Raw genomic sequence first — 57,671 nt, forward strand, 5'->3', positions numbered from 1 at the left:
TTCCGGCGACTGCCGCAGTGGCGTCACGTCGAGCGTCAGCTTCCTGTCCATGCCGTCCAGATCCTTCCTCGCTCGTGAATAGGGGTCGGTTGCGTCGAGCAGACGCAATGCGTTCTCGGCACCACGCCTGCGCGCCCGCTTGGGATTAATGGCGAAGGCTCACGGGCAGCGCTGCCAGATTGCGAAGCGTCGCGGAGCGCATGTATCTGGGCTCACCTGCCAAGGTCAATGCCGACGGCCGCTCGTTCAGGAAGTCGATGAGCTCATACAGCCAGTCCGTTGCGAGTTGTGCGCCGGCACAGATGTGCGGACCCCATCCGAATCCCAGATGTTGGTTGGGTGAACGGTCGAGAATGAGCTCATCCGGCTGGGCGAAGTACTCCGGATCCCGGTTGGCAGCGGCGAAAAGGGTCACGACGGCCTCACCCTGCTCGATCGTGGTGTCGCCGATCTTCGTTCGCTCGGTCGCCACCCGGCTCGTGCCCTGGGCCGGGCTGCAGAAGCGGATCAGCTCCGCCACCCCCGTAGCCATCAGACTGCGATCGCGCAGCTGATCGAGCACGTGTGGATGCTGCAGCAGAGTCAGGACGACGGCTCCGGTCGAGGCATAGACCGTGCTGTAACTGGCGTTGAAAACCGCACTCACCGTGTTCCGGACGTATGTGTCCGGCATCGTTTTCGTGTGCGGACTCTCCCGCAGGCTCGCGATCATTCCCGGAAGCCGGGTGTTCACGAACCACGCCTTCATCATCGCGTGAAGTTCGAGTCCCACTTCCTCCCCGGGCTCGGTGTGGCTCGGCTCGAGCCCGCTGTCCATCCGCCGGGTCAGCCCTTCGAAGATCCTCACGTAGGTTTCCAGCGCCGGCGGTTCCACGCCGACCAGGTCACAGGTGATCTGCAGCGCGAGTGGGGCCGCGACCTCACTCATGAGGTCGAACTCGTCGCGATCGCGGAGCCGTTCGAAATGCCCATCGAGATCGGGTCGGGCACGGCGGCAGATGTCCCGGGTGTCCGGCGCCCGCATGGCGTTGATGATCAGAGCACGCAACCTCGCCTGCTCCGGCGGGTCCTGGTATTGGATGTTCATTCGTTCATCGGGAACGTCGGCCCCGACTCGGCGCAAGTCCCGAGCCCACAACTCGTGGTTGCGCAACACCTCTCGGCAATCGCGGTATCGAGTGAGCACCCAGGACTGCATCTGCTCGTGCCAGAACACCGGCGCACGGGCGCGCAGCTCGGCATAGACCGGATACGGGTCGACGATCGTTTCCCAGTCCAATGGGTTGTAGCTGATGGATGTCGTCATTGGCCTTCGTTCCTGTCTTAGGTCACGGCGGATCACGTGTGAAGCGAGGTCGGGCCCGGCGTCACCCGGGCCCGACCTGCTCGAACTAGAGGCAGTGGTCGTAGCGCATGGCAACCCCTCCTTTCCGGTGGGAAATATCGGCCGCGGACTCGCGCGGCCGGGGCACAGAAAGCCCCGGCCTAATGTGCGGCGTGGCGGCAGGAGAGGTACGGAATCGCCTTGGCGTGTTCTGCCGGAGATGCGAAGGCCGCCGCCGGGACCAGCACGACGGTGCCGGCCAGGGCCACGGAGGCCGTAGCCATGAACAACAGACGACGCATCCAGGAATACCCATTCATCTGACTCTCCCTCTACTTATACGGGGCTTTCCCTTTTGCCCGCAGAAATGGGATGAAAGCTCGGCCTCACATTCGTTATGAGTAGGAGTTGTTGTGGTGAGGCCATGGCTTCAAATAAACCCGACCGGGCAATACGGGTCACGCCACTAAAAAGCGTGACTTGACATCCTTGTGCAATCCGGATATAAGCCACGCCTCATGCTGCGAACGAGGGGCGGGCCCGGATATCGCGCGGCCAACCCCTTCGGCCTTGCCTCCAGCGAGAACGAACGTGGCCAGATCGCAGATCGCAGATCGCAGATCGCGGTACGCGGCACGCCGTCGTTCCGCAGGGCGCTCTGCCCACTCGTCGTCCCGGTTGTGCACGACGGCCTCGCCGTCAGGGCGAGCCAAGCCCGCCTCGGCCAGGCCGAGACCTTCCCTGCCCCATCAAGGCCCGCGCACGACGCGTCCGCGCCGCCTTGCCGGCACGCTGCGTGCGGCAGGTGGCGAGGGAGACCCCCTACGGCTGGAGCGGTCGGTTCCACGGCGTTGTGCAGCCACTTTGACGCGAGCCTCGAAGATCACGACCCCAGATCGGGCTATCGCGGCCAGGTCCGAAAGGCCTGCCCGATCCGCAGGCCGACGTAAGGGGCCGTGATCACTCGTACCAAAGCAGCTCCATCCGGACACCTGAGCTGGCGCAGGAGGTGGCGCACAGCAACGACGGCCCGCAGCACGGCCGTCGTCCTGGCCCCCCTACCGGCGCCGCGTCAGGCAGCCCCGACCGGCCTGGATTCCCGTAGCCGCTGCTCACTTGCCCTTCGGCCAGTCGTAGCGGCTGGGCACGTCGACCTTCACGTCTGCCGGTCCGTATACGAGCGCGATCTCGTCGTGGTCCCGGAACTCGATCGCGGCCGGGTTGCCGGGGCGCTCCTTGCCGTTCACGTAGGCGTGGAATTCGTTGGCGCCGCCGGCCTTGAGCCCGCCGATGGAGTCCGACGTGAGGGCGAGGTCCCATTCGGTCATGAACTGGCCGAGGGAGAAGGCAGCCTTGACCGGGGACTCGATGTGGATCACGCCGTTCTCCGCGTGGGTGTGCAGCGGGCTGATCTGCTGCGCCTTGTGGTCGATGCCGATGTCCGCGGGGACAACCACCGATTTGCCGTTCACGATGACGTCCAGGTGGGTGTGGATGTGCTCGACGTGACCCTCCTCGCCCAGCATCATCAGCCCAGCTGCCGCGACCCGCGCGGAAGCATCGCTTGGCGCGGCCCACGGTGGGCTGGTCGCACGGCCTGAGGCGGTCTTCATCGGAGTGGCTGGTATGCCCGCCTCGGGAGCCGTGGAACGGGACGGCCCGCCTCTCGTGGAGAGCACCGCGATCGTGAGCCCGGCGATGACCGCGGCCACCACGATGCCCACGATCATGGTGAACCGCAGTCGGCGGCGGCGTTCGGCACGCGCCGCCTGCTCACTCAGCGCGGAAGCTCGGGCACGACGGCCCTCCTGCGGATTGCTGTCAGGCGTGCGAGGCATAAGACGGGTCACTGTTCCTCGGCAGTCGGTCGTCGACCACACCATGCACGAAAGTGATAATTGGGGCGATATATACTTCAAGGCTAAGCGTCGGCGACACTCGGCGCCCCTCGGCAGCAGCCTTGACTTCGCCTTAGGGAGAAGGTCTTGGCGTCATCGCACACCGGGCACCGCACGGCGTCCGACCGACGAGTGGCAGCCCGAAGACCTGTGACGGACCAGCTGCTCTACCTGCTTACCCGCGGTGGCTGGGGAGATCCCGAAGAGCGGGGCGAGCCGGCGCATCGTGAGGTTGGTGCGGTAGTAGACGGTCACCAGCAGGACCCGCTCTGCCGGCGGCAGACACCACGGCCGCCCGCCGCTGGGACCGTTGGCTTCTGGGCGGGCCGCTGCGGTTTCAGGCGTGGTTGACCGGGAGGACGTCCGGGGAGATCGCGGCGGCGTGAGCCGCGGCGCTGGTCATCTGGCGGCGGTGGTGACGGCGGCAGAGGACCTCGTAGCCGACTTCCTCCGGCGAACGATTGACGTCGCCGACGACCACCTGCTCGCCTTCCACGACCATCTCGCCGCCCACCGTACGAGCGTTGTGCGTGGCGCGGGCACCGCACCAGCACAGGGCCTCGACCTGGAGCTGCTCCAGGCGGTCCGCCAGTTCGATCAGGCGCTGCGAGCCGGGGAAGAGTTTGGTGCGGAAGTCCGTCGTGATGCCGAAGGCGAAGACGTCCAGACCCAGGTCGTCGACGATCCGGGCCAACTGGTCGATCTGGGCAAGGGCCAGGAACTGCGCCTCGTCCACGATCACGTAGTCCGCCTTGCCGCCCTTGGAGAGCTGGGCCACCAGGTACGCGTAGAGGTCCATGCCCGCCGGCGCCTCCACCGCCTCCGTCACCAGGCCCAGACGCGAGGACAGCTTGCCCTCGCCCGCACGGTCGTCACGGGTGAAGATCACGCCCTGGAGTCCCCGCGCGTCGCGGTTATGGGCAATCTGGAGCGCCAAAGTGCTCTTTCCGCAGTCCATCGTTCCGGAGAAGAACACCAGCTCGGGCATGGGGAGTACAGGGCCTTTCGACGGTCGTGGGACGGGGGTGGGGCGGGGGGTGGGGTGGGGCGGGAGGCTTCAGGAGCGGATTTCGAGCAGCGGGACGAGCTGCTCGGCCGCCGTCATGGAGCCGTGCATTCCGGCGAGCGCCGACTCGTTGGGCTCGGCCCGGGAGGCGGTGATCGCGACATCGGCCTGGGCGGCCGCGACGACGTCGCCGATCCGGCCGAGGACCCGCTCGTCGCACTCGCCCGGCGCCCCGAACCAGCCCAGTTCCAGGGCTTCTTCGCGGCTCGCGACCCAGAACCGGTCGCCGAGCACCTCGCGCCACACGGTCAGGACGTCGGCCTCGGCGCCCGGTACGGCGTACACGTGCCGCGCCCGGCCCTCACCGCCCAGCAGGGCCACGCCGGCGCCCAGTTCCCAGTCGTCGTCGTAGTCGATCCGGGAGTCCTCGTCGAAGGGGATGTCCACCATGCCGTGGTCCGCGGTCACGTACAGCGCGGTGCGCGGCGGCAACTGCTCCGCGAGCCGCTGGACCAGCCGGTCGACGTACATCAGCTGGCCGCGCCAGGCGTCGGAGTCGACTCCGTGCCGGTGGCCGGCCCCGTCGAGCTCGCTGTAGTACGTGTACACGAGCGAGCGGTCGCCGGCCGCGAGGCGCTCGGCCGCGAGGTCCATGCGCTCCTCGCCGGTCATCCGGCCGAGGAAGGTGCCGCCGCTCAGCGCGACCTTGGTGAGCGGGGTGGTCTGGAAAGCGGGCGAGGACACCTGCGCGGTGGCCACGCCGGCCGCGTCCGCCTGCTGGAAGACCGTCGGGTAGGGCTGCCAGGGCTTGAGCGCGGTCCACGGATGCCAGCGGAGCTGGTTCATCAGTTCGCCGGTGGCCGGATTGCGCACGGTGTAGCCGGGCAGGCCGTGCCGCGCGGGCGGCAGGCCGGTGCCGACGGAGGCCAGCGAGGTGGCGGTGGTCGCCGGGAAGCCCGCGGTGATCGGGCGGCCGGTGCCGCCTCGCGAGCTGCCGAGGAGGGAGGTGAGGTACGGGGCCTCGTCCGGGTGGGCCTTGATCTGCTCCCAGCCCATGCCGTCGACCAGGAACACGCAGTTCCGGTCGGACGGGGTCAGCTCGGCGATCGAGGCCTGGAAACCGGGTACGCCCTGGCCGGCCACGAGGGTGGGCAGCAGGTCGGCGAGCGAGCCGGAGCCGTATTGCGGTACCGGGGCGCCGGCGAGGTCCAGCAGCTCCGGCTCGTCCTGCCAGTTCTGCGCGGTGGAGTACGCCATCAGCGGGCGGGGCCGGCGGACGTGGCCGCCGTGGCCTCGGACAGGGCCTGGGCGAAGAGCAGGGTCTGGCGGACCGCCTCCGGGCCGTCCCCCGCCTCGCTCACGCGCAGGCTGAGGTCGTCGGCGGTGGAGTTGCCGGTGTAGCCGTGGTCGGAGTCGCAGTTCGGGTCGCCGCAGGCGGCGGGCTCCAGGTCGATGCGCGAGACCGCGCCCCAGCCGATGGTCAGGACGACCTCGCGGGGCAGGGTGCCGGGAGTGTAGGACTCCGGGTTGGCGACGACGCGGCTGAGCACCACGGAGGAGATGCCGGACAGCTTGACCGACTCGGTGGAGGTGGTCGCGTACGGGGAGGGGGATCCGGCGTCGGCGGCCTGCTCGTCGGTGTGGCTGACGATGAAGCGGTTGCCGGTCAGGACCAGCACGGTGACGTGCCGGCGCACCTCGTTGGAGTCGAAGGTCGTCTCCTGGTGGACCAGGTACGACGAAATCGGCTCGCCGCCCACCGCGGCCTCCACGGCCTCGGCCACGAGGGCCGGGTAGTAGCCGCTGCGCTCGATCGCCGTGCGCAGCCCCTGGGTCGTCGTACCGGATTTCGCCATGAGGTCCATCCTAAGGCCCGTCCGGGGCACGTAGGCCGCCCCGGACCTCAGGAGCCGGGCAGGGTCCGGGGCCTCAGTAGCTGGGCAGGGTCCGGGGGCCGAGGTCGCCGCGGGCGGGCGGGTGGGCGACGCGGACGGCCGCGCTGAGCACGGAGAGCCCCTCGGTGGCGACGACGACGGGTTCCAGGACCACCCCGACCACCTCGGGGTGGTCGTCGACGAGGCGGGAGAGGCGCAGGAGCAGCTCCTCCAGCGCGGGGGTGTCGACGGGGGCGCTGCCGCGCCAGCCGAAGAGCAGCGGGGCCGTGCGGATGGACCGGATCAGGCCCGCCGCGTCCCGGTCGGTGGCGGGAACGAGCCGGTGCGCGGTGTCGCCGAGCAGCTCGGAGGCGACTCCGGAGAGGCCGAAGGACAGGACGGCGCCGGCGGCGGGGTCGATGACGGAGCGGACGACGGTGTCGACGCCCCGGGGCGCCATCGCCTGGACCACGGGGAGCAGCTCCTGCGGTTTGCCGAGCGCCCGGGTGAGCTCCTCGTAGGAGCGGCGCAGGTCGGCCTCGGTGGTGAGGTCGAGGCGGACGCCGCCGAGGTCGGCGCGGTGGCGCAGGTGCGGGGCGGTGGTCTTGAGGGCCACGGGGTACCCGAGGACCCGGGCAGCACGGACCGCGGCGTCGGCGCTGGGGGCGGGGAGCGTGGGCAGGACACGGATTCCGTACCGGGCGAGGAGCTCGCGAGCGTCGGGCTCCTTCAGGGTCAGCACCTCGTGCTCGGCTACCTCGGCCAGCACGCGGGAGAGCTGTCCGGCGGCCCCGCTCTCGTCGATGTCCTCGTACTCGGGTACTTGCCCGGCCACGGCGTTGGCCCGCCGCCACTGCCCGTAGCGCACGGCCTCGGCGACGGCCTTGACGGCCCGCTCGGCGGCCGGGTAGGCGGGGATGCCGACCGTCCCGGGCGCGGCGGGCGCGCCGGTGTCCGGCCGGGCCGCTCCCGTACCGAGGTCGGGGGCGCCGGGCCCTGCCGGGGCGGTGCCCGCGGCGGGTGCGCCCCCGCTGCCCGCCTCACCGGAGGCGGACGCCGGGCGGACCGCCCCGGCGGCCGCCGCGGCCGGGGCGGTCGCGGCCGAGAGGGCCTCGGCCAGGGCGCCCAGCTCGACGTGGACCACGGCCACCGGCTTGCCGGGATGCAGCGCCGCGGCCTCCCGCAGCGCGTCCGCGAGATCGTCCGCCAGCGCCTGCTCGCTCACCCACGGGATCGCCGTCACGATCACCGCGTCGCTGTCCCGCGAGGCCAGCGCCGCGGTGACGGCCGTACGGAAGTCCTCCGGCGAGGCCGCCGTCGTCAGGTCCAGCGGGGGCAGCGGCCGCAGCCCCTCCGTGAGGCAGGCGTCGTAGGTGAGCACCCCGAGCGACTCCGAGTTGCCGAGGATCGCCACCCGGGGGCCGGCCGGCACCGGCTGCGAGGCCAGCAGCAGGCCGACGTCCACGAGCTCCGTCACGGTGTCGACCCTGATCACGCCCGCCTGCCGCAGCAGCGCGGAGACCGTCGCGTCGGGCAGCCGGGTGCCGGGGACGAGGTGTCCGGCCGGGGTGTGGCGGCCGCCCTTGGCGACGACCACCGGCTTGACGGCGGCCGTGCGCCGGGCGAGCCGGGTGAACTTCCTCGGGTTGCCCAGGGTCTCCAGGTACATCAGGGCGACGTCGGTCGCCTCGTCGTCGTACCAGTACTGGAGGATGTCGTTGCCCGAGACGTCCGCCCGGTTCCCGGCGGAGACGAAGGAGGACAGGCCCTCCCCGCGCCGCAGCAGTCCGGAGAGCAGTGCGATGCCGATCGCCCCGGACTGGGTGAACAGGCCGACCCGTCCCCGCGCGGGGGCCGGCGCGGGTGCGAGCGAGGCGTTCAGCTCCACCTCCGGCGCGGTGTTGATCACCCCGAAGGCGTTCGGTCCGATCAGGCGCATCCCGTACGAGCGCACCTGCCGGACCAGTTCGCGCTGGCGGTCCAGGCCGTCGCCGCCGCTCTCGCCGTATCCGGCGGACAGCACCACCAGTCCCTGTACCCCGTGTTCGCCGCAGGCGGCCACGGCCTGCGGGACCCGCTCCGCCGGGACCGCGATCACCGCGAGGTCGACCGGGGCGCCGATGTCGCCGACCGCGCGGTAGGCCCGTACGCCGTCCAGCAGGTCCCCCTCGATGCCGGGGGCGCGGGCTTCGTTGACGGCGTAGAGGTGGCCGTGGAAGCCGCTGTCCCGCAGGTTGCGCAGGGCGGCCGCGCCCACTCCCCCGCCGGAGCGGCTGACTCCGATCACCGCCACCGATCCGGGGGCGAGCAGCCGCTGCACGGAGCGGGCCTCGGCGCGCTGTTCGCGGGCGCGCTGGACGGCGAGGGACTCGGCGGTGGGTTCGAGGTCGAGGGTGAGGTGGACGGAGCCGTCCTCGAAGCTGCGCTTCTGCTGGTAGCCGACGTCCGTGAACACTTTGATCATCTTGGTGTTGGCGGGCAGCACTTCGGCGGCGAAGCGGCGGATTCCGCGCTCGCGGGCCACCGCGCCGATGTGTTCGAGCAGGGCGGAGGCGACGCCGCGTCCCTGGTGGGCGTCCTGGACGAGGAAGGCGACCTCGGCCTCGTCGGAGGGCCCGGTGGCCGGGCGGCCGTCGGAGCCGATCCGGTCGAAGCGGACGGTGGCGATGAACTCCCCGCCGATCGTCGCGGCGAGGCCGACGCGGTCCACGTAGTCGTGGTGCGTGAAGCGGTGCACGTCGCGGTCGGAGAGCCGGGGGTAGGGGGCGAAGAAGCGGTAGTACTTGGACTCGTCGGAGACCTGCTCGTAGAAGCTGACCAGCCGGCCCGCGTCGTCGGTGGTGATGGGCCGGATCCGGGCGGTTCCGCCGTCGCGCAGGACGACGTCCGCTTCCCAGTGGTCCGGGTACGAGGGGTCCGACTCGGTGGTCATGGGGCCACCTTAAGGCTCGGACGGCCCGAGCGGCCCGGGCGCGGCGCATCGGGCGGGCTGTAGCGAATCAGGGCAAGCTGGGGTAGGTCGAACGGCGGGTGTATTCGGGCCGAAGGTCGGTCCGACCATTCCGGACGTCGTGAGAGACTGGTCTAGACAACCGTAAGAACCTGAAGGGCATCACCATGGCAGAGCGCCGCGTCAACGTCGGCTGGGCCGAGGGCCTGCACGCTCGTCCCGCCTCGATCTTCGTCCGCGCGACGACCGCTTCCGGCGTCCCGGTGACCATCGCGAAGGCGGGCGGCGACCCCGTCAACGCCGCCTCCATGCTGGCGGTTCTGGGCCTGGGCGCCCAGGGCGGCGAGGAGATCGTCCTCGCGTCCGAGGCCGAGGGCGCCGAGGCCGCGCTGGAGCGCCTCGCGAAGCTGGTCGCCGAGGGCCTCGAGGAGCTCCCCGAGACCGTCTGACCCTTCGGGTTCGACCCGCAGGACCTTGCACGGCGAAGCCGTTGCCCCCGACCTCGGCCGGGAGCAACGGCTTCACCGCTTTTCAGCGCACATCGAATTCCGGTGGACCGGGCGTGCGGAAATGAATTACCGGCCCGCCGGAAAATTCCGCACCGAATGACCCGGCCACTCATCGCCCGGCATCAAATCGCCCGGCACCCGATCACCGATGCCGCACGAATATCCCACCGTTGTATGCGGCGATTGTTAAAGCGGACCGCTCGCCGTGTTTACGGCAGGTTGCAGAGTCCTCACGCGCAGGCGGTGCGCCCCGGCCGCCCGGTCCGCGTGGACCGCGGTCAGCGCCCGGGCCCGCTCGGCGTCGCCCCGGGCCACCGCGTCCACGATCACGCCGTGCTCCGCCCAGGACTCCACGGGCCGGACCGGGGCCTCCACCACGTACATCCATGCCACCTTGTGCCGCATCTGGGTGAGCAGCGCGATCAGCCCGGGGCTTCCGGAGGCCTGGGCGAGCGTCTCGTGGAACCAGCCCCCCAGGGAGCGCAGGTCCTCCCCCTGGCCCCTCCTGGCCCGCTCCTGGCCCAGTCTGACCAGGCCGCGCAGTACCTTGAGGTGGGCCTCGGTACGCCGCCGGGCCGCCCGCGCGGCGGCGAGGGGCTCCAGCAGCATCCGCAGCTCGAGGAGATCGGCGGCCTCCTGCTCGGTGGGCTCGGCCACGCAGGCGCCCGCGTGCCGGCGGGTGGTCACGAACCCCTCGGACTCCAGCGTGCGCAGCGCTTCGCGCACCGGGACCCGCGAGACTCCGTACCGGCGGGCCAGCACCTCCTCGGTCAGCCGGCCGCCGGGGCCGAACACCCCGGAGACGATGTCGTCGCGAATTGCTGTGCATACCGTGTGCGCGGGAATACGCAAGACCGGACCTCCGCCTATTTTCGTATGACTGTGCGAGCTGCGACTCTATTGCAACACACGATAATTTCCGAGGACGGCCGATAATGCGAAACATTCACACAACGAGAAGGCCCCGGCTCGGGAGAGCCGGGGCCTTCTCGGAAGAAGCGTGGTGCGGTGCGGTCCGCGTCAGACGTCGACGCCGTGGGAGCGCAGGTACGCGACCGGGTCGATGTCCGAGCCGTAGTCGGCGCCGGTGCGGGCCTCGAAGTGCAGGTGCGGGCCGCTGGAGTTGCCGGTGGAGCCCGACCGGCCGATCTGCTGGCCCGGGGTGACCTGCTGGCCGACGGAGACGCTCAGCGAGGACAGGTGGCCGTACTGGGTGTACGTGCCATCGGCGTGCTTGATGACGACGTTGTTGCCGTACGCGCCGCCGTAGCCCGCCTCGACCACGGTGCCCAGGCCGACCGAGTGCACCTCGGTGCCGGAGGAGGCGTGGAAGTCGATGCCGGTGTGGCTGCCGGAGGACCACATGCCGCCGCCCGCGTGGTACTGGGTGCTGACGTAGGTGTCCGCGAGCGGGGCCACGAAGGTGTTGAGGCGCTTGCGCTCCTCCTCGCGGGCCACGCGCTCGGCGGCCTCGCGCTCGGCCTTGGCCCGGGCTTCGGCCTTCGCCTTGGCCTCGGCGGCCCGCTGCTTCGCGTCGGCCTCGGCCTGCGTCTTGGCGGCGGCGGCCTCCGCGGCGCGCTGCTGCGAGGCGGCCTGGGCCTGGATCTCGTCCGCGAGTTCGTCGGCCACGACGATGGTGTTCAGGCCGGTGTCCTCGGTGGAGGGGGCGCTGTCCGCGGCGAACGCGGGACCGGCCAGGGAGCCGACGACGCCGGTGGCGGCGAGGGCGGCGATACCGGCGTAGCCGGCGGTCTTGCGGCTCATACGACTGGAACCACGGTGCTTACCGGCGACACGACTGCCAAACGCCATGAAGGGGCTGATCCTTTCCTTCCTTCTCGCCTACCGGGTTAGCTGACGGGTTCGGAGCAGGAAGGTCTCCTACGGGCCTCCTCTTGCGAGGCGGTCCGATTCACCCCAGGGACACATGTGGGTCCCCGGCTCCCCAGGCTCGCGCCTGACGGGGACTCGGCGATCGCTGTCCGGTGCCGCGGACGCGGCGGGTGCAACTGACGAACAGCACGCCTGACGCTAGGCGGATCATCAGTCAATCGCCAAACAGACACGCCCTTTTGTTGCGTTCGCCACACCACATACGAGCAACCATACGACTAACCAGACAAAAAGGACTCCGGCGGACAAGCCGCCGGAGTCCCTTGAGTTTCCGATCAGTTGGTGACGACGGTGACCTCACCGATCCCGAGGGCCCGTACCGGCTCCTCGATCTGCGAGGCGTCGCCCACCAGGACCGTGACCAGGCGGTTCACCGGGAAGGCGCTGACGACCGCCGAAGTGGCCTCCACCGTCCCGGTCTCCGCGAGCCGCGCGTACAACTGCGCCTGGTAGTCGTCCGGGAGCTCCTGCTCGACCTGGTCGGCGAGCGTGCCCGCGACGGAGGCCGCCGTCTCGAACTTCAGCGGGGCCACCCCCACCAAGTTCTGTACCGCCACGTCCCGTTCGGCGTCGGTCAGGCCGCCCTCCGCGAGGGTGCGCAGCACCTTCCAGAGGTCGTCCAGCGCCGGGCCGGTGTTCGGGGTGTCCACCGAGCCGCTGATGGCGAGCATCGAGGCGCCCTTGCCGTCGGCGGTGGAGCGCAGCACCTGGCCGAAGGCGCGCACGCCGTACGTGTACCCCTTCTCCTCGCGCAGCACCTTGTCCAGGCGGGAAGTGAGGGTGCCGCCCAGGCAGTAGGTGCCGAGCACCTGGGGCGCCCAGACCCGGTCGTGCCGGTCCGGACCGATGCGGCCGATCAGCAGCTGCGTCTGGACGGCGCCGGGCCGGTCCACGATGACCACGCGGCCGGTGTCGTCGGCGGTGATCGGCGGGACGGGGCGCGGCTCCGTGGTGTCGCCGGTCCAGGTGCCCAGGGTGTCGGCCAGGACGGCGTCCAGGTCGATGTCGGTCAGATCGCCGACGACCACCGCGGTGGCGGTCGCGGGGCGTACGTGGGCCTCGTAGAAGGCGCGTACGGCCGCGGAGTCGATGCGGGCGACCGTGTCCTCGGTGCCCTGGCGCGGGCGGGACATCCGCAGGGAGGCCGGGAAGAGCTCCTTGGAGAGCTCCTTGGCGGCGCGGCGCTGCGGGTTGGCCAGCTCGTGCGGGATCTCGTCGAGCCGGTTGCGCACCAGGCGGTCGACCTCGGCGTCGGCGAAGGCCGGCGCGCGCAGCGCTTCGGCGACCAGGCCCAGCGCCTTGTGCAGCCGGGAGGCCGGGACCTCCAGGGAGACCCGCAGGCCCGGGTGGTCGGCGTGCGCGTCGATGGTGGCGCCGCAGCGCTCCAGCTCGGCCGCGAACTCCTCGGCGGAGTGCTTGTCGGTGCCCTCGGACAGGGCGCGGGACATGATGGTGGCCACGCCGTCGAGGCCCTCGGGCTCCGCGTCCAGCGGAGCGGCGAGGTTGATCTCGACCGCCACCACCTGCTGGCCGGGGCGGTGGCAGCGCAGCAGGGTCAGGCCGTTGGCCAGTACCTGGCGCTCGGGGGCCGGGAAGGCCCACGGCTGCGGCTCGCCGGCCTCGGGGCGCGGGTGGAAGGTCATCGTGACGGCTGCGGTGTCGCTCACTGCTCCGCCCCCTCGTTCTCGTCGCTGTTCTCGTCGCTCTCGGCGCTCTCGTCGGCCGCGATCGGCTCGTACACGAGCACCGCGCGGTTGTCCGGGCGCAGTCGGGCCGCGGCCACGGCCTGCACTTCCTCGGCGGTGACGTCGAGGACGCGCTGGACGGCGGTCAGCGCCAGCTGCGGGTCGCCGAAGAGCACCGCGAAGCGGCACAGTTCGTCGGCGCGGCCGGCCACCGTGCTCAGCCGGTCCAGCCATTCGCGCTCCAGCTGGGCCTGGGCGCGCTCCATCTCCTCGGCCGTCGGGCCCTCGGCGGCGAACCGCGCGAGCTCCTCGTCGACGGCCGCCTCGATGGCGGGCACCTCGACGCCGCTGGAGGTCTTCACGTCCAGCCAGCCCAGCGACGGCGCGCCGGCCAGGCGCAGCATGCCGAAGCCCGCCGCGACGGCGGTCTGGTCGCGGCGCACCAGGCGGTTGTGCAGCCGGGAGGACTCGCCGCTGCCGAGGACGGTCAGCGCCACGTCGGCGGCGTCGCACTCGCGGGTGCCGTCGTGCGGGAGCCGGTAGGCCGCCATCAGCGCGCGGGCCGGGACCTCCTCGAGGATCTCCTCACGCAGCTGCTCGCCCATGGTCTCGGGGAGCGAGCCGTCGCGGGGCGGCTGCTTGCCGTCGTGCCTGGGGATGGTGCCGAAGTACTTCTCGACCCAGGCGAGCGTCGTGTCGGGGTCGATGTCGCCGACGACCGACAGCACCGCGTTGTTGGGCGCGTAGTACGTACGGAAGAAGGCGCGCGCGTCCTCCAGGGACGCGGCGTCCAGGTCGGCCATGGAGCCGATCGGCGTGTGGTGGTACGGGTGGCCCTCGGGGTACGCCAGGGCGGTCAGCCTCTCGAACGCCGTGCCGTAGGGGACGTTGTCGTAGCGCTGGCGGCGCTCGTTCTTGACGACGTCGCGCTGGTTCTCCATGGACTCGTCGTCCAGGGCGGCCAGCAGCGAACCCATCCGGTCCGCCTCCAGCCACAGCGCGAGCTCCAGCTGGTGGGTCGGCATCGTCTCGAAGTAGTTGGTGCGCTCGAAGCTGGTGGTGCCGTTGAGGGAACCGCCGGCTCCCTGGACCAGCTCGAAGTGCCCGTTGCCGGAGACGTTCTTCGAGCCCTGGAACATCAGGTGCTCGAAGAGGTGAGCCAGGCCCGTGCGTCCCTTGACTTCGTGGCGCGAGCCGACGTCGTACCAGAGGCAGACCGCGGCGACCGGGGTCAGGTGGTCCTCGGACAGCACCACGCGCAGGCCGTTGGCCAGCCGGTGCTCGGTTGCTGTGAGGCCGCCGGAGCCGGCCTGAGCTGTGGCCGTGTGACCCATGGGCATGTGGTCCCTTCGATCGCGATGCAGAGATTCCTGTCAGACCTGCCACTGTATGCAAGCGTGTCGGCGACCGGAGAAGTTCCCGGCCCACTCCTGGGTCGGAGTCGGCGTTGTCGGTACCTCGGGCCACAATGGTCCGCGTCACCCCACTGTCCGAAACCCGGCCCGACCCCCGTAGCACCTCCAGCACCACCCGCGTACGACCGCAAGCCCCACCCCGTGAGAGCTCAGCTCATCCCGATTCTTGGTTAAGGAGCCGCGCAGCGATGGCCCGCCGCAGCACGAAGACCCCGCCGCCGGAGGATTTCGAGGAGAAGATCCTCGACATCGACGTCGTCGACGAAATGCAGGGCTCCTTCCTCGAGTACGCGTACTCGGTGATCTACTCCCGCGCCCTGCCCGACGCCCGCGACGGCATGAAGCCGGTGCACCGGCGCATCGTCTACCAGATGAACGAGATGGGCCTGCGCCCCGACCGCGGCTATGTGAAGTGCGCCCGCGTCGTCGGCGAGGTCATGGGCAAGCTGCACCCGCACGGCGACGCGTCGATCTACGACGCCCTCGTGCGCATGGCGCAGCCCTTCTCCATGCGGCTCCCGCTGGTCGACGGCCACGGCAACTTCGGCTCGCTCGGCAACGACGACCCGCCGGCCGCGATGCGTTACACCGAGTCCAAGATGGCCGACGCCGCGTCGCTGATGACGGAGTCGATCGACGAGAACACCGTCGACTTCGTCGCGAACTACGACGGCCAGGAGCGGGAACCGGTCGCACTGCCGGCGGCGTACCCGAACCTGCTGGTCAACGGCGCGTCCGGGATCGCGGTCGGCATGGCCACCAACATGGCCCCGCACAACCTGGGCGAGGTCATCGCGGCCGCCCGCCACCTGATCCGCTACCCGGAGGCGGACCTGGAGGCGCTCATGCGCTTCGTACCGGGTCCCGACCTGCCCACCGGCGGCCGGATCGTGGGCCTCGCGGGCATCAAGGACGCCTACGAGAACGGTCGCGGCACCTTCAAGATCCGCGCCACGGTGGCCCTGGAGGACGTGACCCCGCGCCGCAAGGGCCTGGTCGTCACCGAACTGCCCTTCACGGTCGGCCCCGAGAAGGTCATCGCGAAGATCAAGGACCTGGTCGGCTCGAAGAAGCTCCAGGGCATCGCGGACGTCAAGGACCTCACCGACCGCTCGCACGGCCTGCGCCTGGTCATCGAGATCAAGAACGGCTTCCACCCCGAGGCCGTGCTGGAGCAGCTGTACAAGCTGACGCCGATGGAGGAGACCTTCGGCATCAACAACGTCGCGCTGGTCGACGGGCAGCCGCTGACGCTGGGCCTCAAGGAGCTGCTGGAGGTCTACCTCGACCACCGCTTCGAGGTCGTGCGCCGGCGCAGCGAGTTCCGCCGGGGCAAGCGGCGCGACCGGCTCCACCTGGTCGAGGGCCTGCTGGTGGCGCTGCTCGACATCGACGAGGTCATCCGGATCATCCGGGACAGCGACAACTCCGCGCAGGCCAAGGAGCGCCTGATGGAGCGCTTCTCCCTGAGCGAGATCCAGACCCAGTACATCCTGGACACCCCGCTGCGCCGGCTCACCCGCTTCGACCGGATCGAGCTGGAGTCCGAGCGCGACCGGCTGGCCGGCGAGATCGACGAGCTCACCGGGATCCTGGACTCCGACAGCGAGCTGCGCAAGCTGGTCTCGGCGGAACTGGCCGCGGTCTCGAAGAAGTTCGGCACGGAGCGCCGTACGGTGCTGCTGGAGTCGTCGGGGACGGCCGTCGCGGCGGTCCCGCTGGAGGTCGAGGACACCCCGTGCCGGGTGCTGCTGTCCTCCACCGGCCTGCTCGCCCGCACCGCGAACGCCGATCCGCTCCCCGAGGAGGAGGGCGGCGCCCGCGCGAAGCACGACCTGATCGTCTCGCAGGTCGCCGCGACCGCGCGGGCCGACATCGGCGTGGTCACCTCGTACGGTCGGCTCCTGCGGCTTCCGGTCATCGACCTGCCGCAGCTGCCGGACACCCATGCCGCGCCGAACCTGGCGGGCGGCGCCCCGGTCTCGGAGTTCCTCTCCGGGCTGGAGGCGGACGAGAAGGTCGTCTGCCTGACCTCGCTGGACGAGTCGGGGCAGGGCCTGGCGCTCGGCACCGAGCAGGGCGTGGTCAAGCGGGTCGTGCCGGACTACCCGGCCAACAAGGACGAGCTCGAGGTCATCACGCTCAAGGACGGCGACCGGATCATCGGCGCGGTCGAGCTGCGCACGGGCGAGGAGGACCTGGTCTTCATCACGGACGACGCCCAGCTGCTGCGCTACCCGGCCAACCAGGTGCGCCCGCAGGGCCGCCCGGCGGGCGGCATGGCCGGCATCAAGCTCTCCGACAACGCCAAGGTGATCCACTTCTCGGCAGTCGACCCGGCACGCGACGCCGTGGTGTTCACGGTGGCGGGCTCGCACGGGACCCTGGACGACTCGATGCAGTCCGGGAAGCTCACCCCGTTCGACCAGTACCCGCGCAAGGGCAGGGCCACCGGCGGCGTCCGCTGCCAGCGTTTCCTGAAGGGCGAGGACGTGCTGCTCCTGGCCTGGGCGGGCGGTTCGCCCGCTCGCGCGGCGGCGGTGAACGGCACGCCGGCGGAGCTCCCCGCGGTGGACCCGCGCCGAGACGGTTCGGGCACGGCGCTGCCGGCTGTCGTCGGTGCGCTGGCCGGGGCCGCGCTGTAGGAGGTACGAGGTCATTCGGGTGGTACGTCTGGGGGACGTACCACCCGAATGGCGACTAGTGTTTTCCCTCTTGGCACTGTCGGTTGGGGCGGGGAGACACAGAGCTGATGAGTCGTCGGTCGGGCGGATCGATCGGGGACTGGGCCGAGGCCCAGCGCCGGACGCAGCAGACGCAGCTGATCCAGCAGCGTGAGGCGGAACGCCGGCAGCGGTCCTACGAACGCGACCTGGCCCGGGGCCGGCGGGAGCAACAGGCGGCCCACCGTCAGCACCGCGAGGCCGAGGCACTACGGCGCACCGCGCAGATCGACGCCGAGGTCGCCGCCCTGCAGGGCCTGTTGGCCACGGGGTGCCGGGCGCCGGCGTTCCGGACGGCGGCCCTGGTCCGGCCCGAGCAGCTGGAGCCGTTCGACCCCGGGAACCTGGCGCACCCGGTGCCGATGCCGCTCCTCGAGCAGTTCCAGCGGCAGAGCAGCGGCTGGACCCTCGGCTCGGGCGGGCGGGCCCAGGCGGAGCGGGCGGCACACACCCGGTACACCCAGGCCTGGCAGGCCGCGCACGCCGCGGAGACGCGGCGGCAGCAGCAACTGGCGGCGTACCGGCAGCAGTACGACCGGTGGGCGGCGGAACAGCTCGCCGGGGTCCGTGCGCACAACAGCGGGCTCGCCGCGCTGACCGGGGCGCTGCGCGCCGGCGACGCGGAGGCGGTGGTGGAGTACTTCTCGGCCACCCTGTACGCCTCGACGGCCTGGCCCGAGGCGCTGCCGAGGCAGGTGGCGGCCGCGTACGACCCGGCCGCGCGCCAGTTGGTGCTGGACTGGGAGCTGCCCGGGTACGCGGTGGTGCCGGAGGCCAGGTCGGTGCAGTACCTGCCGAGCACGGACCAGGACAGGGTGAAGCCCCGGCCGGCCACGGAGCGGCGGGCGCTGTACCGGGACCTGCTGGCGCAGTGCGTGCTGCTGGTGGTGCGCGAGCTGTACGCGGCGGACGAGTTCGGCGTGCTGGACTCGGTCGTGGTGAACGGCTTCGTGGACTGCCCCGATCCGGTGACGGGCCAGGAGGCGCGCTTCGTACTCGCCACGGTGTCGGCGGTGCGCGGCACTTTCGCGGGGCTGCGGCTGGAGCAGGTCAGCGCGGTGGACTGCCTGGTCGAGGGCTTGCGCGGGCAACTGTCGGCACGGCCCGACCAGCTGACGGCCGTGCGGGCGGGGCGCCGGCCGGAGGAGGTCGGCACGGTCGTCAGCCACGGCGGGCACCGGGCCGGCGAGGAGGAGGAGCCGGACCTCTTCGCGATGGACCCGATCGCCTTCGAGAACCTGGTGGCCGAGCTGTTCCGGGCGATGGGCATGGAAGCGGTGACCACGCAGCGGTCGGGCGACGGCGGCGTGGACGTCGAGGCGCTGGACCCGGCCCCGATCCGGGGCGGGCGGATCGTGGTGCAGGTCAAGCGCTACCGCAACACGGTCCCGCCGACGGCGGTGCGGGACCTGTACGGCACGGTCCAGGACCGGGGGGCGAACAAGGGGGTGCTGGTCACCACCGCGACGTTCGGGCCCACGTCGTACGCCTTCGTCGAGGACAAGCCGCTGGAGCTGGTCGACGGAGCCACGCTCGTGGACCTGCTGCACCGGCACGGACTGCGCGGACGGCTCGGCGGGGGCCCGGCTGCCTCGGTCCCGGCCCAGCGGGCGGCCGAGCCGGAGCCCTCCGCCGAGGAGAACGTGCTCGGCATGTCCTGGGCGGGACCGGTCGCGCTGGACGTGTGCGCACTGGTCTGCGAGGGCAACCGGGTGCTGAGCGAGGACCATTTCGTGTTCTTCAACAACCCCCGCACCCCGGACGGTTCGGTACGGACGCACCCGCATTCGGCGCCCGACAAGGCGGCGCTGACGGTCGCCTTCGACGCCCTGCCGCGGCCCGCCGACCGGCTGGTCCTCCTCGCCGCGATCGATCCGGAGGTCAATCCGCACGCCGACCTGGCGGGCTTCACCGACGCCCGGATCCGGCTGCTGGGTCCGGGCGGCGAGGAGCTGGGCCGGCTGGAGGTGTCCGACGGCCGCGCCGGCGAAACCGCCCTGGTCCTGGGCTCCTTCCGTCGCCGCCCGGGCGGCGACTGGGACTTCGTCATCGGCGGCAAGGGATACCCGGGCGGCCTGGAGCCGCTGCTCGGCGACTTCGGCATCGAGGTCTCCTGAGCGGACGCGGTCCCCTCAGAACTCCTCGGACTCGGGGTCGAGGTCGGGTTCGGCGTCGTGTTCGGGTTCGGGTTCGGCGTCGTGTTCGGGTTCGGCGTCGGCATGCTCCGGATCCGGCTCCCGGTCGATCTCCGCGGGCCGGTGTACGTAGCGCAGGACGCCCCACATGCTCTCCGGGCGGGCATGCCGCGGTTCCGCTTCGCGGCAGGCCTCCAGCTCGCGGAGCAGGGCGGGGCCGTCGGTGCCCGCGCCGATCAGGACGAGCTGCGTCAGGCGCGGCTCGCCCCGCCCCCAGGGCTGCGGGGCGAAGCGCAGGAAGCGGCCGACCGCGTGGACCTCGTAGCGCTCCTCGTGGCCGGGCACGCCGAAGTAGACGAAGCCCTTGATCCGGTAGAGCCCTGCCGGGCGGCGGTCGAGGAAGTCGATGAACCGGCGCGGGCTGAGGGCCTGCTCGGACACGAACTCCGTGCTCTCGTATGCCGTGTGCGCGTGGTCGGCGTGATCACCGTCGTGTTCACCCTCGCCGTCGCGATCGTGATCGTGGTCGTGCGCCTGCGCCAGCAGGTCCTCGAAGGACAGCTGTCCGCGCGTCTCGGTCCACGGGCGGCGGTCGAAGAGCAGCTCCGGGTCGATCCGCCCGTGGTCCGCGCCGACGACCGGGATCCCCGGCGCGCACAGCGCGGCGAGCGCGCCCTCGATCCCGGCCCGTTCCGCGGCGTCGACGCGGTCGGTCTTGTTGAGCACCACCAGGTCGGCGACGGCCAGGTGGCGGTCGGTCTCGGGGTGCCGGGCCCGGGTCGCGTCGAACTCGGCGGCGTCGACGATCTGCACCATGCCGCCGTAGCGGACGGCCGGGTTCTCGTTGGCGACGAGCATCCGGACCATCTCCTGCGGCTCCGCCAGCCCGCTCGCCTCGATGACGATCACATCGATGCGGTGGACGGGGTCGGCGAGCTTCTCCAGGTAGGCGTCCAGCTCGCTGCCGTCCACCGCGCAGCACAGGCAGCCGCCGCCGAGGGAGACCATCGAGTCGCCGACCTGGCCGGCCACCGACATCGCGTCGACCTCGATGGAGCCGAAGTCGTTGACGACGACCCCTATCCGGGTGCCGCCCCGGTTCCCGAGGAGGTGGTTGAGGACGGTCGTCTTGCCGGATCCGAGGAATCCGGACAGGACGACCACAGGGATGCTGTTCACCCGGTCGATCGTAGTCAGCCGAGAGTGGGGACCGGCTGGGGCGGGGTCGGGCCGGTGTAGCGGGCCGCGGGTCGGATGATCTTCGAATCGGTGGCCTGTTCGAGGACGTTCGCGCTCCAGCCGATCACGCGCGCCGCGCAGAAGGTCGGCGTGAACATCTCGCGCGGCAGCCCGCACAGCTCCATGACCACGCCGGCGTAGAACTCCACGTTGGTGTGCAGCTCGCGGCCCGGCTTGAGCTCGGCGAGGATCTCCTCGACGTGCCGCTCGACCTCCACGGCGAAGTCCACGAGCGGCCCGCCGAACCCGAGGGCGATCTCGCGCAGCATCCGCGAGCGCGGGTCCTCGGTGCGGTAGACGGGGTGCCCGAAGCCCATGATCCGATCCCCGGCGAGCACCCGCTCGCGGATCCACGGGTCGATCCGGTCCGCCGTGCCGATGGCGTCGAGCGTGTCCAGGGCCCGGCTGGGGGCGCCCCCGTGCAGCGGGCCGGAGAGCGCGCCGATCGCCCCGGTGAGGCAGGCCGCGACGTCGGCGCCGGTGGAGGCGATCACGCGGGCGGTGAAGGTGGAGGCGTTGAAGCCGTGGTCGATCGTGGAGATCAGGTAGCGCTCGACCGCGCGGGCCTTGACCGGGTCGGGCTCCTGCCCGGTCAGCATGTAGAGGTAGTTGGCGGCGTACGGGAGGTCGTCGCGCGGCTCGACCGGCTCCAGGCCCTGACCGAGCCGGTGCAGGGCGGTGAGCAGGGTCGGTACGGCGGCGCAGGCGGCCATCGCGTCGGCGGCCCGGCGGTCGGGGGTGAGGTCGTAGACCGGGCGGAAGCCCGCGGAGGCGCCGAGCAGGGAGAGCGCCGTGCGCAGCCCGGCGAGCGGGCCGGACAGGGCCGTCGCGCGGGCCAGGGCGGGCAGGGCGCCCCGCACCTCGGCGGGGAGCCGGCGCAGCGGGGTGATCTCGGCGGCGAAGGCGGCTCGTTCCGCTGCGTCGGCCGGCAGGGCGCCGCGGAACATCAGGTGCCACACGTCCTCGAAGGTGCGGCTGTCGGCGAGCTCCACGGCCGAGTACTGGCGGTAGTGGTAGAAGCCCTCACGGCCGCGGACGTCACCGAGCTGCGTCTCGGTGACCACGACTCCCGCGAGGCCGCGTGGACTTTCGGCAGTGACGGCGGGGACGGCGGGTGCGTTGATGGTGTTCATGGATCGACCATCGATGATGGACTCGATCACTGTCAATATTGATCCACTCAACCTATGTAGGGTGACGTCATGAACGAGGAGTCCGGTGAGCGAAGGCTCAGCACCCAGGAGGCGGCCCGGCTGCTGGGCGTGAAACCCGCGACGGTGTACGCGTACGTCAGCCGCGGCCAGCTCACCAGCCGCCGCGACCCGGTCGGACGCGGCAGCAGCTTCGACGCCCGCGAGGTGGAGGCCCTGGCCCTGCGCAGCCGGCGCGAAGCCGCCGCGGTGCCCGGCGCCTCCGGAGAGCTCTCCGTACGCACCTCCCTCACGCTGATCGAGTCCGACCGGTATTACTTCCGGGGCGTGGACGCCGTCGAGCTGGCCTCGCGGTACCGCTACGAGGAGGTCGCCGAGTGGCTGTGGACGGGGACCCTGCTGCGCGGGGCCCGGTTCACCGCTCCCCCGGAGGCCCTCGCCGCGGCCCGGCGGGCGGTCGCCTCACTGCCGGAGCACAGCGGTCCGGTCGACCGGCTGCGGGTGGCCGTCGCGGCCGCCGCGGTCGCGGACCCGCTGCGCTTCGACCTGTCCGAGCCCTCCGTACTGGGCTCCGCGCGCTCCCTGATCCCCACCCTGGTCGGCGCCCTGCCCGAAGTCGGCCCGGCGCAGTGGGGCGGAGACGGCCGGCTCGCCCGGCAGCTGTGGCCCCGGCTCTCCGCCCTGGACCCGGATCCGGACGCCCTGGCCGTGCTGGACCTGGCGCTGGCGCTGCTCACGGACCACGATCTGGCCGCCTCGACCCTGGCCGTACGGGTCGCCGCGTCGGCGCGCGCGCATCCGTACGCGGCGGTCTCGGCCGGGCTCGGCGCGCTCGAAGGTCCCCTGCACGGCTCGGCCGGGCGGCTCGCGCACCGGATGCTGGTGGAAGTGCTCGAACGCGGCGGTGCGGCGCCGGTGGTGACCGAGTACCTGCGCGCCGGCCGCCGGGTGCCCGGGCTCGGACACCGGCTGTACAAGGGCGAAGACCCCCGGGCCGCGGCCCTGTTCGCCCGGCTGGAAGGGCTGGCTCAGGCCGGCCCCGCACTCGCCGCGGCCCGTGAGGTGGCCGGGGTGATGGCCCGGCACGGCGGCGGCCTGTATCCCAATGTGGACCTGGCGCTGTCGGTGCTGACGGTGTCGTGCGCGATGCCGGCGGAGGCCGGGGAGACGGTCTTCGCGGTGGCCCGCACGGCCGGCTGGATCGCGCACGCGCTGGAGGAGTACCAGGAGCGCCCGCTGCGGATGCGGCCGAGCGGGCAGTACCAAGGCCCCCGCCCGCCACAGCCGATGCCGTGAGGCTCGGTGCCCCCCGGGGAGGCGCGCCCGGGCCCGGCCGGTGCGGGCGCGTCGGCCGGCAGGCGCGCTGGGGAAGGCGCGGTGCGGGAAAGCGGTCCGGCTGCGGCGTCAGGTCCGCAGCCAGACCGCCGTGTCCTGCGGAAGCAGCCCGCCGTCGTCCAGCGCGGAACTGCTCAGCAAGAGGCTCGTGTGGGCCGGCAGCGGGACCGGCCCCTGTGACAGGTTGGCCGCGCAGACCAGCCCGTCGGGACGGGTGAAGGCCAGCACACCGGGCTGCGCGTCCAGCCACTCCAGCGATCCGCCGCCGAAGCCGCCCGCGGCGCGGCGCAGTGCGAGGGCCGTCCGGTAGAGGGTCAGCATCGAGTCCGGGTCGCCGTCCTGGCGGTCCGCGGCGTACGCCGGCCAGTCCGCCGGCTGGGGCAGCCAGGGGTCGTTCCAGGGCTCGGCGGTCCACGGCAGCGGCACCCGGCAGCCGTCCCGGCCGGGGTCGGTGCCTCCGGAGCGGAAGTGCATGGGGTCATGGATGCGCCCGAGCGGTACGTCGGCTTCCGGCAGCCCCAGTTCCTCGCCCTGGTAGACGTACACGGCGCCGGGCAGGGCGAGGGTCAGCAGGGCTGCGGCGCGGGCCCGCCGGGCGCCGAGCGCCGGGTCGGTCGGGGTCCCGAAGGCCTTGGCGGCGAAGTCGAAACCGGTATCGGCGCGCCCGTAGCGGGTGACCGTACGGGTCACGTCGTGGTTGCACAGCACCCAGGTGGCCGGGGCACCGACGGGGGCGTGCTCGGCCAGGGTCTCCTCGATGGAGGTGCGCAGCCGGTCCGCGTCCCAGGGGCAGCTGAGGAAGGAGAAGTTGAAGGCGGTGTGCAGTTCGTCGGGGCGCAGGTAGCGGGCGAACCGCTCGGAGTCGGGCAGCCAGACCTCGCCGACGAAGATGGCCTCGTACTCGTCGGCGATGGCGCGCCAGGAGCGGTAGATGGTGTGCAGGTCGTCCCGGTCGATGTACGGGTGGACCTCGCCGGGCCAGGGTTCGGGCGAGCGGCCGGCCAGGTCGGGCAGGGCCGGGTCCTTGGCGAGCAGGGCCGCGGAGTCGATCCGTACGCCCGACACTCCCCGCTCGAACCAGAAGCGCAGGACTTCCTCGTGTTCCCGGCGGACGGCGGGGTGGCCCCAGTTGAGGTCGGGCTGCTGCGGGGTGAAGAGGTGCAGGTACCACTCCCCGTCCGGTACCCGCGTCCAGGTGGCGGCGCCGTTGAACTGCGAGGGCCAGTCGCCGGGCGGCAGTTCGCCGTGCTCGCCGCGGCCGGGGCGGAAGTGGAAGAGCTCGCGCTCCGGGCTGCCGGGTCCGGCGGCCATCGCAGCCTTGAACCAGGCGTGCTGGTCGGACACGTGGTTCGGGACGATGTCGACAATGGTGCGGATGCCCAGTTCACGGGCCTCGGCGATGAGTTTCTCCGCTTCGGCGAGGGTGCCGAAGGCGGGGTCTATGGCGCGGTAGTCGGCGACGTCGTACCCGCCGTCGGCGAGCGGGGAGAGGTACCAGGGGGTGAACCAGAGTGCGTCCACGCCCAGTTCGGAAAGATAGGGGAGGCGGGCCCGGACGCCCGCGATGTCACCGGTGCCGTCCCCGTCGCCGTCGGCGAAGCTCCGTACGTACACCTGGTAGATGGCGGCCGAGCGCCACCAGTCGGCGGCGTTTTCGGGCAGGGGAAAGTCAGCCACGGAGGGGTCCTTTCACAGGGGGCGGCCGGGCGCGGCGGCGGTTCGGGGTGCTGGTCACCCCTTGAGGGAGCCTGCCGTCAGGCCGCTCATGATGTTGCGCTGGAAGATCAGGAAGATGATGAGCGTGGGCGCCGAGGCCATCGCGAGCGCGGCGACGAGATGGTTCTCGGGTACTCCCCTGGCCAGTGAGTAGATGCCGACGTTGAGCGTCTGCAGGGCCGGGTCGGGGAGGGTGAGCATGGGCCAGAGGAAGTCTTTCCAGACCCCGACGACGGCGAAGATCGACACGACGCCGAGGACGGGCGGGGACATGGGCAGGACCACGGAGCGCAGGGTGCGCAGGGCGGAGGCTCCGTCGATGGCGGCGGCGTCGAGGATCTCGCCGGGGATGGAGTCGAAGAATCGTTTCAACAGGAAGATGTTGAAGGCGTTCGTGACGGAGGGCAGCCAGATCACCCAGGGCGTGTTGAGCAGGTTCCGCTCGATGATCGGCATGTCCAGGACCGTCAGGTACTGCGGTACGACGAGGACGGTGGCCGGGATCATCAAGGTCGCCAGCATCATGCCGAGGACCGCTCTGCCGAAGACGGGCCGGAGCTTGGACAGCGAGTACGCGGCGGCGACGCCCAGGACGAGCTGGAAGGCCAGGGCCCCGAAGGCGTAGTAGAGGGTGTTGAACAGCAGCTTGGCGAGGTCCATGACCTTCCAGGCCGCCGAGTAGTTCTCGGCGTGCAGGGAGTCCGGCACCAGGGTCGGCGGGACCTGCGTGAACTCCTGGGTGCTCTTGAGGCCGTTGGCGACCATCCAGTAGAGGGGCCCGAGGAAGACGATCGTGAAGCCGACGACGACCAGGGCCAAGGCGGTCCAGTAGACGATCTTGCCTCGGGTGCGGCCGAGTAGGGCCGGAGATATCAGCGTGCGCTCTGCCATGTGAGGTGCTCCCGTCAGTTCTCGTTGTCGCGGCTCAGCCGGACGTACACGGCGGAGAAGCCGGCGAGCAGGACGAGCAGGCACAGGCCCAGGGCCGCGGCGCCGCCGTACTGGTTGAAGCTGAAGGCGTACTGGTAGATGAGGACGACGACGGTGGTGGTCGACCCCTCGGGGCCGGCCCCGCCGGTCAGCATGAAGGGCTCGACGAACACCTGCATCGTGGCGATGATCTGCATGAGCAGCATCAGCGAGAGGATGAGCTTGGTCTGCGGGATCGTGACGTGCCAGATCTTGCGCAGCACCCCGGCCCCGTCGAGCTCGGCCGCCTCGTAGAGCTCGCCGGGGACGCCCTGGAGGGCGGCCAGATAGATCAGGGTCGCACCGCCCATGTTCATCCACGTGGAAGCGATGACGACGGAGAGCATCGCGGTATCGGTGGATTGCAGCCAGTCTTGCGCCGGCAGGTGCAGGAATTCCAGGGCCTTGCTGAAGACGCCGTAGCCGGGATCGTAGAAGTACTTGAAGAGCAGGATCGAGGCCACCGGCGGCATCATCACCGGCAGGTAGACCAGCAGCCGCAGATAACCCTGCGCGTGCCGGAACTCGTTGAGCACGATCGAGACGACGAACGGGACGAGGAAGCCGAGGACCAGCGCGAGCCCGGTGAAGAGCAGGGTGTTGCGCCAGGCCTGCCAGAAGGCCGGATCGTTGAAGACGTAGCGGAAATTGTCCCAGCCGACCCAGCGGACGGTGCCGCCCTCGGTCTTCTGGAAGGCCAGCAGGAACTCCCGGACCATCGGGTACCAGGAGAAGAAGGAGAAGCAGAGCACGGCGCCGATCAGAAAGCCGTGGGCCGAGAGGTTCCGCTTGAACGCCCGGACGAATTCCTCGCGTGAGGTATCGGACAGGGTGGGAGCCGACATCGCCGCTCGCTCCTTGGTGGTCGTCGCCATCGATATGCGGGGGTGCCGGGCCGGCGGCCCGGAAGGCGGGTGCGGGTCCGGGCCGGGGAGGCCGCCCGGACCTCCACCGGCCGGTCCGCTACTGGTTGGCCAGCACCTGGTTGACGGCCTTCTCGGCCTCCGCGAAGAGCTGCGCCGAGTCGGCGTCCTTGTTCGTCAGGACCCCCGACATCACCTTGTCGAGGACCTTGTAGACCTCCTGGGCCTTCGCCGGCTCGGCCTTGCCGGGCACCGGGTTGTCCAGGAAGGACTTGAAGTTGACGACCGGCATGGTGGCGTTGGCGGCCTTCAGCTCGTCATCCTTGGCCTTGCTGGCGCCGGTGAAGAAGGCGGGCTGCGGAAGCCCGACCGGCAGGCCGTCGGCCTTGTTGCGGTCGTACTGGAACTGGCCCTTGCCGACCGAGAGCGTCTTGAAGTTCAGCCAGGCGATGGCGGCCTTGACCTTGTCCGGCGAGCTGCCCTTCTTGATCATGTAGCCGTTGCCGCCGGCCAGCGTCGCGGCGCCGCCGGGGATGGGACCCATGCCGAAGTTCTCGTACTTGGCGGAGAGCTGCTGGACCATGTAGGTGATGTCGTCGGGCGCGGCAAGGAACATGCCGAGCTTGTCCGAGGCCATCTGCTTCTGCAGGTCGCCCCACTTGAGCAGCTGGGTCTTGCCCATGCTGTCGTCGTCCCAGCGCATGGCGTGGAGGTTGTCGACGACCTGCTTGCCGGTCGGGTTGTTGAAGGCCGCCTTGCCGTCGGCGCCGACGACGTCGCCGCCCAGGCCGTACATCGCGGCGGTGAAGTGCCAGCCGCCGGTGTTGTCGACGCTGTACTCGCCGTAGCCGGCGGTGCCGTTGCCGAGCGCCGCGATCTTCTTGGCGGCCGCGCGGACCTCGTCCCAGGTGCGCGGCGGCTGATCGGGGTCGAGGCCCGCCTGCTGGAAGAGCTTGCGGTTGATCAGCAGGCCCATCGTGTAGTTGCTGGTGGGCAGGGCGTAGAGCTTGCCGTCCTGCTCGAGGGTGCCGGTGACGTTCTTGTCGATGTCGCCGAAGCCCGGGACCGACTTGGCCGTGACGTAGGCCGAGATTTCCTCGGCGCCGTCGTTGTCCAACACCTGCTTGAGGTCGGTGAAGTAGGCGTAGAACACGTCCGGCTGCGACTTGGCCTTGAGCATCGCCGTGAAGCGCGGGGGCTCCAGGCACTGGCCGGGGGTGGAACGGCCCTCGATCGTGACGTTCGGGTAGATCTTGTTGAACGCCGCCACGTCCTCCTTCCACTGCTTGAGCTCGGCCGCCTTCGCCGCGGGCGGCATGCAGTCCATGGAGATGGCGACCTTGGTCTTCGGGTCGAGCGGCGCGGAGGCGTCCGCGGAACCGCCGGACGGCTGGTTCTTGGTGTCGTCTCCACCGCTGCTCGTACCGCAGGCCGCGAGGGCGGTGACGGCGAGCGCCGAGACGAGGGCGGCCGCGGTGGTGCGGCGGATATTGGTTCTCATCGGTGGTCCCCTTCGAGCATCAAGCAGGAGGCGTGGGGCGGTGCGGGGGCGAGCGCGGCACACTCAACCACCACCTACAAATGAACGCAATATCTCGCGCAGACTTCGCAAGAGTTTGGCAACCAAGTGCCGGACAGGTCGGGCAGAGGACGCAAAACAGGGCCACGAAACGTCAGAACGACGTTTCGGGGCCCTGAGTTCGAGCGTCGGAGCGGAGCGGGGGTGTTATGCGAGCCGGGGGCGCGGGGCCTGCGCCGTGGAGCCGCGCACCACGAGTTCCGGCTCGAAGAGCAGCTCGCCGGGCTGCACCGCGGTCCCCTGGATCTGCGCGGTGAGCAGCTCCACGGCGGCCCGGCCCATGGCCTCGATCGGCTGCCGGACGGTGGTCAGCGGCGGCTCGGTGCAGTTCATGAAGGCCGAGTCGTCGTACCCGACCACGGAGACCTGCCCCGGCACCGACAGCCCCCGGCGGCGGGCCGCCCGGATGGCACCGAGGGCCAGCGGGTCGCTCGCGCAGATGATGCCCGTGATCCCCCGGTCCAGCAGCCGCGAGGTGGCCGCGTGGCCGCCCTCCAGGGAGAACAGCGCCCGCTCCACGTGCTCGGCGGGCAGTTCGGTGCCGGCCGCCGCGGCGACCGTCTGGGCGGCCACCAGCTTGCGCAGGGAGGGGATGTGGTCGGGCGGGCCCAGCACCAGGCCGATGCGCTCGTGGCCGAGCGAGGCCAAGTGCCGCCAGGCCTGCTCGACCGCGACGGCGTCGTCGCAGGACACGCACGGAAAGCCGAGATCCTCTATCGAGGCGTTGATGAGCACCACCGGGACCTTGCGGTCGCGGAGCAGCCGGTAGTGCTCGTGCGGGGCGTCGGCCTGCGCGAACAGTCCGCCGGCGAAGACGACACCGGACACCTGCTGCTGGAGCAGGAGCTCGACGTAGTCGGCCTCGGAGACTCCGCCGGTGGTCTGTGTGCAGAGCACCGGGGTCAGCCCCTGCTGGGCCAGCGCACCGCCGATGACCTCGGCGAAGGCCGGGAAGATCGGGTTCTGCAGTTCCGGCAGGACCAGGCCGACCAGCCGGGCGCGCTCGCCGCGCAGCTGGGTGGGGCGCTCGTAGCCGAGGACGTCGAGGGCCGTGAGCACGGACTGGCGGGTCGCGTCCGAGACGCCCGGCTTGCCGTTGAGCACCCGGCTGACCGTTGCCTCGCTGACCCCCACCTTCTTCGCTACTTGAGCAAGTCGTCGCGTCATGAGCGCAAGAGTAGCGCAAACAATGCAAGTTCCTTGCAGCTCGATTACGGCCAGTTTGGCCCATCGGAATCCGCCGCGGAACCCCCTGCGCCAAGGTGTCTCCGCGACCACGCCGAGCAGCGGCGGGGCACCCGAAGGGACGCGCCCGCCGCTCTCGTGGTCAGGCTCTTGATCCGCCGCCCGCTACGGCAGCTGGTTGATCCTGAACGTCGAGGTCGTGTTCCGCACGTCCACGGCGTTGTCGCTCATCCTCAGGTTCTGGATGGTGACCTCACCGACCGCCGGGCCCTGCCCCGCCTCGGGCATCTCGTTCGCCCAGAGACCGAATCCGGACTTGGCGTCGAAGGTGTCGCCGCTCGAGACGCTCGGTCCGCCGGCGGCCACGGCGTCGAGAGCGGGCCACCCCACCATCAGCAGGGCCGTGCCGATCAAGGCGGCCAGGGCCCGCCATCTCCAGTTGCGCCTTCTCATATGTCCTCGTCCCTCGACATGAACTTTCTGAACCATGGGAGATAGGAATTTGCGGTGTGCAGCGCGAGAATTGCAGAGCATTGCCGAGTCGTCTACCGCTCTGACCGCACTTTCATGTCGTCATTGCTTGCGCAAGCTGGGCGCAAATAGCGCAAGCCATTTGCGTAGACGAGGGAAATTCCACTTACGCCCGAACCGGCCTACGGTTTCTAGTCATGCGGTTCCCCCACACGAGCGCTCGGCGCCTCGGGCTGCCCAGACGGGCCGTCTCCCAGATCCTGCTGACCCAGCTGGCCATCGCCGCCGGGGTGCTCGCCCTGGCCACCGGACTCTTCCTGGCCCCGCTGAGTGCGCAGCTCGACGACCAGGCCATGCGGCGCGCACTGGCCATCGCCCAGAGCGCGGCGGCCGACCCCGCGCTGGCCGCCGGCGTCCTCGGCTCGGGTCCGGCACCGGACGGCCCGGTACAGGCCTCGGCCGAGCGCATCCGCCGGGCCACGGGCGCCGAGTACGTGGTCGTCATCGACCCGGCCGGAATCCGCCGCTCGCACCCGAGCCCCGACCGGATCGGCCGCCCCGTCTCCACCGACCCCGGCGACGCCCTGGCGGGCCGCGAGGTCATGGAGATCGACGAGGGCACCCTGGGCCGCTCCGCGCGCGGCAAGGTCCCGCTGCTCGCCGCCGACGGCGAGATCGTCGGCGCCGTCTCCGTCGGCATCGCCTACGACAGCGTCCGCGACCGTCTGCTCGGCGCCATCCCCGGCCTGCTCGCGTACGCGGGCGGCGCCCTGGCTGCGGGCGCCCTCGCCGCCTACCTGCTCTCCCGCCGGATCCAGCGCCAGACCCGGGACCTGGCCTTCTCCGACATCGCGGGCCTGCTCGCCGAGCGCGAGGCGATGCTGCACTCCATCCGCGAGGGCGTGATCGCCCTCGACCGGGACGGCCGGGTCCGGCTGGTCAACGACGAGGCGGCCCGGCTGCTGGGCCTCGCGCCCGACTCCGCCGGCGCGGTCGCGGGGCGCGCGCTGGACGACGTACTCGGCGCGGGCCGCACCACCGACGTCCTGGCCGGGCGCGTCACCGGCCACGACCTGCTCACCGTCCAGGGCCCACGCGTCCTGGTCGCCAACCGGATGCCCACCGAGGACGGCGGAGCCGTGGCCACCCTGCGCGACCGCACCGAGCTGGAGCACCTGGGCCGCGAGCTCGACTCCACCAAGGGTCTGATCGACGCCCTGCGGGCGCAGGACCACGAGCACGCCAACCGGCTCCACACCCTCCTGGGCCTGCTGGAGCTGGGCCTGTACGAGGAGGCGGTGGAGTTCGTGACGGAGGTCGTCGGCGTGCACCGCAGTACCGCCGAAGAGGTCACCGAGAAGATCCACGACCCGCTGCTCGCCGCGCTGCTCGTCGGCAAGGCCACGGTCGCGGCCGAGCGCGGCGTCCCGCTGCGCCTGGCGGACCACGCCCTGCTGCCCGACCGCCTCGTCGACCCGGGAGGGCTGGTCACCATCGTCGGCAACCTGGTCGACAACGCGCTGGACGCGGCGGCGGGCTCGCTCGCGCCGCTGGTCGAGGTCGACATCCGGGCGGAAGGCCGCACGGCGGCCGTGCTGGTGCGCGACAGCGGCCCCGGCGTCCCGGAAGCGCGCCGCGAGGAGATCTTCACCGAGGGCTGGTCGACCAAGCAGCCCCGGGCCCACCGGGAGCGCGGGCTCGGTCTCGCGCTGGTGCGGCGCCTGGCGGAGCGGCAGGGCGGCACGGTCCGGGCCGGCGAGGCAGCGGACGGAGGGGCGGAATTCTCCGTCGTGCTCCCGGAGGCCCTGCGATGAAGGAGACCCCGAGCAGGATGTCCGGTGTGAGCCGAGATTTCGACGTATTGGTCGTCGACGACGACATGCGTGTTGCCCGGATCAACGCGGCCTATGTGGCGAAGGTTCCCGGCTTCCGCGTGTCGGCCCAAGCCCACTCGGCGGCGGAGGCGCTGGCTCTCCTTGACTCCCGCCCGGTGGACCTGATCCTCCTGGACCACTACCTCCCGGACGAGAACGGCTTGGACCTGGTCCGCCGCCTGCGCGAACGCGGCCACCACACCGACGTCATCATGGTCACGGCCGCCCGCGATCTGGCCACCGTCCAGGCCGCGATGCGCCTCGGTGCCCTCCAGTACCTGGTCAAACCCTTCACCTTCGCGGGCCTGCGCACCCGTCTGGAGGCCTACGGGTCCCTGCGCCGCACCCTGGACACGGGCGGCGAGGCCGAACAGGCGGAGGTCGACCGGATCTTCGGCGCCCTCGCCTCGGCGGGAGCCCCCAACGACCTGCCCAAGGGCCACTCCCCCACCACCGCCGAGCTGGTCCGCGGGATCCTGCGCACCGCCGAAGGCCCGCTCTCCACGCAGCAGATCGCCGACCGCGCGGGCATCAGCCGCCAGACCGCCCAGCGCTACCTCAAGCTCCTCGACCGCTCCGGCCGCGTCACCCTGGCCCTGCGCTACGGCGAGACGGGCCGCCCTGAGCACCGCTACTCCTGGCAGCCCCCGGCGACGGGGTGACGTCGGGGCCTCAGACCGCCCCGGCCCCCGTCAGCGAGCGTACTTCGGTCTCCGCGTGACGCCGCTCGTCCGGCTCCTCCGCCGAGGTGACCGTGCCCAGCCAGCCCGCCAGGAAGCCCAGCGGGATCGACACGAGGCCCGGGTTCTGGAGCGGGAAGAACTGGAAGTCCACGCCCGGGAACAGGGATTCGGGGCTGCCCGAGACCACCGGAGAGAACGCCACCAGCAGCACCGCCGGCAGGAGCCCCCCGTACACCGACCAGACGGCGCCCCGCGTGGTGAAGCCGCGCCAGAACAGCGAGTACAGCAGTACCGGCAGGTTCGCCGAGGCAGCCACAGCGAAGGCCAGCCCCACCAGGAACGCCACGTTCAGATCCTGCGCGAGCAGCCCCAGCGCGATCGCCACCGCCCCGATCCCGACGGCGGCCACCCTGGCCACCGCCACCTCGCTGCGCTGCCGGGCGTGGCGGCGCTTGAGCGAGGCGTACAGGTCGTGCGCTACGGAGGCCGACGACGCCAGGGTGATCCCCGCGACCACCGCGAGGATCGTCGCGAAGGCGATGGCCGCCACGAAGGCGAACAGCACGGCGCCACCGGTGGATTCGGCCCCTCCTCCCAGGAACGCCGCGAGCAGCGGAACCGCCGTGTTCCCCGAGGCGTTGGAGGCCTTGACCTGTTCCGGCCCGAGCAGCGCCGCGGCCCCGAAGCCCAGCACGATGGTCATCAGGTAGAAGCCGCCGATCAGCCCGATCGCCCACACCACCGACCGGCGGGCCGCCCGCGCCGTCGGCACGGTGTAGAAGCGCGACAGGATGTGCGGCAGCCCTGCCGTGCCGAGGACCAGCGCGAGCCCGAGGCTCATGAAGTCGAAGCGGGCCGTCCAGTCGCCGCCGTATTTCAGCCCGGGGCCCAGGAAGCGGTTCCCGTGCCCGCTGCGCTCCGCGGCGGTGCTGAGCAGCTGGTCGAAGTTCCCGTGGAAGCGCAGCAGCACCAGCACGGTCAGGGTGATCGCCCCGCCCATCAGCAGCACGGCCTTGACGATCTGGATCCAGGTGGTGGCCCGCATCCCGCCGAAGGACACGTAGATCACCATGAGCGCGCCGACCCCGATCACGGTCAGCGTCCGTGCGGTCCGGCCCGAATCGGCCAGCAGCAGGCCGACCAGGCTGCCCGCGCCGACCATCTGCGCGACGAGGTACAGCACGGAGACGACGACCGAGGAGGTCCCGGCGGCGATGCGCACCGGCCGCTCGCTCATCCGCGCGGCGACCACGTCGGCGAGGGTGAAGCGGCCGCAGTTGCGGACGAGTTCCGCGACGAGGAACAGCACGACCAGCCAGGCGACGAGGAAGCCCACCGAGTACAGCAGGCCGTCGTAGCCGAAGAGCGCGATCAGGCCGGAGATGCCGAGGAAGGAGGCGGCGGACATGTAGTCGCCGGCGATGGCGAAACCGTTCTCCATGGGGGAGAAGAGCCGCCCGCCGGCATAGAACTCCTCCGCCGAGCCGTGCCGGTTGCGGCTCACCCACGTGGTGATGCCCAGCGTGACGGCGATGAAGACGCTGAACAGGAGCAGCGCCAGCGTCTGGTGCTCGGTGGTCACCGGCCCGCCCCCCGCGCTCGGGTGCGTTCCCCGACGTCCGCCCGGCGGACCTGCTCCTGCTCGAAGACCGTCCAGCGCAGGTCCAGGGCCGCGCGGTCGCGCCGCAGCCGGGCGTGCCGGGCGTAGGCCCAGGTCAGCAGGAAGGTGCTGAGGAACTGCCCGAGGCCCGCCAGCAGGGCCACGTTGACGGACCCGACCACGGGCCGGGCCATCATGGCGGGCGCCGTGGTGGCCGCGATCACGTAGGCGACGTACCAGAGGAAGAAGCCGGCGGTCGCGGGGACGACGAACCTTCGGTAGCGGCTGCGCACATCCTGGAAGGCGGCACTGCGCTGCACTTCGAGGTAGATGTCGGACGCGCCGGGCACGTGCGGACCACCGGGTCCGGAGCGCGGCGGTGACGTTTCCGCACCCTCGCCGGCCGATCCGCCGGGACCCTCGCCTACGCCGGCACCCGCGCCCTCGCCCCATCCGACGGCCAGCGCGTCGTACCAGGGGTCGTCCAGCCGGATCGTTCCGGCATCACGACCTTCGTGCTTGTCCACCGAACTCTCCTTGTCCGCCGCCGCATTGGCCGCGTGCCCACAAGGATGTGCGGGAGGGACGGTTTCCGGACTGGTGTCCCGCTGCTCTTCACTCCATCAGGTGATGGAGTGAAGAGCAGCGGTGTGCCAGGAGCCCGGAGGTGCCACCGGGGGCGCCGGCCTCGGTCAGGCGTCGATCCGCGAGCGGTCCAGGGTGGCGGCGGAGCTGGTGATGAACTCCTTGCGCGGGGCCACCTCGTTGCCCATGAGCAGGTCGAAGACCGACTCGGCCGAATCCAGGTCGCCGATGTTGATCCGGCGCAGGGTGCGGAAGCGGGGATCCATGGTGGTCTCCGCCAGCTGGTCCGCGTCCATCTCGCCGAGACCCTTGTAGCGCTGGATCGAGTCCTTGTAGCGGATGTTCTTGCGCTGGTACTCCAGCAGCGTCGTGCGCAGCTCGTTGTCCGAGTACGTGTAGACGTACTTGTCCTGGCCCTTCTTCGGCTGGACCAGCTCGATCCGGTGCAGCGGCGGCACGGCGGCGAAGACCCGGCCCGCCTCGACCATGGGGCGCATGTACCGCTGGAAGAGCGTGAGCAGCAGGCAGCGGATGTGCGCGCCGTCCACATCGGCGTCGACGAGCAGGACGATCTTCCCGTACCGGGCGGCGTCGATGTCGAAGGTCCGGCCCGAGCCGGCTCCTATGACCTGGATGATCGCCCCGCACTCGGCGTTCTTGAGCATGTCCGAGACCGACGACTTCTGGACGTTGAGGATCTTGCCGCGGATGGGCAGGAGCGCCTGGAACTCCGAATTGCGCGCGAGCTTCGCGGTGCCCAGCGCCGAGTCGCCCTCGACGATGAAGAGCTCGCTGCGCTCCACGTCGTCGCTGCGGCAGTCGGCGAGCTTGGCGGGCAGCGAGGAGGTTTCCAGCGCGGTCTTGCGGCGCTGCGCCTCCTTGTGCTGGCGGGCGGCGATCCGGGTCCGGGCGGCCGCGACGATCTTCTCCATCACGGAGCGGGCCTGCTGCTTGTCGTCCCGCTTGGTGGAGGTCAGGAACGCCTTGAGCTCCTTGGCGACGACGGCCGCGACGATCCGGGTGGCCGCCGAGGTGCCGAGCACCTCCTTGGTCTGGCCCTCGAACTGCGGCTCGGCGAGGCGGACGGTGACGACCGCCGTCATGCCCTCCATCGCATCGTCCTTGACCACGTCGTCCTCGGCCACGCGCAGCAGCTTCGCGGAGCGCAGCACCTCGTTCACGGTCTTGGTGATCGAGCGCTCGAAGCCGGAGATGTGGGTGCCGCCCTTGGGGGTGGCGATGATGTTCACGAACGACTTGACGTTGGTCTCGTAGCCCGTGCCCCAGCGCAGGGCGATGTCCACGCCGAGCTCGCGGGTGACCTCGGTGGGGGTCATGTGGCCGCGGTCGTCGAGGACCGGGACGGTCTCCTTGAAGGTGCCCGTGCCGGTCAGGCGCAGGACGTCGCAGGCGGCCTTGTCCTGGGCGAGGTACTCGCAGAACTCGCTGATGCCCCCGTCGAAGCGGAAGGTCTCCTCGGTCTTGCCGGCCCCTTCCAGGGCGCGCTCGTCGCGGACGACGATCGTCAGGCCGGGGACGAGGAAGGCGGTCTGGCGGGCGCGCTGGTAGAGCGTGTCCAGCGTGAGCTTGGCGTCCTTGAGGAAGATCTGCCGGTCGGCCCAGTACCGGACCCGGGTGCCGGTCTTGCCCTTGGCGATCCGCTTGACCTTGCGCAGACCGTTGGCGGGGTCGAAGGGGCTGTCGGGGCCCTGCTCGGTGAACATTCCGGGGACGCCGCGGCGGAAGCTGATGGCGTGCGTGGAGCTGCCCCGGTCGACCTCGACGTCGAGGCGGGCGGAGAGGGCGTTGACCACGGAGGCGCCGACGCCGTGCAGACCGCCGGAGGCGGCGTAGGAGCCGCCGCCGAACTTTCCGCCGGCGTGCAGCTTGGTCATGACGACCTCGACGCCCGAGAGGCCGGTCTTGGGCTCGACGTCCACGGGGATGCCGCGGCCGTTGTCCCGGACCTCCACGGAGGCGTCCTCGTGGAGGATCACCTCGATGTGGTCGCAGTACCCGCCCAGGGCCTCGTCGACGGAATTGTCGATGATCTCCCAGAGGCAGTGCATGAGGCCACGGCTGTCGGTGGACCCGATATACATGCCGGGGCGCTTGCGGACGGCCTCGAGGCCTTCGAGGACGAGCAGGTGCCGCGCGGTGTAGTTGGAGCCGTCCCGGTCTGCTCCGGTCAGCAGTGCGCTGGAAGGCACGGACGTGTCGGCGGTCACGCAGTTCGCTCCTCGCTGAATTTCTTGGTCTGGCCCGGTCGGGCGCAGGGGTGGCTCGGCTGCCGCTGGAAGGGTACCGAGGCCTGGTAGAGCCGATGCAACGCCACCCCACGCCCTTCGTCAGCCTAGTCCAGATGCGCACGGGTGTTCGATCCCCCGTGGGGGTGAAGGAAACATCACGTTCCCTTCCGCGCATGAACCATTTAGTGTTCGGGCACGTCCTCATGAACAACCGGCACTCAGCCGGAGAGGGCAGAACTGCTACAAGCGAACGACCTGACAACGCGAAACCGTAAAGCAACGCAATACGGCTCCTTCGCCGCCAACCGGCAACAGCCGGCCAGCTTCGGAAGGAAGTTTCGAGGAAAAGCCGCGAGCGGGAACGTTTTCGGCCTGGTTGGATGTTGACCCTGGTACGACAGCTCGTCGAGCTAGAGAAGAGGCGACGTGACTACTGTTCTGACACCCGCGACCCCGCTGACGGCCGCTGACCGATGCGACCGTTGCGGCGCCCAGGCATATCTGCGCGTCGTCCTGCTCAGCGGTGGTGAACTGCTCTTCTGTGCCCACCACGGGCGCAAGTTCGAGCCGGAACTCAAGAAGATCGCCGCGGAAATACAGGATGAGACCGAGCGGCTCACGTCCGCTCCGGCGGCCAGCGCCGCCGAACCCGAGGACCGCTGACACAAGGCCTGTACCTCGCATCCGACGAGCCAGGACCGGCCAGGCCGGTCGACGGGCGGTTCCCCTGAGACCCAGGGGAACCGCCCGTCCTCATGCCCGGCACCGGGACCGGCCTCGACGTTCCCGCGTCCGGTCCCCGGCCGGGCATCTCCGGATCCGGGACGGCCTCAGCGCCGCAGCGCCGGCCGGCTTCCCGGCGAAAGGCCCCTTCCGGGCCCCTGAGCGGGCTGTACGCCCTCCCCCAGGCCCGCGCGGGCATCTGGACGTACGCGCCTCCCCTGACCCACCTCCGGGCCGGTGGTGAACTCGGCGACGAAGCCGAGCAGCGGTGCGATCCGCGTGTACACACCCGGGCTGTCGGCCCGCCCGCAGCCGCGCCCCCAGGACACCACCCCGATGAGCCGCCCCTCGGCCACCAGCGGCCCGCCGCTGTCGCCCTGGCAGGCGTCCTTGCCGCCCTCGCGGTCTCCCGCGCACACCATGGAGTCGGCACGGTACTGTCCGTCCGCGTCCCCGGGGTACGCCCCCGCGCACACCTCGTCCGCCAGGACGGTCACCCGTGCCGCCCGCAGCGCGTACGCGTAGTCACCGAATCCGCTCGTGTCGCCCCAGCCGTACACGGCGGCGCCCGTCCCCGCGCCGTACGCCGGATGCCCCGGGCCGGCCATCGCCAGCACGTCCTGCGGCGGCACGGATTCGTCCAGCTCCAGTACGGCCAGGTCGCCGGCGTTGCTCTTCGGGTCGTAGCCGGGGTTCACCCGGGCGGAACGCACCGCGATCTCCCGCCCCTCGGCGGCACGCAGCTCCGTACGCCCGGTGATCACCCGGAAGTCCCGGACGGAGTCCACCGGGCCGCCGAGCACCTGGCGCGCCAGGCAGTGCGCCGCGGTCAGCACCTTGGTCGGGGCCACGAGCACACCCCCGCAGAACTGCCCGCCCCGCGTACCCCCGAACCGGTCACGGCTCGCGAGGGCCACGACCCAGGGGGCATCGGCCACCTTCACCGGCTTTCCGCCGATCACCACGCTGTCCGCCGCGGCTCGCGGCGCCTGGCTCAGCGGCGCCGCCGCCGCTCCCGCCACCAGGGTCAGCGCGCCCGCCAGGACACGGGCAAAGGGACGACGCATGAGGCCTCCTGACTCCGAGTGTGCATGACTCCACCCAGAGTGGGTCGCCCGGTGGCCGTGCGCACCCGCGCGGCCACCGGCGACGACCCGCGAGGAACCGCTCGCCGCCGGTCCGGATCAGTCCAGGTAGTCGCGCAGCACCTGGGACCGGGAGGGGTGACGGAGCTTCGACATGGTCTTCGACTCGATCTGGCGGATGCGCTCACGGGTGACCCCGTAGACCTTGCCGATCTCGTCGAGGGTCTTGGGCTGGCCGTCCGTGAGGCCGAAGCGCATCGAGACCACGCCCGCCTCGCGCTCGCTCAGCGTGTCGAGCACGGAGTGGAGCTGTTCCTGCAGCAGCGTGAAGCTCACGGCGTCGGCCGGGACGACCGCCTCGGAGTCCTCGATGAGGTCACCGAACTCGCTGTCGCCGTCCTCACCGAGCGGGGTGTGCAGGGAGATGGGCTCTCGGCCGTACTTCTGGACCTCGATGACCTTCTCGGGGGTCATGTCGAGTTCCTTGGCCAGCTCCTCCGGGGTGGGCTCGCGGCCCAGGTCCTGGAGCATCTGGCGCTGGACGCGGGCCAGCTTGTTGATGACCTCGACCATGTGGACCGGGATGCGGATGGTGCGGGCCTGGTCGGCCATGGCACGCGTGATCGCCTGCCGGATCCACCACGTGGCGTACGTGGAGAACTTGTAGCCCTTGGTGTAGTCGAACTTCTCCACCGCGCGGATCAGGCCCAGGTTGCCCTCCTGGATCAGGTCCAGGAAGAGCATGCCGCGGCCGGTGTAGCGCTTGGCGAGGGAGACCACGAGGCGGAGGTTGGCCTCCAGCAGGTGGTTCTTGGCGCGGCGGCCGTCCTCGGCGATGATCTCCAGCTCGCGCTTGAGCTTGGGCGCCAGCTTGTCGGAGTTGGCGAGCTTGTCCTCGGCGAAGAGACCTGCCTCGATGCGCTTGGCGAGCTCCACCTCCTGCTCCGCGTTGAGGAGGGGGACCTTGCCGATCTGCTTGAGGTAGTCCTTGACGGGGTCGGCGGTGGCGCCGGCCACGACGACCTGCTGGGCGGGGGCGTCGTCCTCGTCGTCCGAGATGACGAAGCCCTTGTTCTCCCCGCCTTCCTCGTCCTCGTCGGCCTCGGCCTTGGCGGGACCGTCTTCCGCGGTCTCCTCGTCGGCCGCCTCGTCGGTGTCCTTCTTGGAGGCGGTCTTCTTCGCCGCGGTCTTCTTGGCCGCGGCCTTCTTGGCGGGCGCCTTCTTGGCCGCCGTCTTCTTCGCCGCCGTCTTCTTGGCGGCGGGTTCGGTCGCGGTCCCCTCCGCGAGGGCGTCCGCGGTCTCCGGGGCCTGCGCCTCGGCCTCAGGGGCCGCCACGTCCGCGGCCGGCGCTGCTGCCGCCTTCGCGACCGCCTTCTTGGCTACGGGCTCGGTGGCCGTCCGCTTGACGGGGCTCTTCGCTGCGACGCTCTTGCGGGTGGCGCGCTTCGGCGACTCCGCGGCACTGACCATCAGCGTCACACCCTCTTCCTCGAGGATCTGGTTGAGGCTGCGCAGAACATTCTTCCACTGGGTCGCAGGAATCTGGTCAGCCTCGAAGGCCCGACGCACGTCATCGCCGGCGATCTGCCCCTCGGCCTTGCCCCGCTCGATGAGCGCCATCACAGACTCGGAATCGGCGATCTCCGGCGGGAGCGTACGGGATGTGCTGGCCGACACGAACAACCTCTCGGAACGATGGAAACGGCTTCCGACCCCGGGCCTGGTGGTGCTGGACCGGAGCCGACGACCACCGACTGGGGATGGGCCGGGGGCGCGGGCAGGGGCCGGGGAGCTGTACAGCACCCGCAAGGGCTGCTGTCTTCCCTCCGTCGGCCATCACCTCTTAGGTCATCGCGTGACCTCGCAGAGCGTTACGCCCAATCTTCGTGGCCCGAGTCACACCCCGTTTGATGCCATGCCGGTCATACCGTGATTTGTGTACGCCCGGCGTGTCCGAACACGCCCCGTTTCGCGGGCCGGACGACTACCCGGAACCGGCGTCCCGGCGGTCGCGGGCCGAGGGCCGGGGCCGAGGGCCGGGGCCGAGGGGCGAGGCCGAGGGGCGAGGCCGAGGGGCGAGGGTCCGGGCGCGGGCGCCGCCGGACCCTCCCCCGGACTCCGCCCGGGGGCTCTCCCGGGGCCGTCCGGGGGCACCCCCTGGGGGCCGGCGAAGGGCTGGCGGACCTCGGCGCCTCCGTGAGCGTTCCCGTGTGCGGCCCCGTGCGTGCGCCCGTCAGTGCTCGCGCGGGGCGGGGACCACGCGCTCGACCTCCGGATGCACCGTCAGAAGCTGGCGCATGGCGTTCTCCGCGCCGATCGCGTCACCGGCGGCGAGGGCCTCGACCATGCGCGCGTGGTGCGCGACGCAGGTCTCGCTGGGGCGGTCGCAGGCGACGATGGGGCTGCCGGACACCTGGAGGGCGGCGGAGACGATGCCGGAGAGGTGCTCCAGCATGCGGTTGCCCGCGACCTGGATGAGGAGCGCGTGGAACTCGTGGTCGGCGCGAGCGAAGGTGATCGAGTCACCCTGGCCGAGCGCGTGCCCCATGATCTCGACCATGTCGGCGAGGCGCTGCTGGATGTCCGGGCGGCCGTGTCCGGCGGCGAGGCGGGCGGCGAGCGGTTCGATGGTCCAGCGGAGTTCGCCCAGTTCGCGGCGCTGGTCGTCGCGCTGCGGGCCGAAGGCGCGCCACTCGATGATGTCGGGGTCGAGCAGGTTCCAGTCGGCGACCGGACGGACCCGGGTGCCGACGTTGGGGCGAGCGCTGACGAGGCCCTTGGCCTCGAGGACCCGCAGTGATTCGCGGACGACCGTGCGGGAGACTTCGAAGCGCTGGCCGATCTCCTCGGGGACCAGCGGGCGGTCCGCTCCGAGGTCGCCCGAAACGATCATCTGGCCGAGCTGCTGGACGAGTTGGCCGTGCAGTCCGCGGCCGCGGCTGCCTGCCGCGCGGCGGCCGACGCGGCTCAACTCGACGTCGGATCCGTCCCAGTGGGGCACTCCCACACGGTCGGCCCCGGAGGCCTCCGGGTAGGGGTAGCGGTCGAGTTCGCCCGGGCCGGCGAGGCCGGAATCGGCGTGGCGGGCGGCGGTCATCATGGTGTGCGCAAGGGTACTCACGAATCCTTTGTCGGCCGTGCTTCCACGACCCTTGAGGTCTTTGCTGAAAAGCACACGAAAGGGTGATCGGTGCCACCTACTCAATTGACGACTTATCGTAAAGAACCGGGCCTTTTGCGGGGAGTTGCGATCTTCGGTGCGGGATGTGAAACGCATCGGTCCCGTTGGGCCCTTCTCCGGCATCGGAACGATCACCAACGATCCTTCACAAACGGACGCGGCCGCGCAGTCCTGTGAACCCATAGGCGCACAACAGGACCATCAGCGACAACACCAGCGCCGTGCCGACCGGTTGGGCCATCACACGAAGTGCCCCGAGGACCAGACGGTCGGCCTCCGGAGGCCACTGCGCCCAGGCGAGGCCGCGCAGCCGCTCCGCGAGTCCGGTCACCGGGTACGCGGACGGCCCGTCCACCGCCTTGCGCACCAGCGGTACGACCATCACCGGCACGGCGAGCACCGCGGCCAGGCCTGCGGCGGCCGACCGGAAGACTCCGGAGGCCAGGACGCCGGACCAGGCGCAGCCGACGAGCAGCCCCGCCCAACTCGCGGCCGGGGACACCCACTCCGCCGGGGTGCGCAGCGGGCCGCCGCCGAAGACCAGCGCCAGGGCTGCGGCGTCGGCGGTCACGGCGAGGGCGCCGACCAGGAGCGCGAGGACGGCGCTGACGCCGAGCTTCGCGGTGAGCAGCCCGAGCCGGCGCGGGACGGTGCCGCGGTCCGCGGCGAGCGCGGGATAGCGGTACTCCTCGCCGAAGGCCAGGGCGCCGAGCAGTCCGGCCCCGAGAGCCGCGGGCGGCAGTGGGAGCAACTCCGGCCAGGCGGCGAGCAGACGGTTCTGCCCGGTGTCGCCGGCCCGGGCCAGCACCAGCGCCGTGACGACGGAGACGGCGACGACGAAGGCGGCGGTGAGGACGGGGGTGGCGGTGCCGAAGACCCGGTGCAGTTCGTAGCGCAGGGGCCGCAGCGGGCCGCCGAGCCGGCGCACGGTGGAGGCGGGCCGGCCGGAGCGGGCGCGCCGGGGGCGCGAGCGATAGCGGCCGTGGCCGTCGCCGGCACCGCCGGGCTCGGCCGGCGTCCCGCCGGCGTCCGCCGCCGCGGCCCCGGCGCTGGCGCCGGATGCGGCTCGGGCGCGCGGCAGAGACGCAGGCGCGCCCGCGTCGCCGGTCTCGTCGGCGAGTTGATGGACGAGCACGCCGTGCCGGAAGGCCGCCTCGCCGACCTCCGCGCAGTTGCTGCCGTACACCGACAGGCGACTGCCGCTCTCCTCGACGATCTCCACGGCCCGCTGCGCCGCCCGGGCCTCGCGGCCCAGTACGTCGGCCAGCCGGGCGGCGTGCGGGGTGCGCACGGCCACCCGCGGCCGCAGCCGGGTCCGGGCGAACTCGGCGGCGTCCTGGTCGGCGACGAGCCGTCCCGCCTCGATGCTGACGACCCGGTCCGCGCTGCGCGCGGCCTCCTTGGCGTCGTCGGTGGTGAAGAGCACCGCGCCGCCGAGGGAGGCGTGGCCGCGCAGCAGCCCGTGCAGCCAGCTCCGTTCGCGGGGCGAGAGTCCGGCGGCGGGCTCGTCGAGGAGGAGCGTGCAGGGGTCGGCGAGCAGCGCGGCGGCCAAGGCGACCCTGCGCTCCATGCCGAGCGAGAGCGAACCGAGCCGCTCGTCGCGCAGACCGGCGACGCCGACGACCTCCAGCATGGTGTCGGCCCGGGAGGCCGGCACCCCGGCCGCGGCGCAGAGCATCCGCAGCTGGCTGCGGACGGTGCGCGACGGATTGCCGGGGAGGTCTCCGAGGAGTACGCCGACCTCGCGGCCCGGATGCGGGATCCGGTGCAGGGGGCGCCCGCGGAAGTAGGTGACTCCGCGGCCCGGTTCGAGTTCGAGCATGAGCCGCAGCGCGGCGGTCTTGCCCGAGCCTGGGTCGCCGAGCAGCGCGGTCACGGTCCCGGGGTGGGCCTCGAAGGTGAGGTCGTCCACGAGGGGTGGAAGGTTTCGACGGGGGGTGCTGGTGAGTCCGATGGCCTGGAGCATCGCTTCCCTCGCGGGGGGTGAGACCGCTCTGCGGCAGGATGAATACCGCTAACAAGATAACGCGATATGTCCGATTTTCGGCGCACCTGGCACTGAGACTCGTCTGTGTCGGCCCCGGCTCGGAAGCCGGCCCGGCTCCCCACCGGGCCGCTCCGGGCCCGGTTGTCGGTGGGTCAGACTTCCGGGCGCAGCATCGGCGGGTTGAGCAGCGTGGCCCCGCCGGCCCGGAACAGCTGGGCGGGGCGGCCGCCCTGACGGGTCGTCGTCCCCCCGGCCGGCACCAGGAACCCGGGGGTGCCGGTGACCTTGCGGTGGAAGTTGCGCGGGTCGAGGGCGACGCCCCAGACCGCTTCGTAGACCCGCCGCAGCTCGCCGACGGTGAACTCGGGCGGACAGAAGGCGGTGGCCAGGGAGGAGTACTCGATCTTCGAGCGGGCCCGCTCGACTCCGTCGGCGAGGATCCGCTCGTGGTCGAAGGCGAGTCCGGCGCCGGCCTGGCCGGCGGCGGACAGGAGCTCGTCGACGGGGGCCCAGCGCGCGCTGTTGGCATCGCCGCCGGCCCGCGGCGCGGGCAGGTCCGGAGCCAGCACCAGGTGCGCCACACTGACCACGCGCATGCGCGGATCCCGCTTCGGATCGCCGTAGGTCGCGAGCTGTTCGAGATGCGCCCCGTTGCCCACCTCGGGAGCGGTCGGGTCGTGGGCGCACAGGCCGGTCTCTTCGGACAGCTCGCGGGCGGCGGCCGCGGCCAGGTCCTCATCGCCCCGCACGAATCCGCCGGGCAGCGCCCAGCGTCCCTGGAAGGGCTGCTCACCCCGCCGGACCACCAGCGCGCAGAGCGCGTGGCGCCGCACGGTGAGCACGACCAGGTCGACGGTGACGGCGAAGGGCGGGAAGGCCGACGGGTCGTAGGGCGACATGCCGCGATCATAGTCGTCTGCCTGACGATAAACAGAGCTTTGGTGATCCTCGAGCCGCGGAACCGGAAGCCGCGGCCCGTCACCCTGACCGGAGCACTCGGGCCGGACTTGAGCGCGCGGCGCCCGCTAACCGCCCAGTTGGAGCGCATCGGCCGCCTCCTCCACCATGCCGAGGCCCAGCCGGCTGATCCTGACGGCAAAGGGTTCTCCCGAGACCCGCAGCCCGGAGAGGCGCAGCCCGCCGAGCGGAGCGCCGGGGAGCGGGGCGAGGGCCACCGTGCCCGCCGGGGCGTCCGGCCGGATTCCGGCCAGGGCGGTCAGGACGTGGATCCCGGTGGCGGCCGCGACCGCCGCCGGGCGGCAGGCCGCCGGATGCGGAAGCGGAGTGCTGCCCGCGGTGCGCTGCGCTGCCGCATACATCTCCGGGAGGCGGTACCCGAAGCCCTCCGCGGCGTCCAGCAGGCCCCGGAGCAGTCCGGTGGCCTCCTTCTCGAAGCCGGCCTGGGCCAGTCCGGCCACGGCGACCGCGCTCTCGTACGGTCGCACCGCACCCGAGCGGTAGCCGAACGGGTTGTGCCCCGGCTCGCGGACCGCCATGCTCCGCAGCCCCCATCCGGAGTCCATGCCGGGGGCTCCGAGCAGCCGGGCCAGCTGTTCGGTACGGACCCGGTCGAGAAGTCCCGGCGCGAGCCGGCCCCCGCCGAGCAGCCCGGTGTCCAGCAGGTGCGCCGCGGCCCCGGTCAGCCGGGGCAGCGGCCGCCCATCGGGATGCAGGGCCGCCGCGGGCCGGCCGCCGTCCGGGCCGTCGACCCAGAAACGCGCCGCGAAACGCTCCCGCAGGGCGGCCGCCCTGTCCCGCCACTCCTCGGCTCCGGGCCGCCCGCACCCGGCGAGCAGGTCGGCTCCGAGCAGCGCGGCCCGATGGGCGTGGGCCTGGGTTTCACAGCGGCGCGGCCCCGGCTCGGGGTCGGCAAGGAAGCCGTCCTCCCCCAGCGCGCCCCGCAGCCACTCCAGGCACCGCTCGGCGGCCGGAAGCAGCTGGGCCACCTCCGCCTCGGGCATCCCCCAGAGCCGGGCTTCGGCGAGCACGGCCGGGAAGGCGAGCGTCGCCTCGGTCCCGGTGCAGCCCGGGGGCAGCTGAGGCCCGGCCCCGCGCAAGGGTCCCGGGATCTTCCCGGCGTCGGCGCCCCGGCCGCCCGCCTGGGTGCGGCCCAGGACGCGCAGGGTCGAGGCGGCCAGCCCTGTGCCGAGCGGGAGTGCCATGCGGGCGGCCCACAGGGATTCCGCCGGGGCCAGGCCGAGCCGCCACGGCACCCCGGCCGCCGCATAGGCGTCGGCGGGCTCCTTCGGGTCCCTGAGCAGCAGCGCGCCCAAGTCCTGGACGCTGGTGCGGAACCAGGCCTCGGCCCTCGGGTCGTCGCCCTCCGCGCGGGCGTCGTCGGCCAGGGGATTGGCCACCTGCCCGGCGGGGGCCCGTGCCCCGCGGTCCCCGGTGGTCCGCAGCTCGATGGTGCGGGACTCGCCGGGGCGCAGTTCGAGCTGCCAGCGCAGCAGTCCGGCCGAGGCGACCGCGTCGTCCGGAGGCGGCTCGGCGGCGGTGACGGCCTGGGCCTCGCCGCTGGTCCAGCGCAGCCCGGCTGCGTGCACCGCGGCGGGCAGCTCCGGACCGGACCGGCCGGCGGCCACCTCGGCCAGCTCCGCCAGGTCGGTGCCGAGCAGGACCTCGACGGGGATCCGTAGCAACCGGGCGGTGAAGCTGCGCAGGGTGATCCGCTCGGTGCCGTCGGCGTGCCGGACCCGCTCCACCCCGACATCGGGGTCGGGCCCGGCCTCGGCCCCGGTCCGGACGGTCGCGGTGAAGGCGGCCCGGTCGGCGCCGAGGCTGCGCCCCTGCACGGCGACGGGGTCCCGGCCGGCGACGCGCAGCACGCAGCGGGACAGCAGCCGGCGCCCGGAGCGGTATACCCCGTCAATGCCGCGCCCGGTGAGCTGGCCGTGCTCCGGCGAGACCACCAGGCACGGCGCCGCGACGCAGATGACGGCGCCGTGCACGGGCGGCAAGTCGGACCTGCGGGAGGGCGGAAGGAAGGGAGGAAGGGAGGGAGGTACGCGGGCGGGGGGTACGGGGTGAGACATGCGTCGCCTTGTCTGCGCTCCGGTCGGGTCGGCTGGGCGGCGGCGCGGCCGGGCCCCCACCACTCCCCAGGGCAACGCCCCGGGCCCCGCCCGGGTCACGGGCCTCGCTGGGGGCTGCGCCCGCCGGAGGTACGGCCGCCCTGCCGGCCGTCGGCACAGGACGGCGACCGCCGGACCCCACGCCCACCGCCCGGGCCACCCGGCCCTGCCGCGCTCCCGGCCCCGGCCCTGATCCCGGACCCGGCTCCGGACCCGGTTCACAGCCCGCTCCCCGCGGTGCGGCCGGACTCGCGGCGGGCCGTCCGGCTCCGACGGCCGGGCGGCCTGGTGGAACCCCGTCGGGAGCCGGCCGACAGGCGTCCCCGGCGCGGCTCCCGCCGTCGCCGCTCCTCCCGCAGGCACTGCCTCAGCCCTTCCGGGTCGATCCCCTCGTTGCAGGCGTGGTGGAGCAGCTGCGCGAAGCGGTACTCGTCGTCCGCCCGCAGCGCCAGCCCCAGCGCGACCCGGGCGGTCGGCTCGTCCCCGGTGGACCAGGAGACCCAGCCGGCCAGGGTGAGCGGGGCCGCCGCGTGCTCCGCGTAGGCCCCGACACAGCGCCGGGCCAGCGCCCGCCACAGCCGCAGCGCGGGAGCGGCCTCCTCGTCCTCCATCCACTCGGCTGCGATGTCGCGGATCTCGCGGTCCTGGAGGCCGAGGATGAGCGAGGCGGCTTCCTCGTGGCCGAGCAGCGCGTCGTCCCAGTCGTCGGCGCGGGTGCCGCCTTCGACCGGCGGAGCGAGGGTCATGCGCTGCATCAGCGCCCGGGCGAGCAGGACGGTCTCGGCGCCCACCTCCTCCCGGGTGGCCCCGTCGAGGATCTTCGGCACGAGGGCAACGGCCGCCCGGTCCAGGGCCCCCTCCATCTCCTCGGCCACCTTCCCACGCAGCGGGATCAGCCTGCGCTCGATCTCCCGGAGGGAGCCCCGCACCCGCAGCCCCGCGAAGGTGGCCGCGGCGGCCATCACCGAGGTGCCGGGCGCGGCCAGCGCGCTTCCCTCGGCGGGACAACAGCGCTCGTCCGGGCAGCAATAGGACCAGTACCGCCCGGCGGAGAGGCACAGGGCCTCCAGCACGGGAACGTCCAGGGCACCGCAGGCCAGCCGGATCCGCTGGGCGAGCGGGCGCAACCGGGTCATCACCCGCTGCCCGCCCTCGTCCCCGCACGGGTCCTGGCACAGGAAGACGATGATGCCGTCGGGCTTGCTACCGCGCCGCACACTGCCTCGGATCAGGCAGTCGGCGACCTGCCGGGCGGTGTCCTCCCACTCCGCGGAGGTCAGGGGGAGACCGACCCGGAGCCGGCCCCCGAAGCGGCCGCCCTCGCCGTGGACGGCGACCATGACGAGGGAGTCGGTCGGGTGGAAGCCGAGCATGTAGGGCAGCGCGTCGGCCAGTTCGGCCGGGCTGCGCAAGGTGATCCGGGGCGCGTCGGCGGCTCCGGAGGGGCCGGGGGAAGGCCCGTCGGACGGGGTGTGCGCTTCGTGGTTGTTCGTCATGTCCCGAAGGTCCCGTGCGCGATCGGATCGGGAAACCCCTGTGGATAACTCCGGAGCCGACATCGAACGGACCTCGAACAAATCCACCCTTCAACATCCACAGGCCCAGAGCGGCATTCGCGGTATGTCGGAGCCATCGGGTTGCATGGGGGCATGAACGCAGACCTGAGGTCCTCGGCCGACTCCGTACTAGCCCGTCTCGTGGGCGATCCCACGGGGACCGCGCGGCTGCGCGAGGACCAGTGGCGCGCGATCGAGGCCCTCGTCGCGGACAAGCGCCGGGCCCTGGTGGTGCAGCGCACCGGCTGGGGCAAATCCGCCGTGTACTTCGTCGCCACCTCGCTGCTGCGGGCGAGCGGCGCCGGCCCCACGGTGATCGTCTCCCCGCTGCTCGCGCTCATGCGCAACCAGGTGGAGGCCGCAGCACGGGCCGGGATCCACGCCCGGACCATCAATTCGGCCAATCCCGAGGACTGGGAGTCGATCCAGGCCGAGATCGCCGCGGGCGAGGTCGACGTCCTGCTGGTGAGTCCGGAGCGGCTCAACAATCCCGACTTCCGCGATCAGGTGCTTCCCAAGCTCTCCGCCGCGACCGGTCTGCTCGTGGTGGACGAGGCCCACTGCATCTCCGACTGGGGGCACGACTTCCGCCCCGACTACCGCCGCCTGCGCACCATGCTGGCCGATCTCCCGCCGGGGGTCCCCGTCCTGGCCACGACCGCCACGGCCAACGCCCGCGTGACCGCCGACGTGGCCGAGCAACTGGGCACCGGGGCCGGGACGGACGCGCTCGTCCTGCGGGGTCCCCTGGACCGCGAGAGCCTCAGCCTGGCGGTGCTCACGCTGCCCGACGCGGCGCACCGGCTGGCCTGGCTCGCCGACCACCTCGGCGATCTCCCCGGATCCGGGATCATCTACACCCTGACCGTGGCCGCCGCCGAGGAGGTCACCGCATACCTGCGCCACCGAGGGCACACGGTCTCCTCGTACACCGGCAAGACGGAGAACGCCGACCGCGAGCAGGCCGAGAACGACCTCCAGGCCAACCGCGTCAAGGCCCTGGTCGCCACCTCGGCCCTCGGTATGGGCTTCGACAAGCCCGATCTCGGTTTCGTCGTGCACCTCGGCTCGCCCTCCTCCCCCATCGCCTACTACCAGCAGGTCGGCCGCGCCGGCCGCGGCGTGGAGCACGCGGAGGTCCTGCTGCTGCCGGGCCGCGAGGACGAGGCGATCTGGCAGTACTTCGCCTCCGTCGCCTTCCCCCCGGAGCAGCAGGTGCGCCGCACCCTCGAGGTGCTGGCCGATGCCGGCCGGCCGCTGTCCCTGCCCGCCCTGGAGCCGCTGGTCGACCTGCGCCGCACCAGGCTGGAAACCATGCTCAAGGTCCTCGACGTCGACGGGGCCGTGCACCGGGTCAAGGGCGGCTGGACCTCGACCGGCGAGCCGTGGGCGTACGACACCGAGCGCTATGCCTGGGTGGCCCGGCAGCGGGCCGCCGAGCAGCAGGCCATGCGGGACTACGCGGCGGCCACCGGCTGCCGCATGGAGTTCCTGCGCCGCCAGCTCGACGACGAGGAGGCCGCGCCCTGCGGCCGCTGCGACAACTGCGCGGGGGCCCGGTTCACGGCGGAGGTCTCCTCGACCGCGCTGGACACCGCCCGCGGGGAGCTGGGCCGGCCGGGCGTCGAGCTGGAGCCCCGCAAGATGTGGCCGACGGGTCTCGCGTCGGTCGGCGTCGACCTCAAGGGGCGGATCCCGGCGGGCGAGCAGGCCTCCACGGGACGTGCGCTGGGTCGGCTCTCCGACATCGGCTGGGGCAACCGGCTGCGCCCGATGCTCGCGCCGGGGGCGCCCGACGAGCCGGTTCCGGACGATGTCGCGCAGGCCGTCGTGGCCGTCCTGGCCGACTGGGCCCGCGGCCCGGGCGGCTGGGCCTCCGGGGCCGCGGACGCGCCCGCCCGGCCGGTCGGAGTGGTCTCGCTGCCCTCGCGCGGCCGCCCCCGGCTCGTCGGCTCGCTGGCCGCGCGGATCGCGGAGGTCGGGCGGATGCCCCTGCTCGGCACGATCGCCTACACGGACCAGGCACCGGAGTTCGGCCTGCCCTCCTCGAACAGCGCCCAGCGGGTGCACGGCCTCCACCAGGCTTTGACCGTTCCGCCGGAACTCGCCGCGACACTGAGGGAGACGGCTGGTCCGATCCTCCTCGTCGACGACCGCGCCGAGAGCGGATGGACCCTCGCGGTCGCGGCCCGGCTGCTGCGGCGGGCAGGTGCCAAGGAGGTGTTTCCGCTGGTACTGGCGCTTCAGCCGTAGCCGAATGAGTCATCTTCGGCGTGGCGGGGCAAGGATATGAACGGCATACCGGCGAATTCCGGTCGACGGCGTCAATTGCTCGTTGCCGCATGCTCACGGGCCACGCGAGAATTGCAGTGCTCCCGCTCGGCTCGACGGCACCCTCCTGGGTCGCGCCGCGGCGTGCCCGCACTCCAGCCGTGCCCGTTCGCGGGCGTGTACCCGAAGGGAGGACCGTGACCTTCGGATTCGCCCCGCCCTCGACCACGTCCCTGACCACGGCCACCGGCGGCGCCAGCCGGCACGGCAGGCTGCTGGAACCCTCCGAGTGGACCGCGTCGGGCGTCCCCCTGCTGCGCAATCCGCGCGAGGTGGTCAGCGGTCTGCACTCGCGGCACAGCCCGGTGCCGTCCACCGCCGTGATAGCCGTGCTCGGACCCGAGGAGCGGCTCGTGGCGAGCGCCTCCTTCGTGCAGCGCTCGGTGTCGGCCGACGGCTGGGAGTACCGCAACGCTCTGCTCTCGCGCCTGCGCCGGGTCATCCCGCACGACCTGCGGCGGCGTACCCCGGTGCGGACCGTGGTGCTGCTGTACTGCCGCGACGGCGACGAGCGGTGGACCGAGGAGGACGGCGCCTGGATGTGGGGGCTGCGGGACGCCTGCACCCTGCACGGGCTGCGCTGCGGCGCGTACATCACGCTGACCCGCGGCGGCTGGCAGGTCCTGGGCGAAGGCCGCGGCGGCCGCCGGCCCACCTCGGCCTCGCGGCCCGAGCGCCTCGGGGAAACGGCTGGCGAGTTCGCCCCGCTCGCCCTGCGCACCGGGGGCGGAGCGGCGGATGCCCTGCGCCGCACCGCCGCGCGCTGAAACCCGTAGGAGCACCGGTCCGGCAGGGAACACCGGGTGCGCGCGGGCACGCCCAACGGCCGTACACCCGGGATCGGGCGTACGGCTGGTCAGGCCTCGGACTTCGGCAGGGCCGGCTGTTCGCCCGCTCCGCCCCTCGACCGCGCGGGGCTACAGGGCGTCAGACGCCCGCACCCAGCACGGAGTTGATCTGCTGCGGTTCGCCGCACACGATCAGCAGCGCACCGGCCCGCGCGAGCGCGACAGGCAGGGTCGCGGCGGCCGCGTCGGCCGGTCCGCCGTTGGCCGCGAAGACCACGACGGGACGGCCGGCGGCACGCTGCGCCTGCGCCGCGTCCGCGTAGAAGACGTCGTCTCCGGCGGCGTGCAGGGCCCAGTACGCGGCCTCGCCGAAGGACAGTTCGTGCGCGGCCCACGGGTGCGGGTCGCCGGTGGTGAGCACCAGGATGTCGCCGGGCGCGCGCCCGGTGTCGAGCAGCAGGTCCACGGCTTCTTCGGCCGCGTCCAGCGCACCCTCGGCGGACGCCGGGATCAGCTGGACCTGCGGTACCGCCGCCGAGACCGACGGTGCGGTGGCGGCTGCGGGAACGGGTCCGGGGGTGGCCTGCGGCGCACGCTGCACGGGCGGTGCGGGCGTGGGAGCACCTCCCGCGCGGCTTGCCGCTGCGGGGGAGGGACCGGGGCGTCCGGGCCGGGGCACGGCGGCGGGACGCGGACCAGGTACGGGACGGGGGGTCTGCGCGGTGCGGCTCGCGGCCGGCGTGACGCGGGGACCCTGGGCACTCTCGTGAATCTGAGGCTCCTCGGGGCGGGGGTGAGAGGCAGGAGTTGACATCTATCAAACACCGGTACGAAACGTACCGGCTGGTGGCACGTGCGTGCGATCAGAAATCGAAGCCGAGTTGGCCTCCGTTTTCCAGCTCCGTCGCTTCCTCGCTGCGGCGCACCTTCTTGAGGTGACGCCAGCGGGGCAGCGCGTCGAGGTAGGACCACGAGAGCCGGTGGTACGCGGTCGGCCCCATCTCCTCCAGCGCCGCCCGGTGCACGGGCGAGGGATATCCGGCGTTGGCGGCGAAAGCGAAATCCTCGATTCCGCCGCCCTGTTCACCGATTTCGGCCATCATCCGATCGCGCCGGACCTTGGCGATCACCGAGGCCGCGGCGACGGCGACACAGGACTGGTCGCCCTTGATCACCGTCCGGACCTGCCAGGGCACACCGAGATAGTCGTGCTTGCCGTCGAGTATCACCGCGTCGGGCCGCACGGGCAGCGCCTCCAGGGCGCGCACCGCGGCCAGGCGCAGGGCGGCGGTCATACCGAGCTCGTCGATCTCCTCCGGGGAGGAGTGCCCCAGGGCATAGGCCGTGACCCAGTCCTCCAGGACACCGACGAGCGCGTCGCGTCGCTTGGGGGTGAGCAGTTTCGAGTCGGTGAGTCCCGCGGGCGGCCGGCGCAGACCGGTGATCGCCGCGCATACGGTGACGGGACCGGCCCAGGCCCCTCGTCCGACTTCGTCGACCCCGGCGATGACCTTGGCGCCGGTTGTCGCTCGGAGGGAGCGTTCGACGGTGTGAGTGGGTGCTTCGTACGGCATGGCGCCAGCCAGGTTACGCCGCCCCGGGCCGCCTGCACACCCCGACCCCTCCCTGGTTCCGCCCCGAGCCCTCCCGGGGCACCCCCGAGCCCCTGCCCGTCTCACACCCTGAGCAGCGGCACCATGACCTCGTCGATCATCTCGGCGATGTCCGCGTCCCGCCATTCGCTCCCGCACACCTTCGCGCGGTACATCATCATCGCCGGAATGACCTCCACGAGAAACGGACCCGTCGCGTCCGGCCGGACGTCCCCGCGGTCGATTCCGCGGCGCACCAGCTCGCCGATATGCCGGTGCGCCGGCTCGTGCAGCGCGGACCAGATCAGGCCGTGGAACCGGCCCGCATGACTGGGGTCGCACTCGTGAAGCACCACATGCAGCGCCTGCCCGGGCCGCGAGCGCATGACGTCCCGTATCCGCACGCACAGCGCGTACAGGTCCTCGCGCACCGATCCCAGGTCCGGGATCTGGCCGAGCGGCGGCAGCCGGGTCCGCAGGGCGTCGGCCACCAGGTCCGCCTTCGAGGGCCAGCGCCGGTACAGCGCCGCCTTCCCGGTGCGCGCGCCGGAGGCCACGCCCTCCATGGTGAGCGCGTTCCAGCCCACGGCGCCCAGCTGCTCCAACGCGGCGTCGAGAATCGCCCGTTCGAGCTCGGGCCCGCGCCTGCGCACCCCGGGCGCCTGTGACCAGCGCGAACCCATCACTCCCGTACCTCCGCCCGGTTCGCGCGACCTTCGCACGCATTTTCAGCCTTAGTGAACGCTTGCGTTCACTAAGGCTGACTCCCTACCGTGGGCTCAATGTGAACGCCTGAGTTCACTATTTCACTTTGGGGGGATCCACAGTGACGACTCCTCAGCTCTCCAAGTCCCGAATACCGGGCGCGGCCCGCCGGGAGGGGCGCACTGGAGTGGCGCTCGCCGTCATCGCCGCCTGCCAGCTCATGGTCGTCCTCGACGCGACGATCGTGAACATCGCGCTCCCGCACATGCAGACCGACCTCGACATGTCCACCACCGACCTGTCCTGGGTGATCAGCGCCTACACGCTCGCCTTCGGCGGTCTGCTGCTGCTCGGCGGCCGCGCCGGCGACATCCTCGGCCGCCGGCGCGTCTTCCTGACCGGCATCCTGCTCTTCACCCTGGCCTCCCTGCTCGGCGGTTTCGCCCAGGAGCCCTGGCAGCTGCTCGCCGCCCGCGCCCTCCAGGGCGTCGGCGGCGCCATCGCCTCGCCGACCTCGCTCGCCCTGATCACCACGACGTTCGCCGAAGGCCCCGAACGCAACCGCGCCTTCGGCGTGTTCGCCGCGGTCTCCGCGGGCGGCGGCGCCATCGGGCTGCTGGCCGGCGGCATGCTCACGGAGTGGCTCGACTGGCGCTGGGTTTTCTTCGTCAACGTGCCGATCGGCCTGCTGATCGCGTTCCTGACCCCGCTCTACATCAGCGAGTCCGAACGTCACCCCGGCCGCTTCGACATCGCCGGAGCGCTCACCTCCACCGGCGGCATGGCCTCGCTCGTCTACGGATTCATCCGCGCCTCCCAGGACGGCTGGCGCGACGGCCTGACCATCGGCTCCTTCGGCGTGGCCGTCGTCCTGCTCGCGGCCTTCGTGCTGATCGAGTCCCGGGCCCCCGATCCGATCATCCCGCTGCGCATGTTCGCCGACCGCAACCGCACGGGCACCTACGTGGTCATGCTCGGCCTCGCCGCCGCGATGTTCGGCATGTTCTTCTTCATCGTCCAGTTCGTGCAGAACGTGCTGGGCTTCTCCCCGATCCAGTCCGGCGTCGGCTTCCTGCCCATCACGGTCGCCATCATCACCGCCGCCGGGATCTCGCAGCGCCTGCTGCCCCGCTTCGGCCCCAAGCCGTTCATGGTCATCGGGTCCGCGCTCACCGGCATCGGACTGGCCTGGCTGACCTTCATCGAGCCCGACAGCTCCTACCTCTCCGGGGTGCTGGGCCCGATGCTGCTGTTCGGCTTCGGCATGGGCCTCAACTTCGTCACCCTCACCCTCACGGCCGTCTCCGGGGTGGCTCCGCAGGAGGCGGGCGCGGCTTCCGGGCTGCTCAACGCCAGCCAGCAGGTCGGCGGCTCGCTGGGGCTGTCCATCCTGGTCACCGTCTTCGGCACGGCGAGCAGGAACGAGACCGGGAAGCAGGCCCCGGACTTCATGGCGCACGCCGGCCAGGCCCAGGCGGCGCTGTTCCGGCAGACCGGGCGGATGCCCGACCCCTGGGGGGACGTCGTCCTCACCCGGGGGATCGCGACCGCCTTCATCGCGGCCGTGGCCATGGCGGGCGTCGCGCTCGTCACCGCTCTGCTGGTGATCCGCGTGCGCAGGAGCGACCTGGAGGCCCTCAACGGAGCCGCCGCCGAGGCCGGTCCGGCCGCCTGATCCGCTGAAGAGGAGGTCCCGTACGAGGGCTCCGGCGCGGGGAAGATCCCGCGCCGGGGCCCGGCTAGTGCTCGGTCCGCCCCCGGAAGGCGCCCAGGCGCCCGCACTCCTCGTACGAGACCTTCACCGGGCGCTCGCGCAGGATCTGCCGGGCCCGGCGCTCCCCCAGGCTCATGGCGTACCAGGGCACGTCGCCCGCCCGCGCCAGGTCGTTGTTGATCCCGCGCAGGGCGCAGGACCGCCGGGGCTCGGGCAGCCGGTCCAGGCCGGGCACCGCGTCCGCCGACAGGGACTGGAAGTAGGCCAGGTCGATCTTGCCGTCCCGCTCGTACCGCGTGACGTTGCCCTCCGCGATCATCCCGTCCGGGGACATCAGCCCGAAAGCCAGTACGGCGGCCACCGCGCTCCCGGCGACCGCGCGCGGCAGCCACCGGGCGCGGGCGCCGAACACCCCGGCGGCCATGATCAGGACGATGACCAGCCCGAGCCACAGCTCCATGCCGGCGACCGACACGCGCAGCCGCGTCAGCCCGTACGCGTCCACGTAGAGGTCCATGCGGTGCAGCGCGGAGGCGACCACGACGAGGGTCAGCGCGCACAGCGTGCCGAGCACCGCGCGCACCAGGCGGCGGTCGCCGGCTCCGCCGCGCGGGGCCCAGCGCAGGGCGAGTGCGATGACGGCGAGGGTGAGCAGGGTGGCCCAGAGCAGCTGCCAGAAGCCCTGGCGGGCGTACTCGGAGTAGGTGAGGCCGGTGGCCTCGAGGACCTCGCGGTAGCCACCGAAGAGGACGGCGAGCTGGACGGCGTTGAACCCGGCGAAGAGCAGGTTCAGCACGACGAGCGGGAGCGCCCACTCCACTCGGGAGCGCGCCTTGCCCGGCGCCACCTCGATGCGGTCCCAGCGAGAGGGGCCGGCGGCGGTGCGCGCGACGGCGACCGCGACGACGGTGCCCAGCAGGAAGAGCAGGAAGCGGACCGGCCCGTCCACACCGCTGACCTCGGGCGTCAGTCCGCTCAGCAGGTCCGCGAAGGCGGCGTCGGCGGAGGCGAACAGCGTCCCGAAGAGCACCAGCAGGGCCACCGCAACCAGGGCGGCCTTCACCACGGGCAGCCAGCGGTCCCGGTTCCCGTTGGACCGTGAGCGCACCCCGGTCCAGAGCCAGCGCACCCCGAGGACAGCGGAGTCGGCGAAGCCGACCGGACTCAGCAGGATGCCGGGCCAACTGCGGCTGCCGTGCAGGGCCAGCGCGCCGGTCAGGACCGCGGCGAGCAGGGCCAGCGTGGAGGGCCAGGCGGAGTCCCGCAGGGCCGGTACGGCGAGCAGCGCGAGGCAGCCGAGCGCCCAGACCACGGTCCACGGGCGGGCGGCGCGTCCGGCGCTGCGGGCGGCCAGGTACGCGCCGACGAGGGCCGGCACCACCGCGAGGGGCAGACCGGGACCCAGCCCGTCGCCGAGCAGCAGGGCCACGGCGAGGCCGGAGGCGAGGGCCGCGCCGAGCACGGCGGCCGGGATGGGCCCCACCGCCGCGGGCCGGGCGGCCTCGGCCCAGGCGAGCGGGGCCAGGGACCAGGCACCGGAGGCGACGCGCTGTTTGCGCAGCTGGTGGGCCTGCCAGGCCCGGGGATCCCAGCCGGGCGGAGCCTGGCCCGGCGCCCCGGGGGCCGCCTGAGCGGGAATCTGCGGCGCCGAGGTCTGCGGCAACGGGGCCTGCGGCTCGGTTCCTACGCCGCCCCCCGCGGCCGATCCCGCGCCCGCCCCGGCGGCTTCGGCCGGGAGCGGGCCCGGGCCCGCTCCCGCGGCGGACGCGGGCGCGGCCTGCTGGGCGGCGCTCCCGCCCGCACTCCCGCCGACGTTCCCGCCCGCACCCCCGCCGACGTTCCCGCCCGCACTCCCGTCGACGTTCCCGCCGGCGCTCCCGTCAGTGTTCTCCGACATCGCTTCCCTCCCCTGTCCAGCCGCCCCCGGCTTCCCAGTGGGGGCGGCGAAGCGGACAGAGTAGGCCAGTGAGAGGCGGTTTTGAACAGGCTCAAAAGGGCTCTGTGTCAGGACCGTGACAATCGGA

44 protein-coding genes, 1 pseudogene and 1 riboswitch (1 of these 46 only partly in view) are annotated in these 57,671 nt (G+C 72.0%); of the genes and pseudogenes, 10 read left to right on the plus strand and 35 right to left on the minus strand.

The features are described from left to right. The 9 genes and pseudogenes from J7F03_RS25130 to J7F03_RS25165 form a co-directional block, all read right to left on the minus strand. Nucleotides 1-51 carry the start of an MFS transporter gene (locus J7F03_RS25130; protein WP_214953186.1) on the minus strand. The gene continues 1,251 nt to the left of window position 1, outside the view, so 51 of the gene's 1,302 nt are visible here — the first part of the coding sequence; the start codon lies at nt 49-51; its stop codon lies off the left edge, out of view. Nucleotides 52-145: 94 nt separating this feature from the next. Next, a complete protein-coding gene (locus J7F03_RS25135; RefSeq protein WP_214953188.1) occupies nt 146-1,306 on the minus strand; it encodes a cytochrome P450 in 1,161 nt (386 codons plus the stop codon). Between the two features lie 179 nt (nt 1,307-1,485). Next, nucleotides 1,486-1,608, minus strand: a complete 123-nt coding sequence (locus J7F03_RS42080) for a hypothetical protein (protein WP_285440489.1) — start codon at nt 1,606-1,608, stop codon at nt 1,486-1,488. An 828-nt stretch (nt 1,609-2,436) separates the two neighbouring features. Beyond that, nucleotides 2,437-3,162, minus strand: a complete 726-nt coding sequence (locus J7F03_RS25140; protein ID WP_214953190.1) for a hypothetical protein — start codon at nt 3,160-3,162, stop codon at nt 2,437-2,439. A 219-nt stretch (nt 3,163-3,381) separates the two neighbouring features. Further along, nucleotides 3,382-3,519, minus strand: a pseudogene (locus tag J7F03_RS25145) (transposase family protein); the annotation flags it as partial. Nucleotides 3,520-3,559: 40 nt separating this feature from the next. After that, a complete protein-coding gene (locus J7F03_RS25150) occupies nt 3,560-4,210 on the minus strand; it encodes a thymidine kinase (RefSeq protein WP_214953192.1) in 651 nt (216 codons plus the stop codon). A gap of 69 nt (nt 4,211-4,279) precedes the next feature. Continuing rightward, nucleotides 4,280-5,485: an alkaline phosphatase family protein gene (locus J7F03_RS25155; protein WP_214953194.1), complete on the minus strand. Its 1,206-nt coding sequence runs from the start codon at nt 5,483-5,485 to the stop codon at nt 4,280-4,282. Then, the gene (locus tag J7F03_RS25160) at nt 5,485-6,084 is read right to left on the minus strand and encodes a DUF5998 family protein (RefSeq protein ID WP_214953196.1); all 600 of its coding nucleotides are present in this window, start codon (nt 6,082-6,084) and stop codon (nt 5,485-5,487) included. Before J7F03_RS25160 ends, J7F03_RS25155 begins: the two co-directional genes overlap by 1 nt. 73 nt (nt 6,085-6,157) lie before the next feature. Next, nucleotides 6,158-9,034 carry a bifunctional GNAT family N-acetyltransferase/acetate--CoA ligase family protein gene (locus J7F03_RS25165; RefSeq protein ID WP_214953198.1) on the minus strand — a complete coding sequence of 959 codons (2,877 nt, stop codon included), beginning with the start codon at nt 9,032-9,034 and terminating at the stop codon, nt 6,158-6,160. 185 nt (nt 9,035-9,219) lie between these two features. Between J7F03_RS25165 and J7F03_RS25170 the strand changes: the two genes are divergently transcribed. Further along, a complete protein-coding gene (locus J7F03_RS25170) occupies nt 9,220-9,501 on the plus strand; it encodes an HPr family phosphocarrier protein (protein ID WP_214953200.1) in 282 nt (93 codons plus the stop codon). Nucleotides 9,502-9,747: 246 nt separating this feature from the next. On the opposite strand, the gene J7F03_RS25175 is transcribed toward J7F03_RS25170, so the two are convergent. The 4 genes from J7F03_RS25175 to J7F03_RS25190 all read right to left on the minus strand — a co-directional run bounded on the left by J7F03_RS25175 (nt 9,748) and on the right by J7F03_RS25190 (nt 14,473). Further along, entirely contained in the window at nt 9,748-10,413 is a 666-nt protein-coding gene (locus J7F03_RS25175) for a GntR family transcriptional regulator (RefSeq protein ID WP_214953202.1), read from the minus strand. 168 nt (nt 10,414-10,581) lie between these two features. Then, a complete protein-coding gene (locus tag J7F03_RS25180; protein ID WP_214953204.1) occupies nt 10,582-11,373 on the minus strand; it encodes a M23 family metallopeptidase in 792 nt (263 codons plus the stop codon). A 12-nt stretch (nt 11,374-11,385) separates the two neighbouring features. Continuing rightward, nucleotides 11,386-11,545: riboswitch (cyclic di-AMP (ydaO/yuaA leader) on the minus strand. Nucleotides 11,546-11,729: 184 nt separating this feature from the next. Then, nucleotides 11,730-13,097 carry a pitrilysin family protein gene (locus tag J7F03_RS25185; RefSeq protein WP_214953298.1) on the minus strand — a complete coding sequence of 456 codons (1,368 nt, stop codon included), beginning with the start codon at nt 13,095-13,097 and terminating at the stop codon, nt 11,730-11,732. 20 nt (nt 13,098-13,117) lie between these two features. Continuing rightward, nucleotides 13,118-14,473 carry a pitrilysin family protein gene (locus J7F03_RS25190; RefSeq protein ID WP_214953207.1) on the minus strand — a complete coding sequence of 452 codons (1,356 nt, stop codon included), beginning with the start codon at nt 14,471-14,473 and terminating at the stop codon, nt 13,118-13,120. 269 nt (nt 14,474-14,742) lie between these two features. Here J7F03_RS25190 and J7F03_RS25195 point away from each other — a divergent pair, with 269 nt between their 5' ends. Further along, entirely contained in the window at nt 14,743-17,199 is a 2,457-nt protein-coding gene (locus J7F03_RS25195) for a DNA topoisomerase (ATP-hydrolyzing) subunit A (RefSeq protein ID WP_214953209.1), read from the plus strand. Nucleotides 17,200-17,306: 107 nt separating this feature from the next. Then, a complete protein-coding gene (locus J7F03_RS25200; protein WP_214953211.1) occupies nt 17,307-19,394 on the plus strand; it encodes a restriction endonuclease in 2,088 nt (695 codons plus the stop codon). 15 nt (nt 19,395-19,409) lie between these two features. Here J7F03_RS25200 and J7F03_RS25205 read toward each other — a convergent pair whose 3' ends face one another. Next, on the minus strand, nt 19,410-20,600 hold the full coding sequence (locus J7F03_RS25205) for a GTP-binding protein (protein ID WP_374104389.1): 1,191 nt from the start codon (nt 20,598-20,600) through the stop codon (nt 19,410-19,412). A 5-nt stretch (nt 20,601-20,605) separates the two neighbouring features. Beyond that, nucleotides 20,606-21,784 carry a citrate synthase/methylcitrate synthase gene (locus tag J7F03_RS25210; protein ID WP_214953215.1) on the minus strand — a complete coding sequence of 393 codons (1,179 nt, stop codon included), beginning with the start codon at nt 21,782-21,784 and terminating at the stop codon, nt 20,606-20,608. Nucleotides 21,785-21,853: 69 nt separating this feature from the next. Here J7F03_RS25210 and J7F03_RS25215 point away from each other — a divergent pair, with 69 nt between their 5' ends. Beyond that, nucleotides 21,854-23,098: a citrate synthase gene (locus J7F03_RS25215; RefSeq protein WP_214953218.1), complete on the plus strand. Its 1,245-nt coding sequence runs from the start codon at nt 21,854-21,856 to the stop codon at nt 23,096-23,098. A gap of 108 nt (nt 23,099-23,206) precedes the next feature. Here the strand turns inward: J7F03_RS25215 and J7F03_RS25220 are convergent, their stop codons facing one another. The 6 genes from J7F03_RS25220 to J7F03_RS25245 all read right to left on the minus strand — a co-directional run bounded on the left by J7F03_RS25220 (nt 23,207) and on the right by J7F03_RS25245 (nt 29,902). After that, nucleotides 23,207-24,814, minus strand: coding sequence for a glycoside hydrolase family 13 protein (locus tag J7F03_RS25220; RefSeq protein WP_308379957.1), 1,608 nt, complete (start codon nt 24,812-24,814; stop codon nt 23,207-23,209). Between the two features lie 54 nt (nt 24,815-24,868). Continuing rightward, nucleotides 24,869-25,744 (minus strand): carbohydrate ABC transporter permease, encoded by an 876-nt coding sequence (locus tag J7F03_RS25225; RefSeq protein ID WP_214953220.1) that lies wholly within the window; start codon nt 25,742-25,744, stop codon nt 24,869-24,871. Between the two features lie 14 nt (nt 25,745-25,758). Then, on the minus strand, nt 25,759-26,667 hold the full coding sequence (locus J7F03_RS25230) for a carbohydrate ABC transporter permease (protein ID WP_214953222.1): 909 nt from the start codon (nt 26,665-26,667) through the stop codon (nt 25,759-25,761). A gap of 118 nt (nt 26,668-26,785) precedes the next feature. Further along, a complete protein-coding gene (locus J7F03_RS25235) occupies nt 26,786-28,186 on the minus strand; it encodes an ABC transporter substrate-binding protein (RefSeq protein ID WP_214953224.1) in 1,401 nt (466 codons plus the stop codon). A 225-nt stretch (nt 28,187-28,411) separates the two neighbouring features. Beyond that, entirely contained in the window at nt 28,412-29,431 is a 1,020-nt protein-coding gene (locus tag J7F03_RS25240; RefSeq protein ID WP_214953226.1) for a LacI family DNA-binding transcriptional regulator, read from the minus strand. A 183-nt stretch (nt 29,432-29,614) separates the two neighbouring features. Continuing rightward, the gene (locus J7F03_RS25245) at nt 29,615-29,902 is read right to left on the minus strand and encodes a hypothetical protein (protein ID WP_214953309.1); all 288 of its coding nucleotides are present in this window, start codon (nt 29,900-29,902) and stop codon (nt 29,615-29,617) included. 215 nt (nt 29,903-30,117) lie between these two features. Between J7F03_RS25245 and J7F03_RS25250 the strand changes: the two genes are divergently transcribed. After that, complete coding sequence (locus J7F03_RS25250) at nt 30,118-31,734, plus strand: sensor histidine kinase (protein ID WP_214953228.1); 1,617 nt, start codon at nt 30,118-30,120, stop codon at nt 31,732-31,734. Nucleotides 31,735-31,751: 17 nt separating this feature from the next. After that, entirely contained in the window at nt 31,752-32,456 is a 705-nt protein-coding gene (locus tag J7F03_RS25255; protein WP_214953230.1) for a response regulator, read from the plus strand. A gap of 10 nt (nt 32,457-32,466) precedes the next feature. On the opposite strand, the gene J7F03_RS25260 is transcribed toward J7F03_RS25255, so the two are convergent. From J7F03_RS25260 to J7F03_RS25270, 3 genes are all read right to left on the minus strand, one after another. Then, nucleotides 32,467-34,059 carry a cation acetate symporter gene (locus J7F03_RS25260; RefSeq protein ID WP_214953232.1) on the minus strand — a complete coding sequence of 531 codons (1,593 nt, stop codon included), beginning with the start codon at nt 34,057-34,059 and terminating at the stop codon, nt 32,467-32,469. Then, nucleotides 34,056-34,604, minus strand: coding sequence for a DUF485 domain-containing protein (locus J7F03_RS25265; RefSeq protein ID WP_214953234.1), 549 nt, complete (start codon nt 34,602-34,604; stop codon nt 34,056-34,058). Before J7F03_RS25265 ends, J7F03_RS25260 begins: the two co-directional genes overlap by 4 nt. A 165-nt stretch (nt 34,605-34,769) precedes the next feature. Further along, nucleotides 34,770-36,890, minus strand: a complete 2,121-nt coding sequence (locus tag J7F03_RS25270; protein ID WP_214953236.1) for a type IIA DNA topoisomerase subunit B — start codon at nt 36,888-36,890, stop codon at nt 34,770-34,772. Nucleotides 36,891-37,337: 447 nt separating this feature from the next. Between J7F03_RS25270 and J7F03_RS25275 the strand changes: the two genes are divergently transcribed. Beyond that, entirely contained in the window at nt 37,338-37,574 is a 237-nt protein-coding gene (locus tag J7F03_RS25275) for a hypothetical protein (RefSeq protein ID WP_112449103.1), read from the plus strand. A gap of 167 nt (nt 37,575-37,741) precedes the next feature. Here J7F03_RS25275 and J7F03_RS25280 read toward each other — a convergent pair whose 3' ends face one another. From J7F03_RS25280 to J7F03_RS25310, 7 genes are all read right to left on the minus strand, one after another. Then, complete coding sequence (locus J7F03_RS25280) at nt 37,742-38,701, minus strand: trypsin-like serine protease (protein WP_214953238.1); 960 nt, start codon at nt 38,699-38,701, stop codon at nt 37,742-37,744. A gap of 117 nt (nt 38,702-38,818) precedes the next feature. After that, complete coding sequence (locus tag J7F03_RS25285) at nt 38,819-40,396, minus strand: RNA polymerase sigma factor (protein ID WP_308379958.1); 1,578 nt, start codon at nt 40,394-40,396, stop codon at nt 38,819-38,821. Nucleotides 40,397-40,952: 556 nt separating this feature from the next. Further along, nucleotides 40,953-41,894 (minus strand): FadR/GntR family transcriptional regulator, encoded by a 942-nt coding sequence (locus J7F03_RS25290; protein ID WP_308379959.1) that lies wholly within the window; start codon nt 41,892-41,894, stop codon nt 40,953-40,955. Between the two features lie 151 nt (nt 41,895-42,045). After that, nucleotides 42,046-43,866 (minus strand): ATP-binding cassette domain-containing protein, encoded by a 1,821-nt coding sequence (locus J7F03_RS25295; RefSeq protein WP_214953242.1) that lies wholly within the window; start codon nt 43,864-43,866, stop codon nt 42,046-42,048. Nucleotides 43,867-44,039: 173 nt separating this feature from the next. Further along, nucleotides 44,040-44,786, minus strand: a complete 747-nt coding sequence (locus J7F03_RS25300) for an NUDIX domain-containing protein (protein WP_214953244.1) — start codon at nt 44,784-44,786, stop codon at nt 44,040-44,042. A gap of 126 nt (nt 44,787-44,912) precedes the next feature. Continuing rightward, entirely contained in the window at nt 44,913-46,922 is a 2,010-nt protein-coding gene (locus tag J7F03_RS25305; RefSeq protein WP_214953246.1) for a glycogen debranching N-terminal domain-containing protein, read from the minus strand. Nucleotides 46,923-47,179: 257 nt separating this feature from the next. Further along, complete coding sequence (locus J7F03_RS25310; protein WP_214953248.1) at nt 47,180-48,457, minus strand: DUF4192 domain-containing protein; 1,278 nt, start codon at nt 48,455-48,457, stop codon at nt 47,180-47,182. 153 nt (nt 48,458-48,610) lie between these two features. On the opposite strand from J7F03_RS25310, the gene J7F03_RS25315 reads away from it, so the two are divergent. Both J7F03_RS25315 and J7F03_RS25320 read left to right on the plus strand, forming a co-directional pair. Then, nucleotides 48,611-50,770: a RecQ family ATP-dependent DNA helicase gene (locus tag J7F03_RS25315; RefSeq protein ID WP_214953250.1), complete on the plus strand. Its 2,160-nt coding sequence runs from the start codon at nt 48,611-48,613 to the stop codon at nt 50,768-50,770. 215 nt (nt 50,771-50,985) lie between these two features. After that, complete coding sequence (locus tag J7F03_RS25320) at nt 50,986-51,615, plus strand: hypothetical protein (RefSeq protein WP_214953252.1); 630 nt, start codon at nt 50,986-50,988, stop codon at nt 51,613-51,615. A 160-nt stretch (nt 51,616-51,775) separates the two neighbouring features. Here J7F03_RS25320 and J7F03_RS25325 read toward each other — a convergent pair whose 3' ends face one another. The 3 genes from J7F03_RS25325 to J7F03_RS25335 all read right to left on the minus strand — a co-directional run bounded on the left by J7F03_RS25325 (nt 51,776) and on the right by J7F03_RS25335 (nt 53,914). Then, nucleotides 51,776-52,450 carry a hypothetical protein gene (locus tag J7F03_RS25325; RefSeq protein WP_214953254.1) on the minus strand — a complete coding sequence of 225 codons (675 nt, stop codon included), beginning with the start codon at nt 52,448-52,450 and terminating at the stop codon, nt 51,776-51,778. A 49-nt stretch (nt 52,451-52,499) separates the two neighbouring features. Continuing rightward, nucleotides 52,500-53,210, minus strand: coding sequence for a ribonuclease HII (locus tag J7F03_RS25330; protein ID WP_214953256.1), 711 nt, complete (start codon nt 53,208-53,210; stop codon nt 52,500-52,502). A gap of 101 nt (nt 53,211-53,311) precedes the next feature. After that, a complete protein-coding gene (locus J7F03_RS25335) occupies nt 53,312-53,914 on the minus strand; it encodes a TetR/AcrR family transcriptional regulator (RefSeq protein WP_374104387.1) in 603 nt (200 codons plus the stop codon). A 140-nt stretch (nt 53,915-54,054) separates the two neighbouring features. On the opposite strand from J7F03_RS25335, the gene J7F03_RS25340 reads away from it, so the two are divergent. Next, nucleotides 54,055-55,608 carry an MFS transporter gene (locus tag J7F03_RS25340; RefSeq protein ID WP_214953261.1) on the plus strand — a complete coding sequence of 518 codons (1,554 nt, stop codon included), beginning with the start codon at nt 54,055-54,057 and terminating at the stop codon, nt 55,606-55,608. Between the two features lie 64 nt (nt 55,609-55,672). On the opposite strand, the gene J7F03_RS25345 is transcribed toward J7F03_RS25340, so the two are convergent. After that, nucleotides 55,673-57,544, minus strand: coding sequence for a DUF4173 domain-containing protein (locus J7F03_RS25345; RefSeq protein WP_214953264.1), 1,872 nt, complete (start codon nt 57,542-57,544; stop codon nt 55,673-55,675). Nucleotides 57,545-57,671 lie beyond the last annotated feature (127 nt).

It is taken from the genome of Streptomyces sp. ISL-43, from assembly GCF_018614195.1.
Taxonomy (GTDB): domain Bacteria; phylum Actinomycetota; class Actinomycetes; order Streptomycetales; family Streptomycetaceae; genus Streptomyces.

Bases quoted from the DNA above. Each gene is read 5' to 3' on its own strand.
- J7F03_RS25190 (WP_214953207.1), bottom strand. From the start codon at position 14,473: ATGGGTCACACGGCCACAGCTCAGGCCGGCTCCGGCGGCCTCACAGCA.
- J7F03_RS25170 (WP_214953200.1), top strand. From the start codon at position 9,220: ATGGCAGAGCGCCGCGTCAACGTCGGCTGGGCCGAGGGCCTGCACGCT.
- J7F03_RS25230 (WP_214953222.1), bottom strand. From the start codon at position 26,667: ATGTCGGCTCCCACCCTGTCCGATACCTCACGCGAGGAATTCGTCCGG.
- J7F03_RS25310 (WP_214953248.1), bottom strand. From the start codon at position 48,457: ATGACGAACAACCACGAAGCGCACACCCCGTCCGACGGGCCTTCCCCC.
- J7F03_RS25330 (WP_214953256.1), bottom strand. From the start codon at position 53,210: ATGCCGTACGAAGCACCCACTCACACCGTCGAACGCTCCCTCCGAGCG.
- J7F03_RS25305 (WP_214953246.1), bottom strand. From the start codon at position 46,922: ATGTCTCACCCCGTACCCCCCGCCCGCGTACCTCCCTCCCTTCCTCCC.
- J7F03_RS25185 (WP_214953298.1), bottom strand. From the start codon at position 13,097: ATGACCTTCCACCCGCGCCCCGAGGCCGGCGAGCCGCAGCCGTGGGCC.
- J7F03_RS25295 (WP_214953242.1), bottom strand. From the start codon at position 43,866: ATGCTCCAGGCCATCGGACTCACCAGCACCCCCCGTCGAAACCTTCCA.
- J7F03_RS25280 (WP_214953238.1), bottom strand. From the start codon at position 38,701: ATGCGTCGTCCCTTTGCCCGTGTCCTGGCGGGCGCGCTGACCCTGGTG.
- J7F03_RS25325 (WP_214953254.1), bottom strand. From the start codon at position 52,450: ATGTCAACTCCTGCCTCTCACCCCCGCCCCGAGGAGCCTCAGATTCAC.
- J7F03_RS25215 (WP_214953218.1), top strand. From the start codon at position 21,854: ATGAACGAGGAGTCCGGTGAGCGAAGGCTCAGCACCCAGGAGGCGGCC.
- J7F03_RS25255 (WP_214953230.1), top strand. From the start codon at position 31,752: ATGTCCGGTGTGAGCCGAGATTTCGACGTATTGGTCGTCGACGACGAC.
- J7F03_RS25315 (WP_214953250.1), top strand. From the start codon at position 48,611: ATGAACGCAGACCTGAGGTCCTCGGCCGACTCCGTACTAGCCCGTCTC.
- J7F03_RS25160 (WP_214953196.1), bottom strand. From the start codon at position 6,084: ATGGCGAAATCCGGTACGACGACCCAGGGGCTGCGCACGGCGATCGAG.
- J7F03_RS25210 (WP_214953215.1), bottom strand. From the start codon at position 21,784: ATGAACACCATCAACGCACCCGCCGTCCCCGCCGTCACTGCCGAAAGT.
- J7F03_RS25200 (WP_214953211.1), top strand. From the start codon at position 17,307: ATGAGTCGTCGGTCGGGCGGATCGATCGGGGACTGGGCCGAGGCCCAG.
- J7F03_RS25240 (WP_214953226.1), bottom strand. From the start codon at position 29,431: ATGACGCGACGACTTGCTCAAGTAGCGAAGAAGGTGGGGGTCAGCGAG.
- J7F03_RS25155 (WP_214953194.1), bottom strand. From the start codon at position 5,485: ATGGCGTACTCCACCGCGCAGAACTGGCAGGACGAGCCGGAGCTGCTG.
- J7F03_RS25250 (WP_214953228.1), top strand. From the start codon at position 30,118: ATGCGGTTCCCCCACACGAGCGCTCGGCGCCTCGGGCTGCCCAGACGG.
- J7F03_RS25135 (WP_214953188.1), bottom strand. From the start codon at position 1,306: ATGACGACATCCATCAGCTACAACCCATTGGACTGGGAAACGATCGTC.
- J7F03_RS25150 (WP_214953192.1), bottom strand. From the start codon at position 4,210: ATGCCCGAGCTGGTGTTCTTCTCCGGAACGATGGACTGCGGAAAGAGC.
- J7F03_RS25300 (WP_214953244.1), bottom strand. From the start codon at position 44,786: ATGTCGCCCTACGACCCGTCGGCCTTCCCGCCCTTCGCCGTCACCGTC.
- J7F03_RS25140 (WP_214953190.1), bottom strand. From the start codon at position 3,162: ATGCCTCGCACGCCTGACAGCAATCCGCAGGAGGGCCGTCGTGCCCGA.
- J7F03_RS25165 (WP_214953198.1), bottom strand. From the start codon at position 9,034: ATGACCACCGAGTCGGACCCCTCGTACCCGGACCACTGGGAAGCGGAC.
- J7F03_RS25195 (WP_214953209.1), top strand. From the start codon at position 14,743: ATGGCCCGCCGCAGCACGAAGACCCCGCCGCCGGAGGATTTCGAGGAG.
- J7F03_RS25225 (WP_214953220.1), bottom strand. From the start codon at position 25,744: ATGGCAGAGCGCACGCTGATATCTCCGGCCCTACTCGGCCGCACCCGA.
- J7F03_RS25235 (WP_214953224.1), bottom strand. From the start codon at position 28,186: ATGAGAACCAATATCCGCCGCACCACCGCGGCCGCCCTCGTCTCGGCG.
- J7F03_RS25345 (WP_214953264.1), bottom strand. From the start codon at position 57,544: ATGTCGGAGAACACTGACGGGAGCGCCGGCGGGAACGTCGACGGGAGT.
- J7F03_RS25180 (WP_214953204.1), bottom strand. From the start codon at position 11,373: ATGGCGTTTGGCAGTCGTGTCGCCGGTAAGCACCGTGGTTCCAGTCGT.
- J7F03_RS42080 (WP_285440489.1), bottom strand. From the start codon at position 1,608: ATGGCTACGGCCTCCGTGGCCCTGGCCGGCACCGTCGTGCTGGTCCCG.
- J7F03_RS25245 (WP_214953309.1), bottom strand. From the start codon at position 29,902: ATGAGAAGGCGCAACTGGAGATGGCGGGCCCTGGCCGCCTTGATCGGC.